Origin of the sequence: Geobacillus sp. WSUCF1, assembly GCF_000422025.1 — a bacterium.
In the GTDB taxonomy this organism is placed as follows: domain Bacteria; phylum Bacillota; class Bacilli; order Bacillales; family Anoxybacillaceae; genus Geobacillus; species Geobacillus zalihae.
On the sequence record NZ_ATCO01000102.1, the window covers coordinates 1 to 45,726 of the forward strand.

Annotated in this window: 31 protein-coding genes and 8 pseudogenes; 28 read left to right on the forward strand and 11 right to left on the reverse strand. The window is 52.0% G+C overall.

All coding sequences use genetic code 11. From position 1 onward, the window contains the following. Window positions 1-206: pseudogene (locus I656_RS06065) on the reverse strand (hypothetical protein); the annotation flags it as partial. Window positions 207-377: 171 nt separating this feature from the next. Between I656_RS06065 and I656_RS06060 the strand changes: the two are divergent. The 7 genes from I656_RS06060 to I656_RS06040 all read left to right on the forward strand — a co-directional run bounded on the left by I656_RS06060 (window position 378) and on the right by I656_RS06040 (window position 12,668). Then, on the forward strand, window positions 378-4,139 hold the full coding sequence (locus tag I656_RS06060; RefSeq protein WP_033005914.1) for a bifunctional RecB family nuclease/DEAD/DEAH box helicase: 3,762 nt from the start codon (window positions 378-380) through the stop codon (window positions 4,137-4,139). A gap of 407 nt (window positions 4,140-4,546) precedes the next feature. Then, entirely contained in the window at window positions 4,547-6,493 is a 1,947-nt protein-coding gene (locus I656_RS06055) for a MotA/TolQ/ExbB proton channel family protein (RefSeq protein ID WP_020755521.1), read from the forward strand. Further along, entirely contained in the window at window positions 6,490-7,161 is a 672-nt protein-coding gene (locus I656_RS06050) for an OmpA family protein (protein WP_033005917.1), read from the forward strand. The genes I656_RS06055 and I656_RS06050 overlap by 4 nt, the downstream gene beginning before the upstream one ends. Further along, the gene (locus I656_RS06045; RefSeq protein WP_020755523.1) at window positions 7,158-8,438 is read left to right on the forward strand and encodes a hypothetical protein; all 1,281 of its coding nucleotides are present in this window, start codon (window positions 7,158-7,160) and stop codon (window positions 8,436-8,438) included. Before I656_RS06050 ends, I656_RS06045 begins: the two co-directional genes overlap by 4 nt. Next, window positions 8,413-8,997, forward strand: a complete 585-nt coding sequence (locus I656_RS19245; protein ID WP_235048633.1) for a hypothetical protein — start codon at window positions 8,413-8,415, stop codon at window positions 8,995-8,997. The genes I656_RS06045 and I656_RS19245 overlap by 26 nt, the downstream gene beginning before the upstream one ends. Window positions 8,998-9,152: 155 nt before the next feature. Continuing rightward, window positions 9,153-11,006, forward strand: coding sequence for a DEAD/DEAH box helicase (locus I656_RS0115895; RefSeq protein WP_235048634.1), 1,854 nt, complete (start codon window positions 9,153-9,155; stop codon window positions 11,004-11,006). A 141-nt stretch (window positions 11,007-11,147) separates the two neighbouring features. Further along, a complete protein-coding gene (locus I656_RS06040) occupies window positions 11,148-12,668 on the forward strand; it encodes a site-specific DNA-methyltransferase (protein ID WP_235048635.1) in 1,521 nt (506 codons plus the stop codon). Between the two features lie 101 nt (window positions 12,669-12,769). Here the strand turns inward: I656_RS06040 and I656_RS06035 are convergent, their stop codons facing one another. Further along, the gene (locus I656_RS06035) at window positions 12,770-13,081 is read right to left on the reverse strand and encodes a hypothetical protein (protein ID WP_020755528.1); all 312 of its coding nucleotides are present in this window, start codon (window positions 13,079-13,081) and stop codon (window positions 12,770-12,772) included. A 183-nt stretch (window positions 13,082-13,264) separates the two neighbouring features. Beyond that, window positions 13,265-14,656 carry a GABA permease gene (gene gabP / locus I656_RS06030; RefSeq protein ID WP_033005920.1) on the reverse strand — a complete coding sequence of 464 codons (1,392 nt, stop codon included), beginning with the start codon at window positions 14,654-14,656 and terminating at the stop codon, window positions 13,265-13,267. Between the two features lie 228 nt (window positions 14,657-14,884). Here gabP and I656_RS0115900 point away from each other — a divergent pair. Further along, a pseudogene (locus I656_RS0115900) lies at window positions 14,885-16,506 on the forward strand (PucR family transcriptional regulator). 204 nt (window positions 16,507-16,710) lie between these two features. Continuing rightward, window positions 16,711-18,063 carry an aspartate aminotransferase family protein gene (locus tag I656_RS06025; protein WP_020755533.1) on the forward strand — a complete coding sequence of 451 codons (1,353 nt, stop codon included), beginning with the start codon at window positions 16,711-16,713 and terminating at the stop codon, window positions 18,061-18,063. A 228-nt stretch (window positions 18,064-18,291) separates the two neighbouring features. On the opposite strand, the gene I656_RS06020 is transcribed toward I656_RS06025, so the two are convergent. After that, the gene (locus I656_RS06020) at window positions 18,292-18,861 is read right to left on the reverse strand and encodes a Uma2 family endonuclease (protein WP_033005921.1); all 570 of its coding nucleotides are present in this window, start codon (window positions 18,859-18,861) and stop codon (window positions 18,292-18,294) included. 210 nt (window positions 18,862-19,071) lie between these two features. Between I656_RS06020 and I656_RS06015 the strand changes: the two genes are divergently transcribed. Then, the gene (locus tag I656_RS06015; protein WP_033005923.1) at window positions 19,072-20,058 is read left to right on the forward strand and encodes an acryloyl-CoA reductase; all 987 of its coding nucleotides are present in this window, start codon (window positions 19,072-19,074) and stop codon (window positions 20,056-20,058) included. 199 nt (window positions 20,059-20,257) lie between these two features. Here the strand turns inward: I656_RS06015 and I656_RS06010 are convergent, their stop codons facing one another. Continuing rightward, window positions 20,258-21,169 carry a LysR family transcriptional regulator gene (locus I656_RS06010; RefSeq protein ID WP_020755536.1) on the reverse strand — a complete coding sequence of 304 codons (912 nt, stop codon included), beginning with the start codon at window positions 21,167-21,169 and terminating at the stop codon, window positions 20,258-20,260. A gap of 125 nt (window positions 21,170-21,294) precedes the next feature. Between I656_RS06010 and gltB the strand changes: the two are divergent. From gltB to I656_RS05990, 5 genes and pseudogenes are all read left to right on the forward strand, one after another. Then, window positions 21,295-25,856 (forward strand): annotated as a pseudogene (gene gltB / locus I656_RS0115905) (glutamate synthase large subunit). Between the two features lie 145 nt (window positions 25,857-26,001). After that, window positions 26,002-27,486: a glutamate synthase subunit beta gene (locus I656_RS06005; RefSeq protein ID WP_015374620.1), complete on the forward strand. Its 1,485-nt coding sequence runs from the start codon at window positions 26,002-26,004 to the stop codon at window positions 27,484-27,486. 79 nt (window positions 27,487-27,565) lie between these two features. Further along, the gene (locus I656_RS06000; protein ID WP_015374621.1) at window positions 27,566-28,162 is read left to right on the forward strand and encodes a phosphatase PAP2 family protein; all 597 of its coding nucleotides are present in this window, start codon (window positions 27,566-27,568) and stop codon (window positions 28,160-28,162) included. 176 nt (window positions 28,163-28,338) lie between these two features. Beyond that, complete coding sequence (locus tag I656_RS05995; protein ID WP_033005925.1) at window positions 28,339-29,127, forward strand: hypothetical protein; 789 nt, start codon at window positions 28,339-28,341, stop codon at window positions 29,125-29,127. Window positions 29,128-29,273: 146 nt separating this feature from the next. After that, window positions 29,274-31,367: a GDYXXLXY domain-containing protein gene (locus I656_RS05990; protein ID WP_015374623.1), complete on the forward strand. Its 2,094-nt coding sequence runs from the start codon at window positions 29,274-29,276 to the stop codon at window positions 31,365-31,367. A 24-nt stretch (window positions 31,368-31,391) separates the two neighbouring features. On the opposite strand, the gene I656_RS05985 is transcribed toward I656_RS05990, so the two are convergent. Further along, window positions 31,392-32,264 (reverse strand): fructosamine kinase family protein, encoded by an 873-nt coding sequence (locus tag I656_RS05985; RefSeq protein ID WP_020755542.1) that lies wholly within the window; start codon window positions 32,262-32,264, stop codon window positions 31,392-31,394. Beyond that, complete coding sequence (locus I656_RS05980) at window positions 32,261-32,989, reverse strand: NAD-dependent deacylase (protein WP_020755543.1); 729 nt, start codon at window positions 32,987-32,989, stop codon at window positions 32,261-32,263. The genes I656_RS05985 and I656_RS05980 overlap by 4 nt, the downstream gene beginning before the upstream one ends. Before the next feature lie 145 nt (window positions 32,990-33,134). Here I656_RS05980 and I656_RS05975 point away from each other — a divergent pair, with 145 nt between their 5' ends. From I656_RS05975 to I656_RS05935, 10 genes and pseudogenes are all read left to right on the forward strand, one after another. Beyond that, window positions 33,135-33,686: a DJ-1/PfpI family protein gene (locus tag I656_RS05975; protein ID WP_015374626.1), complete on the forward strand. Its 552-nt coding sequence runs from the start codon at window positions 33,135-33,137 to the stop codon at window positions 33,684-33,686. Between the two features lie 382 nt (window positions 33,687-34,068). Then, a complete protein-coding gene (locus I656_RS05970) occupies window positions 34,069-35,481 on the forward strand; it encodes an NAD-dependent malic enzyme (RefSeq protein WP_033005926.1) in 1,413 nt (470 codons plus the stop codon). A gap of 146 nt (window positions 35,482-35,627) precedes the next feature. Continuing rightward, window positions 35,628-36,381, forward strand: a pseudogene (locus I656_RS05965) (SIS domain-containing protein). Between the two features lie 79 nt (window positions 36,382-36,460). Continuing rightward, entirely contained in the window at window positions 36,461-36,697 is a 237-nt protein-coding gene (locus tag I656_RS05960) for a hypothetical protein (RefSeq protein WP_020755548.1), read from the forward strand. A gap of 459 nt (window positions 36,698-37,156) precedes the next feature. Further along, a complete protein-coding gene (locus tag I656_RS05955) occupies window positions 37,157-37,891 on the forward strand; it encodes a CAP domain-containing protein (RefSeq protein ID WP_015374629.1) in 735 nt (244 codons plus the stop codon). 210 nt (window positions 37,892-38,101) lie between these two features. Beyond that, a pseudogene (locus I656_RS05950) lies at window positions 38,102-38,425 on the forward strand (MFS transporter); the annotation flags it as partial. Between the two features lie 144 nt (window positions 38,426-38,569). After that, window positions 38,570-38,976 (forward strand): annotated as a pseudogene (gene tnpA / locus I656_RS18035) (IS200/IS605 family transposase). Between the two features lie 4 nt (window positions 38,977-38,980). Further along, on the forward strand, window positions 38,981-40,036 hold the full coding sequence (locus tag I656_RS05945; protein WP_033005928.1) for an RNA-guided endonuclease TnpB family protein: 1,056 nt from the start codon (window positions 38,981-38,983) through the stop codon (window positions 40,034-40,036). Window positions 40,037-40,195: 159 nt separating this feature from the next. Then, window positions 40,196-40,750: pseudogene (locus tag I656_RS05940) on the forward strand (MFS transporter); the annotation flags it as partial. A gap of 134 nt (window positions 40,751-40,884) precedes the next feature. Then, window positions 40,885-41,634, forward strand: coding sequence for a membrane associated protein (locus tag I656_RS05935; RefSeq protein ID WP_020755553.1), 750 nt, complete (start codon window positions 40,885-40,887; stop codon window positions 41,632-41,634). Here the strand turns inward: I656_RS05935 and I656_RS05930 are convergent. Beyond that, window positions 41,624-42,286, reverse strand: a complete 663-nt coding sequence (locus I656_RS05930; RefSeq protein ID WP_015374632.1) for an SIMPL domain-containing protein — start codon at window positions 42,284-42,286, stop codon at window positions 41,624-41,626. The genes I656_RS05935 and I656_RS05930 overlap by 11 nt on opposite strands. Window positions 42,287-42,306: 20 nt before the next feature. Beyond that, window positions 42,307-42,435: a hypothetical protein gene (locus I656_RS19745; protein ID WP_013145587.1), complete on the reverse strand. Its 129-nt coding sequence runs from the start codon at window positions 42,433-42,435 to the stop codon at window positions 42,307-42,309. A 160-nt stretch (window positions 42,436-42,595) separates the two neighbouring features. Between I656_RS19745 and I656_RS05925 the strand changes: the two genes are divergently transcribed. Next, entirely contained in the window at window positions 42,596-43,240 is a 645-nt protein-coding gene (locus I656_RS05925) for a 5-bromo-4-chloroindolyl phosphate hydrolysis family protein (protein ID WP_020755555.1), read from the forward strand. A 2-nt stretch (window positions 43,241-43,242) separates the two neighbouring features. Beyond that, complete coding sequence (locus I656_RS05920; RefSeq protein ID WP_174520678.1) at window positions 43,243-44,433, forward strand: toxic anion resistance protein; 1,191 nt, start codon at window positions 43,243-43,245, stop codon at window positions 44,431-44,433. Between the two features lie 229 nt (window positions 44,434-44,662). On the opposite strand, the pseudogene I656_RS19910 reads toward I656_RS05920, so the two are convergent. Continuing rightward, window positions 44,663-45,174: pseudogene (locus I656_RS19910) on the reverse strand (YndM family protein). A 15-nt stretch (window positions 45,175-45,189) separates the two neighbouring features. Continuing rightward, window positions 45,190-45,318 carry a hypothetical protein gene (locus I656_RS19750; protein ID WP_013145583.1) on the reverse strand — a complete coding sequence of 43 codons (129 nt, stop codon included), beginning with the start codon at window positions 45,316-45,318 and terminating at the stop codon, window positions 45,190-45,192. Window positions 45,319-45,466: 148 nt separating this feature from the next. Here I656_RS19750 and I656_RS05915 point away from each other — a divergent pair, with 148 nt between their 5' ends. Beyond that, complete coding sequence (locus tag I656_RS05915) at window positions 45,467-45,661, forward strand: YozQ family protein (RefSeq protein WP_020755559.1); 195 nt, start codon at window positions 45,467-45,469, stop codon at window positions 45,659-45,661. Window positions 45,662-45,726 lie beyond the last annotated feature (65 nt).

Sequence of the window (45,726 nt, forward strand, 5' to 3'; positions counted from 1 at the left end):
TGTTCTTTTCGCATTTCTTGCTGTTCTCTACGGATCTCCTGCTGTTCTTTTCGCATTTCTTGTTGTTCTCTTCGGATTTCCTGTTGTTCTTTTCGGATTTCTTGTTGTTCTGCTTCCAGCCGTTTGTGGCTTTCGACGAGGAGGTGCAGCGTGTTCTCGATATGACCAAGGCGGTTGAACAACTGCAAGAGGATCTCTTCGCTCATGGTTGGCCCCTCTTTCATTCTAATTTCCTTCATTATAGCACATATGTTCTTGTCGGACAAGCACGAATGGTGTATATAGGAAAGCGTACAAACATATGATACAATGAATAAACAAACTGACAAGTCCCAGTGCGGATGTCGGCTAGTATGTTTTTAGAAAGGGATCGATGTATGCTTTACGTTTCTCCTGCCAAAATCGCAAGCTATTTTTATCACGAGTGCGAGCGGAATTTTTATTTTCAGTCGTTGGCGAAAGAACGGCGCAGCGAGCTCGATGTGCCGGAAGAGCTGTTTGAGCAGCCTGCGGTTCATGAGAGCGTGCTGCGCCGAGGGGTTGAGTGGGAAGAGGAAGTGATTACGACCTATTTGGCCGGCCAAGTGCAGATGGGGAAGCGAGAGCCTGGCGCACCGATTTCCCACTGCTATTTGGATGGAGAGGAGACGATCCGCGAGCTGAAGCAGCCGAGCAAGCGCTATTTATACCAGCCGACATTGATCGCGCCGCCGCGCTTTTACGAACGGTACGGGTTGGATCTGAAAGTGATCCGATTTGCGGCGTGTCGTCCGGATTTGATTGAGTGCATTCCGGGGCAAAACGGCTTTGTGTTCCGCATCATCGACATCAAATCATCAGATGTGTTAAAGATTTCCCACCGCGTGCAAACGGCGCTGTACGCGTTGATGTTGTCCTCGGTGTTAGAGGAGCACGGTGTTAAGGGCAGCGTCGATTTGCGCGAAGCCGGGATATGGACGTACAAAACCGAGCAGCCGCAGCTGACAGATATCGGACAGCTGCTTCCGTTTCTTGAGCAGTTTTTGGCTAGCGAATTGACGGCGCTGGCTGGGAAGCAACTTGATGAGCTGTTTTGGCATTTGGATTATCGCTGTGAATGGTGCCCGTTCTATGATTACTGTTTCGACAAAGCGCGGAAACAGTCGCATATTTCCCTCGTTCCGTACTTATCGAGTCATGCGTCCCGCTTTATCCGCGAGCGGCAGCTTCCGGAGACGATCGATGAGTTTCGCCAACTTCTTGAGCGTCAAGAAACGAGACACGTCCTAAAACAAAACGCTGGATTGGCGCGTCAACTTCGGCGGCTTGAAGCGCAGCTTGAGGCGATTGCGGAGGAAAAGGTCGTTCCGTATGACCAGGCGGTGACGCATATGCCGATATGGGAAGACATCCGTCTGATTCTCACCGCGCAACGCGATCCGTTGACGGGGAAGATTGCGGCGGCATCGTTGTACCGTGTTGGTGGAACAGACGTGTTTGGAACGGGATCGGAAATGCATCATGTTATTGCTGGTTCTCTGGAAGAATGCGACGCGGTCGGCCGAACGTTTGCCGATGCGCTGGACCGCCTGCTTCAGACGGTGCACGATTACAACCGGGAGCGAGAGTGGCGGTCGCAAAAATCGGTGCAGGTGTATGTCATCGACAACTATGAATGGGACAATGTGCAGCAGCTACTTCAAGCGCTTTTGTTCGATCCAGACTATAACGAAAAAGCTGTTCGGCTGCTGTCGTATTTTCATAGCAGCTCACTAGCAAGTGCCAGCGACCACCCAAGCGAAATGGTTCCGCTTCCTGTCGTTGTGCTGACAACGGCTGTGAGCCAGCTGTTCGCCTTGCCGGCGCATGTCGCGTACCGTCTTGAAGACTTGTCGCGATATATTGCGGCCTACCATGATTCGCCGTTTCTGTACTCGGCGAGTGAGCGTTTTTCATTTCGTTTGACAAACGCCATGAAACTGGATGTGCTGCACGACGCCTGGCAAACGGGGGACGAGGAAAAACGAAAAGCGGTTGAGAAGGAGCTGAGCCGCCGCCTTTGGGCCGCTCACAGCATCATTCAAGGAATCCGTGCGTGGGCCGAGAGCGTCCATCCTTCGCCGCTTATGGTCTGGCCGGAAAAATTTGCGTTTCCTCATTCGGCTGATTACCGTGATCCGCTTGTGTCCAAGCTGGCGTTTATGGCGCGCTATGAGGCGCTATTAAACTACTTGGATATTCGCCAAAAGCGCCTGCTTCCGCTTTCGGAGCGGCTTGAGAACGGAGTGACGCTTCATGTCACGTACCTTGGCGGCGATCGGTTCCGATTGAACAACCGCCAGGCGCTTGAAGCGATCGACCAGAAGGCGAGCTGGCTTTTGACGGAGTGCAATGAGGAAGGGGAAAAGGCGCAACAGACGTTTCCTGATCATAAGTACGCCAGTGAATGGAAGACGCCCCAACGGGTCAATTTGTACTTTACCCGCATTCGCGCCATCGAAGATAATGGCAAGACAGCTGAACTCGAGCTCGAGTTGCCCAAATGGCTCGACCGGTTCCCGCTTGTGGAAGGAGAGGAGTATTGGCTGTCGCTTCGGCATGCGGATTTTACCACCCCGCGCGTCTTGCAGGCGTTGCAACAGTTGGATAAGGACAATCATCGCATCTTGGACTTAGTTCGCGATCCGATTCGCTATCGGAAAACGTTTCGTCCCAACTGGGATGCAGAGGAAGTCAAGGCGCTTCTCCGCCGAAGCGGGTTGACAAAAAGCCAGCGCCAGGCGTTTCTCCACTTTCTCCGCCATACGTTGACGCTCGTCTGGGGGCCGCCTGGCACCGGGAAAACGCATTTTATTGCCGTCGCTCTTCGGTTGCTGATGGAAATGTATGAAAAACGGGGGCGAAGGCTTGCCATTCTTGTTTCGGGCTTCACCCATGCGGCGATCGAAAACGTTCTGCGCAAAATTCAGGAGCTTGCGCCGCGGCGCAGCGTCCATATCGCGAAACTTGGCGAGATTCAGACGGAAAACGCCAAAGGAATCGCCGAGGTGGCAGACCGTGACCTTCTCGGATGGTTTGGCAGCGGCGGCCATCGGGTGCTTGGCGCCACGCTGTACGGCATTCAAAGAGCGTATGAAAAAGGCTGTCTAGAAGAGTTTGACGTCGTCATTCTGGATGAGGCGTCGCAAATCCGCGTGGCCGATTCACTGTTGGCGCTGCGCCATGTCAAAAAAGCAGGCAGGCTGCTTATCGTCGGCGACCATTTCCAGCTGCCGCCAATCATTCAAGGGACGTATGCGGCCGCGGAAGGGGAACCGCACCTGTTCGACTCGATTTTCCGCCTGCTGTTTGACGCGGATGTGGAGAAGCGGTATACCCGCCAACTGACGGACAATTTCCGCATGAACGAGGCGCTTTGCCGCTACCCGGCCGAGCGGATTTACAGCTCCCAGTATACCGCGTTCACCCGCCAGATTGCCGAACAAACGTTGGCGCTCGCCGATGCCCCAACTGCCGATGAATGGGTGGAAGCAGCGATCGACCCTGACTATCCGCTTGTCGTCTGCACGTATGACGGCGTGTACGGTGCCCAAGAAAACGAGGCGGAAGCGCGCTGGGTGGCGAGCATCGCGAAGGTGTTGCGGGAACGGCTTCTCGACAGCGAGGAAAAACGGTACGATGACTCATCAGAAGGCGACCAAGCGTTTTGGCGCCGCGGGCTGTTTATCATCTCGCCGCATCGGGCGCAAATCCGCGCCATTCGCCGTGAGCTTGAACACCAAGGACTGCGTCCGCCGTTTTTCGTCGATACGGTTGATAAAATGCAAGGGCAAGAAGCGGATACGGCGATCATCAGCTACGGCGTCGCCGATCCGGAACTGGCTGTGATGGAAGGGGAGTTCATCTACAGTTTGAACCGCCTCAACGTGTCGCTCACGCGGGCGCGGAAAAAGGCGATCCTCTTCCTCTCGCGCCAACTGATGTCGCCGCCGCTTCAGGTGATCGGCAACGAGGAATACCGTGAAGGAGTCAACTTTATGGTTGGGCTTGAGCAGTACGCTTTACGTCATGGGGAAGCGCAAACGTTTATGGTCGACGGTGTTGCGCTGCAAATGTACCGAGTCAGTCGTCCGAAGATGGAAAACATGGACACTCTATGAAGCTGCTGAGTTTGACAGGAAAAAAGGATGAATCAAGGCGCTGTTCAACTTGAGAAATTCTTTGATGCATCCGAGAATCCCCCATTTTCTTACTCAAAAACCGCATAAGCAGTCACCATCCGCCATGCCGCCTTCTCCGTTTGTTGGCTCGTTTTGTTTTCTGTGCCGGAGGAGGGAGGGCATGGCGATTTTTTTGGACGGCCAAGTCATCTATATAATTGTTATTTTGTTACATATTGCCGATAGGTCGTAACGCCTGTAAAATGATTTTGTAAGAATCGGAGAGAAGAACGCTTTTTGCCATTCCAGTGAATAATCAGATGAACAGCGAAGGGGACGAATGGAACGGATTGGATTTTTCTTAGCAACAGATGACTTTACACAATAGAAAGCGCGGGTGAGGGACGTTGTATACCGTTTTTGAGACGTTGTTTTCCTTGATTAACAAAATCGGAAATGAAGGTTTTACTGATTTGTTTCTTTATTTTCAGTTTAGTTTGTTTTTGGTGATGGCTGTTTGGCAGTTTGTCCGCATTCATAGGGAGATTGCGGTGATGAACCAGTTGAAGCCAAAGCTTTTGGAATTAAACCGTCCTTTAGATGGAAGCGTCTACGAGATTGATCAGGCCATTCACAATCTTTTTGCCCAAGTGAAAAAGTCGAAATATAAAGAACTTTGGGAGCGGTATTATAATCGCGTGTCGCAGAAAAATGAGGATGAGCGTATTAATGTAGAGCCGTTTTTTGGATTTGATGTGATGTACCATCATATGGGCTACCGAACATTGATGGACATGGGGGCGGGCATTCACGTCAGTCTCGGTGTTCTTGGCACTTTCGTTGGTCTCTCGGTAGGATTGGCTCAATTGCATGTCAGTGATACAGAAATGTTGCGGTCTGGAATTGATAGTTTAATAAATGGGATGAAAGTCGCCTTTTACACTTCTGTATGGGGCGTGTTGCTTTCTTTAATATGGACGATGTTCGACCGATGGATCAGTGGCGTGCTTGAGCGCAATATCGACTGGCATTCCGAGCGGCTTGACTTTTTGCTTAGCACCGATGATGAGGAGCTGTTTCTTAACCGTTTAGAAAAGTTATCACGTCATCAGGCTGACCATCTGAAGACGCTGCTGACTGATGCGCTTGAAAGGGCGATGCAGCCGATCGCTCTATCGCTTCAGCAGTCGCACGGCAGCCTGCAGCAAGCGTTCGGTCAGCTTCATGACCAGTTCGCCCAGCTGCATGAAGGGATGGAGACGCAGGCGAAGCTGCTTGAGTCGCAAATTGAGTTGACAAAAAGTACAAGCGCCGATGTGACGAGTCGGCTTGTTGATGAGATTACAGGCGGGACACAACAGTCAATTGGAAAGTTTAGCGAGTTTGTCCAACAATCGCAAGTGCTTCACTCAGAAATGATGAAAACGATTGAGTCATTCACAAGCCGTTTTGCTTATACGGAAGAGCGACAGGCGATGACGCTTGAGCGGACGGAAAAAATGTTTGCGCAATTTGAGAAAATGGCTGCAGAACTTGAATTAATGAAGGAAAGTTATCAAAAAACGGCGGGGATGATGAACGGATTAGGAGAAACATTTTACCAGTTGCAGCAGCTGACAAAAGACCAGCTTCCAGTTCAGCAAGAAGTGATGCGGAGCAACCAGCTGTTGGCTCAGAAGTATGATCATTTGGCAGAACAGTTCACCCGATTTAATGCGGAAGTGGAAACACAGTACAGCCAGCTGCTTGAGCGGCTTGTCCATGCATCGTCCTCACTTTCCGGCTCGTTTCAAACGATGGCGAACAAGTTTGAGGAGTCTCTCCGCATTCAAAAAGAATCGCTGCATGATTCGCAGCAGCTGCTCGGCGATGTCCAGTCGGCTGTGGCTGCGCTGTCCCCGCTCGTTTCCGAATTGCGCGAAACGTTCAATCGCGTTCGCGAGCTGAAGGAGCAGCTGCTTAAAATGCAGGAAGCGCAAAAACAGCTTCTTCCAGAGCTTGTGCAGCTGCGCACGCAAACAAATGAAACGGTGGAGGAAGCATTACAAACAACGAAAGTGTACATGCATGAGATGACAGAGCAAATCGCGACGCTGCAGCAAAACTGGGCGATGACGAAAGAACAGTTGGCGAAGATTACAGAAGCCCTTCATCTTTCAATGAAAGATTTTGCGGAGAACATTGACAGCGGTCTAAGCAAAACGTATCAACACTTTGATGAGACGTTGACAAAAGCCGTTCAGGAAGTGAGCGGGCTCGTTTATCAGTTCAGTGAGGTTCAGAACGATTTCATTGAGAATATGGAAGACTTAGTCGATCATCTGGATAAATGGAAAGCAGGGGCTTCAACATGAAATATCGGAGACGGACGGAAGTTAATTATTGGATGTCCTATGCGGATTTAATGAGCGCCATGTTGATGGTGTTTGCCTTGTTGTTGATGTTTGTCATCCTTGACTACCGTGAATTGTTAGAAGAGAAAGAAAAACAAATTGAAGAGGTTGTCAGCGTCAAAACGGAGATCATTCGGGCTTTAACAGAAGCGTTTAAAAAGTCGAATATGGCCATTGAGGTCGATCAGCAAACAGGAGCCATCCGCTTTCCCGGCAGCATTTTGTTTGAATCGAACTCGGCGGAAATTTCTCCGGAGGGGAAGGCGTTTTTGCAACAATTTATTCCTAAGTATATGGGGATTTTATTGCAGGATCGGTTTAAAGATGAAATTTCAAGTATCATTATCGAAGGACATACCGACCGAAATGGGACGTACATGTACAACATGTCTTTGTCACAGCGACGGGCATACGCCGTTTTAGAGTATATTTATAGTAAAGAGTTTCCTAATTTTAAAGAGCGGGAGCTGTCGAAAAAGTACATTACTGCAAATGGCCGGAGCTTCAGCAATCCGCTGACGGATGAAAACGGCAAGTATGATCCTGACCGATCACGCCGGGTTGAATTTTTATTCCGTCTTAAGGACGATGAAGCAATTAAAGCCATTGAAAAGTTGGTGAACGAATGAAGTATGAGTATGAACCGGTATTGCTGAAACGATGGCTACGCGAAGTGCGTCCGCCTCTTTTGGAGAAAACAATGGAAAACAGCAATGAGAAATATCGGGGGCTGCTCGAACGGCTGTCCGACCAGTTTGCGGGGCTAGTCGATGCACCGTCTTCGGCATTCGAACAATGGGTCAAACAGTTGTCGAGGCGGGAAAAGCTTCTTTTGCCAAACTTATATAAAAAAGAGCTTCCGGAAGAGATGAAAAAAGCGATGATTGATGTGATCCAGCAACACGTTCGTCATGAGCGCCGCCTTTTTCGTGTGTTGGTCGATGTGGTGTATGAAACATGTGATTTGGATGAAATTTGGAAGCTTTTACGCTATGCTTATGCCTCTCATATCGAAAAAATTGAAAAAAGAATGGAAAAAGAAAAGAGCGAAAAATGGCGGCGTTATTTGTCAAGCAAAGACCCGATTGTATATTTGGCGACGACGGCGTATGAAAGCGAGAAAGGCATTTTAGAGGAATTGGAGACGTTTTATTTAACGAAAAATTTCCCGTTGTTTAAACTCGTGCTGATGGAAATTTTCCAGCTGGCCGATGAATCGTTTTTTCTCAAAGAACAAGAGTTGTACCGGGATATGTTTGTTTCTTCGACAAATGAGCAGCAACAAAAAATGGCGAACGCATTGATCAAAAAGTGCAAACTGAATCACGTCAAGCCGCTCGGAAGATTGATATTTGAAAAGTTGCAAACGTATCACAGAAAACCAATGCTATGGAGATATGTCGGGGAAGAGGAAAAGCAGCGGTTTGCTCAGTGGATTATGAGGTTGGAATTGAAAGACTTTTTTGGCGGCGTGAATAAAAACCATGAACGGTTTCAATATTGGGAAAAGTTTATTCCAAAGCTAGAGGATGTCGTTGTGACGGATGAACGCACGACGTTGATTATGTATTTTCATGACGTTGTCATTATGGAAGTGCTCGGAACTGGGGCGGTTTATATTTACCGCGCCGACGTATTCCGGCGCCATTTTCAGCCCAAAATCGACCGGATGCTCGCCGAACGCGAGCAGTTTGCCAACAAGGCGTGGCGAAAAGTGCGGGAAGTGAAACGAACCGAGCTGATGGATAGAGATTTGACAATTCCAGGCGGCTGGCTGCGCCATAACGGTGGGTGGCAATGGAAATTTGATGAATGGCTTCGCCGCGAACTCGGCTGGGAGGTAAGAAGGGATGTTCTTCTTCAAAAAGAAACGGAAAATGATGAAGGCAGTTTTGACGCCGAATGAGGATGGGATTCATTTTTCGTTTCAGTTGCATGACGGCAAAACCGTCGCCGAACTGAAGCTGCCTATGGCCAAAGAAGACATCGAAAAATATTACAAAGTGCAAGGATTTCAGCAGTATGTCGCTTGGGAGGAGCTTTACGACTCGGGCGTTCTTGTCGATTCGACTTTGCCGTATAGCGAGTATTATGAATTGCTGAAAGACGAAAGCGCCAAAGAAGTGCTCCAACATTTAGGGCTTCCCGTTGTTGAGGAGCAAGTGGGCGGAAAGCTCTCACTTCGTTCGTTGCCGCATGAAGCGGACTTAGTTTTGCAACTGTTTGATGCAGGCGGGCGCAACTTAGATCGGGTTGGGAAGCAGGCCGGGGCGATTTATGTGCTGCCAGACCGTCTCATGCTGCTCCCGGAACGCGTATATCGGCTGAAACAAGCGCTTTTGGATCGTACGAATCAGGATATGAAAAAATCGGCATTTGCCAACAGCTGGCCAACGAAGCAGGAATTGAACTTGAACACTTTTTACAAAACGAAACGTATCACGTCGTTGATGCGTACGATATAGACGTTGCTGTGCACCGCCATGACCATATCGAGCTTGTCGTTAAAGGACGAAATGAGGAGGAAACCCGCCATCTTCAACGACTGCAACGGGTCAGCAGCATAAAAAAAGGCCATGGGCGCAGCCGTTTCGTCAGCACGGAGCAGGTTCATGCTGATATGATGCATTTGCAGCAAAAACGGCATATTACGGGAGAAGAAGTGCCGCTGTTTTTGGAAAATCCGGCGGCCGTCTTGCCTGAGCATGATTATTTATTTGATTTGGACCAGTTTTCAGAACGTGTCCGCGGCCTTATCCCGATTGAACGGGTTCGCCCTTTTTTTCATGAGCGGACCGGAATGCAATGGTTTGATGAGGAGAGCGGGCATACTGTTCCGTACGATGAGACGTTATTGCGCGAACTGATGGAAAAATATCCGGATCAGCAATATGTCGAATACAACGGCAAATGGATTTACCTAGATCCTTTATTGCGCCGGAAGCTGCTGCAGCTGCCGAAAGACGCCGATGAAGCGTTGAAGCGCCGGTATATTCTTGATATTAAAGATAACGAAGAACAACTTGAATACAAGATGGACAGCGCCCAAGGGGCACCATGCCGGCGCTATCCGGTTCCATCCGGGCTGCAAGCGGAGCTTTTTCCGCATCAAATCGAAGGCTTTGAGTGGCTCTGTCACTTGGCAGAGCAAGAAAGGGGCGGCCTGCTTGCCGATGATATGGGGCTTGGAAAAACAATTCAGGTCATTGCGTTTTTGTTGCATCAAAAAGCAAATGGGCGGTTGAAGCCGACGTTGATCGTCCTGCCGATAGCCCTGATTGAGAACTGGGTGGCGGAAATCGAAAAGTTTGCCCCAAGCTTGTTGGACGGTTTATATATTCATAAAGGAAGAGGACGGCTGGCTTCGTCGCAGCTCATTTCACAGTTTGATATCGTTTTGACAAGCTATGACACGCTCAAAATGGACCAGCTTCTGTTGGGGAAAATTGAATTTCAAGCGATTATTTGTGATGAGGCGCAAAACATTAAATCTCATACTAGCCAGCGCTCACGCGCCATTCGCGCCATGCAAGGACGTTTCCGTTTAGCGATGACCGGCACGCCGGTCGAAAATAGTTTAGACGAACTTTGGGCGATTATGGACTTTGTCCAGCCTGGTGCTTTAGGCTCTCTAAAAGAATTTCGCTTCCGCTATGCAGAAACGTCGGACTATGATGCGTTGCTTGTGGCCCTACAACCGTACTATTTGCGCCGCACGAAGCAACAAATTCTCGATGGCCGTTTGCCTAAAAAACACCTTGTTCCGCCGATTTATGTTGAAGCTTCACCCATACAGAAGGAAATTGCCCGGTCAATGTTGGCCACAAAAGAGATGGGTCAGGTCGCCATTTTGAATATGATTACGAGACTTCGTCAACTGTACGGCCATCCCGGTGCGGTCATTCCGAAATATGAACAGCTCTCTTATCAAGAAGTGCCGAAGCTGAAAGAAACGATGCATATCATTGAAACGATTCGGCAAAAGGGAGAGAAAGTGCTCATCTTTACTGAATTTCGCAAACTGCACTCTCTTTTAAAACGAATCTTTATGGAGACATACGGCATTTCTGTTCCAGTGATTGATGGCGATGCGAAAAATCGGCAATTGATTGTCCGGCGCTTTAACGAAATGCAAGGCTTTGGCATTATGATTTTATCCCCAAAAGCGGCCGGCGTCGGCTTGACGATCACAAGTGCCAACCATGTGATTCATTACACACGATGGTGGAATCCAGCGGTCGAAAATCAAGCAACTGACCGTGCATATCGCATCGGCCAGCAAAAGGACGTGTATGTCTACCATATTATTACGAGGGACAGTTCCCACTTTCCGCAGGGGACAGTAGAGGAATTGATGCATGAATTGCTTGAAAGCAAGCGCCATTTAGCCGAAAATGTCATTATTCCGTTTAATATGAGCGAGATCCAGCAAGCGGTCGCTGAGAAGGCGGTGGGGCGAAGACAGCTTGTGTAAAGAGCCGTTTTCGTGTCCGATCGGCGGATTCTCTTGTCTGACAAGGGAATCGCTCCGTATGAAACGTTCTACGCTCCGCTTCCGTTTGCAGGAGGCGGGGATATTTTTTAGCTAAGAGTTGTGGCAGGAAAACGGTTTGCCATGGCGAAATATTGGAAATACGATCTCTTTTTCGTGGACAAAAAACGTTGCGGACAAGATGGCGGAGGGGGAGGGAGGGCGTGCCATGCAAACGTCGGTGGGAGAAGGAAACAGGTAGCGGATGCAAGGCTTGAAGCGGTAAAGAAGCTCTTTCCGGAAGCGGTGGTGGACGGGGACATCGATTGGGATCGGTTGCGGAAGGAACTCGGCTGTGGGGGCCGGGAAGAATCGTATGAGTTCACATGGCCAGGGAAGGCGGAGGCGAGGCGGCTCGCTGAGCTGCCTGCGTCCGGAGTATTGCGGCCGGATCAGGCAGCGAGCAAACAGTGGGAGACGACGAACAATTGGTATATTGAAGGGGATAACTTAGAGGCGTTAAAGCTGTTGCGAGCAACGCATGCAGGAACCATTCAAATGATTTACATCGACCCGCCGTACAATACCGGAAAAGTGCTCACGTACAAAGACAATTGGCGCAAGGGGAAAGCCGTTGTTCCTAGCGGAATCCAGGAAGAAGCGCGCGGCCATGTCGGCTGGCTTAACATGATGTACCCGCGCCTTTGGGTGGCGCGAGAGCTGTTGGCGGAGACAGGGGCGATGTTTATTTCCATTGATGATACAGAACAGGCGAATTTGAAAAAGATGTGCGATGAACTGTTTGGCGAGCGGAATTTTGTCGCCACGTTCATTTGGCAGCGGGCGTTTTCGCCTGTGAATATGAACAAGTTTGCCTCGCGCAACCATGACTTCATCCTCTGTTACGCGAAAAATATCGACCGTTTAGCTTGGTACGGCTTGCCGCGCCATCCGGAAGCGGACGGGCGGTATGCCAACCCAGACAATGACCCGCGGGGGCCGTGGACGTCAGGTGATTTGTCGGTCGGTCCGCCGATTCCGGAAAAGATTTATGAGATTGTGACGCCAAGCGGCCGGGTCGTCTCCCCGCCGAACGGGTATTGCTGGCGGGTGACGAAGGAGCGCTTCACCGAACTGGTGGAAGACAACCGCATTTGGTTTGGCAAAGACGGAAACGGGGTGCCGCGCCTGAAGCGGTTTTTAAGCGAAGTGAAGTCGACGGTGACGCCGCTTACGATTTGGACGCATGACGAGGTGTCCCATTCGCAGGAGGCGAAAAAGGAGCTGAAGGAGCTGTTCGACGGGCTGGCGGTGATGGATTACCCGAAGCCGGTGAAGCTCATTCAGCGCATGGTGGCGTTGACAACGAAGGACAATGACATCATCCTCGACTTTTTTTCCGGCTCGGCGACAACGGCCCATGCCGTCATGCAGCAAAACGCAGAAGACGGCGGCCGGCGGTCGTTTATAATGGTGCAGCTTCCCGAACGGCTTGCGGAAACGTCCGAGGCGTATCGGGTGGGGTTTCGGACGATTTGCGACATCGGCCGCGAGCGCATTCGCCGCGCGGGGGAGAAAATCGTTTATGAAACGGGGAAGACGGAGCTTGATATTGGCTTCCGCGTGTTTCGGTTCGAGAAGAAATCGAAGCAGCCCGCTCGCTAGGTGGACGGGCTGCTTTTCGATTCGGCTGATGAAAAGCGCTTTGGTAAAACAGGCGTTGCGTCTATGTCCGAGTCCCTGATGTCCGTCGTTTCAGGCGCTTTTTACAATGACGGCGCGGCCCAGCGGTGGTCGACAAAGACGTCGTACTCCGCGGCAATCGTTTCTTTGAGCTCCGCTAAAGACGGGATGCCGTCGGCGAACGTGTAGGTGTCAAGGCAAATGAGGGAGTATTCGTCGCCGGGATCAAATACGATGGTGACGACTTCTTCCGTTCCGGCGTCCACTTGCCGGACGGTGTCGCCGTCTTCCGGCTCAACGAGTACGTTTTGGTATGTTTCACGAATCACGTAGTAGCCTTCCCGCAATTGTTCAGTGAATAGATGTTCGATGTCCGTCAGTTCGTGGACGATCATGTTTAGGCCTCCTGATTTGTGAAATTATTCTCAATGTCAGTATACAACGAAATGACGGCAAAGGTAATAGGCGGCGACGGAAGTTTGGAAAGTTGTCATTTTTCTGTTCCGCCGCCGTTTGGGCGGGGCGGAACAGACAAAACAGACGCCCGTGCCGATGGACGCCTGTTCATGTGGTGAAAATCAATCTTTCGCTATTGTGGATGCCGCCGGCTCATAGGTTGGGTCGAGACGGCGCCTTGCAAAGGCGAAGTAGCAAACGATGACGACGGCGGTGATGAGCAACGTCAGCAGCAACTGAGACACCATCGAATCGATAAACAGCATTGAGGCGAGGATCACGAGCAATATGAGAATCGTAAAATAGGTCAAGTGGGGAAACAGCCACATTTTAATTTTTAACGAATCGCTGTTTTCGCGTTCGAGTTTTTTCCGCAGGCGGAGCTGCGAGACGGCGATGGCTAAATAGACGAGCAGCGCGATCGCGCCGGAAGAGTTGACGAGAAACAGAAACACTTTGTCCGGCGAGATGTAGTTCATGATGACGGCGATGTACGCAAACAACGTGCTAGCGATGACCGCCCGCACTGGAACACCGTTTTTGCTCAGCCGCAAAAATGACTTTGGCGCTTCTCCTTTCTCTGCGAGAGAGTAAAGCATGCGCGACGTTGTGTACAGTCCGGAATTGAGGCAGGACAACACGGCGGTCAATACGATAAAGTTCATGATTTGGGCGGCCGCAGGGACGCCGACGTGTTCGAGCACGGCGACAAACGGACTCTTCAACACGCTCGCTGAGTTCCAAGGGAGCAATGTGACGACAACGGCGATGGAGCCGATGTAAAACACTAAAATCCGCCATGTGACCGACTTAGTTGCCTTGGATACTGCTTCTTGCGGTTCGGCTGATTCTCCGGCGGCGATCGTGACGATTTCCGTTCCGAAGAAGGAGAAAATAACGATGACAATGCCAACAAGGATGGAACCGATGCCATGCGGCATCAATCCGCCGTGACCAGTCAAATTTTTTAAGCCGACCGGATCGCTGCCCGGTGCAAGGCCGAAAATGAAGGCCAAACCAAGAATAAGAAAAAGGACAATGCTTGCTACTTTGATGAACGCGAACCAGTATTCAAACTCCCCGTACGATTTAACCGACCAAATATTGGTGAGTGTCATCAATATAGTCAGGATAAGGCTTAGGAGCCATAACGGAATGGAAGGAAACCAATATTGGATGATGGCGGCTCCTGCGTTCGCTTCAATGGCGATGACGATCACCCAGAAAAACCAGTAAAGCCATCCGACCGTAAATCCTGCCCAAGGACCGATTGCTTCATGGGCGTAAGCAGCAAATGAACCACTTGTCGGACGAGCCGCGGCCATCTCCCCGAGCATCCGCATCACGAGAACGACTAAAGCACCCGCTAAGGCATAGGAAAACACAGCTCCCGGTCCTGTCGAATGGATAACAGCTCCACTTCCGACAAACAATCCGGCGCCGATGACCCCAGCGATGGCAATCATAGCCATATGGCGCTCTTTCAATCCTTTTTGCAGACCGGAATCATTCATCCCTATTCCCCCTCTCAAAAAGAGTTTAAATTTTTCAAATAATCTCACTACGCGATTGTTTTTAGTGTATATGGAAAAATTCACTCTACACATTAGACAAAATGCCAACTAAAAATGGAGTTTCATTGGACGATTTGTCAATAGGCGTCTCGGCTATAGAAGGAGTTTAGTTATAAAGTTTCGAATATTTGTGATAATAAAGACAAAGCAAAAGGGGGAGAGGCAAGAATGGAATGCAGCTTTCCTCTTACGGTCGCTGACGTTTTAAGGAGAAAATATTTTGAAAGAGCCGTTGTTGCCGCTGGAAAAGGCGGGTTGTCCAGAATCGTCAAGTGGGTGCATGTCGTCGAGGTGACGAAAATCAGCAATTTGTTACGGGGCAAAGAGTTGATTTTATCCACTGGAGTCGGATGGCGGGAAGATGCTTCGTTGTTTTTATCGCTGCTTCGGCAACTGATCGAATGCGATGCCTCCGGGTTGTGCATCGAACTAGGAACATATGCTTCTTCCATCCCTGATGAAGCGTTAAAACTGGCGGATCAGCACGATTTCCCGATCGTCTTTTTCCTTGAAGAAGTCCCGTTCGTTGAAATCACCCATGACATCCATACGCATTTGATCAACCAACAGTATCAAATGATTTCCCAGCTTGAATCGTATTCCCAAGAGTTAAACAAAAAGCTGTTGACCGTTCATGACCATCGGGAGATTTTAACGTGTTTGCATGATTGTTTAGGCCATCACGTGGCTTTTAAAATGCAGGGCGGGGATGTGGAGTACATTCCATGTCGGCCGAGGCAGAAACGCGAGGCCAGCATCTGTTCGGGGAACAGCGGATGGCCCGTAGATGCGGTCGTCAAGCCGATTTCTTTGTTCGGCGCCGAGTATGCGGAGCTGGCCCTTCTCCCTGACGGCCGCGATGTCAATGAGTTTGACCTTCTCATTTTGGATCGCACTGCGACTGCTTTGGCGCAACACTTATTGCGGAACCTTTATGCTGAGGAGAAACGGCGCACGGAGGAAAACGAGTGGCTGAAAGGATGGCTTGAAGGGGAATACTCAGACCAAGAGATTTCTTCCTTTTTATTGGATCATCATCCCTCTTTTGACAGCCGTCGGGGAGTTGTGTGGGTTTGCAAGGTGGAAAGGCTCATCAAAAAGGAAATTTTGATTTGACATATTTCAAGCTTTTATGTCGTTCGCTATTTGAGCAGCGAGGATTTTTCGTGTTTTCTGTGGAGATAGGCCGGCAGCTGGCGTTTATCGCCCTTGATTGGCGGGGTGAGTCCACGTGGAAAAAGCGGGTCGAAGATGGAATTGAATCCATTAAGGCGTCAGATTTTGTACGGACGCGTCTTCCCTCCTTATCCATAGGCGTTGGAACGTTTGTCAACTCTCTTTCTGCCATGAATCAAAGCTATCGAGCCGCGCTGGAGGCGCTGAAAATTCGAAACCGGTTGAAGGATCAAACGGTCAGTCCATTTTACGAGGATTTGCATTTGTATCGGATGATCATGGTTCTAGATAAATATAGCAATCTGCGCGAAACGGCCTGTCAATATTTAGGGCCGATTATCGAGTACGACAGGAAGTACAATGGGAAGCTGCTAGAAACGCTCAAGGTGTACTTGCAGTGCAACGGCTCGAAACAAGAGACAGCGAAGCGGCTGTTTATTGTCCGGCAAACGTTGTATCACCGTATAGAGAAGCTGGAAAGTTTCCTTGGCCCCGATTTCATGGCGCCTGATAAACGGCTGGCCATTGAGCTGATGATCAAAGCGTACGACTGTTTGATGGATGCGGACGAGATTTCGTACAGACATCGGAATGTGCAGCGTTGGGCTGATTGAGGAGGATCGGACAAGACGACGGATTCGTGAAAAAGCTTTTCGCTTAAAAATATCCTACGGTCGCGGTTGGGAGTGAACGCAGTGGTCAAACTGTGGAGCAAATGTGTTCACCGTTTTTACACTCTGTCTAATGAACAGCATGGTGAATTGAGCGATAATGGCTATAACATGAAACGATTCTAAATAGAGGGGAGTCAAGCGGCGATGAAAACGGAACAACCCCACCAACTGTGGCTCGAAAAAGACGACCGATATATCTGGCATTCGATGAAGCCGTATAACCCACAAGCAACGCTGATTGCGGCCGAAGCGAAAGGCTGCTGGGTGACGGATGCAGCTGGACGCCAGTATTTGGATGCGATGGCGGGGCTCTGGTGCGTCAACGTCGGCTATGGGCGCGAGGAACTCGCCGAAGCGGCGTATGAGCAGCTGAAGACGCTGGCGTATTTCCCGCTCACGCAAAGCCATCGTCCGGCGATCGAGCTCGGGGAAAAGCTCAACGAACTGTTAGGCGATGAGTATGTGATTTTCTTTTCCAACAGCGGGTCGGAAGCGAACGAAACGGCGTTTAAAATCGCCCGCCAATACCATCAGCAACGCGGGGAGCATCATCGGTACAAAATCATTTCTCGCTACCGGGCGTACCATGGGAATTCCATGGGGGCGCTCTCAGCCACCGGACAGGCGCAGCGGAAATACAAATACGAACCGCTCGCCCCAGGTTTCATCCACGTGCCGCCGCCGGATGTGTACCGCGACCCGGATGCGGCGGACGATCCGCGCCGACTGCGGGCGGTAAAGGCCATTGATGATGTCATGACGTGGGAGTTGAGCGAAACGATTGCGGCCGTCATTATGGAGCCGATCATCACCGGGGGCGGTGTGCTCATTCCTCCGGACGGGTATATGAAAGCGGTCAAAGACGTGTGTGAAAAACACGGGGCTTTGCTTATTGTCGATGAAGTCATCTGCGGCTTCGGCCGGACGGGAAAAGCGTTCGGATTTCAACACTACGGCGTCAAGCCGGACATCATCACGATGGCGAAAGGCATTACAAGCGCGTATTTGCCGCTGGCGGCAACGGCGGTTCGGAAAGAGATTTACGAGGCGTTCAAAGGAACAGGCGAATACGACTATTTCCGCCATGTCAATACGTTTGGCGGCCACCCGGCTTCGTGCGCGGTGGCGCTGAAAAACATCGAGATTATGGAGGAAGAGCGGCTGTTTGACCGCTCGCGCGAGGCAGGGGAATGGCTGCTTGATGAGCTCAAAACGAACCTAGCCGGCCACCCGTATGTCGGCGATGTGCGCGGCAAAGGGCTGCTTGTGGGCATTGAGCTTGTCGCTGACAAGGCGACGAAAGAGCCTCTTGATGTGTCGCTTGTCAATCAAGTGATCCATCGATGCAAAGAAAACGGCCTCATCATCGGCAAAAACGGAACGACAGTCGCCGGATACAACAACGTACTCACGCTGTCGCCGCCGCTTTGCATCACGGATGATGAACTTTCGTTTGTGGTGCGTGTCTTGACCGGGGCGCTAGCGGCCATTCAATAAGAAGAACGACAAACGTCAGCCGGATCGACAGGCTGGCGTTTTGTTTGCTTTTGCACGGCCATTCGGAAACACATAGAAGCAGGCGGTTATTGCGAGGGCTGAACGTTCTTTTGCTTATGCGATGGTGCTTCGGGATGGGAGATTCTTAGGAGCACCTGCCCGATCATCGATTTCTGTGTGTTTGACACAAGACTGATGATGAGTATGTCATGCTGAACAAGGGCTGTTTTAACCCCATTCCAATACATGCGCTAATGGAATCGCTAAGTCTTTAAATTGTGCGGAATGCAATGTGTCCTGTTGTCCGTATGTAGCATGCCGTTGATAGGCCCCTTCGTGCAAATAGTACACATGAATCATTTTATTGGCCGTATCAACGATCCAATATTCCGCAATGCCATAGTGTTGGTAAGTGTAAAATTTTTCGTTGTAATCTTTTAAAGCGGTTGAAGGTGATAAGACTTCAACAACCAGTGCAGGCGCTCCGTAACACCCTTTTTTGACAATTTGTTTTTTATTGCAAATGACGGCAAGATCGGGTTGGACAATGTCATCAGGGGTTTCATATGTTTCCTTTTTGCTAAGGAATACATCAAACGGCGCCATAAAGACATAACAATGTTTGTTTTGGAAAAAATGACGCAAAGCAAAATACAATTCTCCGACTGCAAATTGATGTTCCGAAGATGGAGCAGGCGTCATATTATACGCTTTTCCATTTATCAGTTCCCAGCGGCCTTCCCACGTTTCCCAGTCAGCGTACGTGTAAATTTTGTTCGAGTCAGGGATATTGCCCATTGTTCCACCCTCTTTCATTTTAAAGATACGCTTGTTTACAGTGTACCAAAAGAAATCAAGGAAGTGTAGGGAGGACCTTTCATTAGACGTTTATTCATCGTTCGCTTACGCTCACAGGTGGAAGTGAGGGGCTTTTTGGTTCAGAAAAGGAATCTGGCGTTTGGTTGTCGAATGACATGAGTGAAAAATGTATGGGAAAGGGAGAGAATGATGTCCGTATTTCAAGCGTTCGTTGTCAACAAAACCGAAACAGAATTTACTGCCGGTGTGCAGACGATGTCCATCGATGATTTGCCGGAAGGAGACGTCGTTGTCCGCGTCCATTATTCAAGCGTCAACTACAAAGATGGATTGGCGTCCATTCCGGACGGCAAAATTGTGAAAACGTATCCATTTGTGCCGGGAATTGATTTGGCCGGGGTGGTTGTTTCGTCGCACCATCCGCGTTTCCGCGAAGGGGATGAGGTGATTGCGACTGGCTATGAAATCGGCGTGACGCATTTCGGAGGCTACAGCGAGTACGCCCGGCTGCATGGCGATTGGCTCGTGCCGCTGCCGAAAGGGTTGACGTTGAAAGAAGCGATGGCGATTGGGACGGCTGGGTTTACAGCGGCGCTGTCCATTCACCGTCTTGAGGAGCAGGGGCTGACGCCGGAACGCGGACCGGTGCTCGTCACGGGGGCGACGGGCGGCGTCGGCAGCTTGGCCGTGTCGATGCTTGCGAAGCGCGGCTATACGGTGGAAGCAAGCACAGGAAAAGCGGCGGAGCACGATTATTTGCGTGCTCTCGGCGCCAAGGAAGTGTTGACGCGCGAAGACGTCACGGCTGAACGCATTCGTCCGCTTGATCAGCAGCGCTGGGCGGCGGCGGTCGACCCGGTCGGCGGTCGGACGCTGGCCACGGTGTTAAGCCGCATCCGCTACGGCGGAGCGGTGGCAGTGAGCGGGTTGACAGGCGGCGTCGAGGTGCCGACAACCGTCCATCCGTTCATTTTGCGCGGCATCAGTTTGCTTGGCATCGACTCCGTCTATTGCCCGATGGAGCTGCGCCTCCGCATTTGGGAGCGGCTCGCTGGCGACTTAAAGCCGGATTTGGAGCGGATTGCTCAAGAGATTTCGCTCGCTGAATTGCCGCAAGCGCTTAAGCGCATTTTGCGCGGCGAACTGCGCGGCCGGACGGTCGTGCGGTTAGGATGACGTTCGGACGCAATCTAACTGAAGCAGCGTCCGAATTTGGTGCTCTCCACATCTTCTTTATTGAATGATCCTTGATGAGTGAAGGCGCCGGAAAGGGTAAGTGTGCAGAAGAAGAAAGGAAAGACGCAGAGTGAAGCACCTGCGTCTTTTTTTGTGATCTCGAATCCGTTTTTCGACGTGAGCGTAGGCGGGGGAGCGTTCACCCCCTCAATTGATACCGCTCGAGCTCCGCGAAAAAGTCTTTCACAAACTGGTAAAACACTTTCACCGACGGAGCGAGTTCGTGGTGGTCGGAAATGATAATGCCGACGTTTCGCTTTACTTGCGGCATCTCAATCGGCACTTTGGCGGCGTAGCGAAGGAGGCTTTCCGACAGGGCGCTTTCCGGCAGGAGAGTGACGCCGATGCCAGCGGAGACAAGCCCTTTAATGGCATCGAGATCTTCGCCTTCCGATGAAATGTTGGGCGAAAATCCGGCTTGGTGGCAAGCGTCAATAACGATTTGATGCAAAATGTATCCTTTTGGAAACGTTACAAATGGATCATGGCGCAGTTCGTTCAATACGATCCGGTCGCGGCGGGCGAGCGGATGGCTGTTCGGCAGGAGGGCGGCAAACGGTTCGGAAAACAAAATTTCTCCTTTAATGCCGATTTCACGAACCGGAATCGGTCCGAGAAAGGCAAGGTCGATCTCCCGTTTTTTCACCGCTTCGATTAAATAATAGTACGACCCTTGGCGGAGATGGAACGAGACGTTTGGGTGTTCCGCTTTAAAGGCGGAGATGACCATCGGCATCATGTGGCTTGCCAGGCTTGTCGGAAACCCGATTTTAATCGTTCCGCGTTCCGGGTCCAAATACTCTTCGATTTGTTGCTTTGCATCCTCGACCGCCTTTAACACCGCTTCGGCGTGCGGCAAAAAATGGCGGCCGATCGGGGTGAGCTTCACGTTTCGCCCTTCCCGTTCAAACAGCTGCACGCCAAGCTCCGCTTCGAGGTTGGCAATTTGCCGGCTGATCGCCGACTGCGCGACATGGAGGGCGTCGGCGGCTTCGGAGACGTGTTCGCGCCGGGCGACTTCCACGAAATATTGCAGTTGCCGCAGCTCCATTTTTCTCCCTCCTTTTGATTGATCGCAAAAAGAGATGGATTTTATCTAAATTATATATTGTTTATATTAATTTTGAAAACTACAATGAATATTACAGACAATTCGGAACGGGAGGGGAAGGCAGCATGAAACACTACGGATTACCGGAAGCGCAAGGGTTATATCGCCCGGAATTTGAGCATGATGCATGCGGGATCGGGTTTTATGCGCATTTGAAAGGAAAACCGTCGCACGACATTATCAAAAAGGCACTTCATATGCTTCGCCAGCTTGAACACCGCGGCGGACAAGGGAGCGATCCGGAAACGGGCGATGGCGCGGGCATTATGACGCAAATTCCGCATGAGTATTTTCAAGCGGTGTGCGGCGGGATGAACTTGCCGGAAAAAGGGCGCTACGGGGTCGGGATGTTCTTTTTGCCGGAAGAGGAAGCGAAACGGGCGTACTATGAATCGATGTTCAATGAGATCGTCGCTCAAGAAGGGCAACGGCTGCTCGGATGGCGGACAGTTCCAGTTGATCGTGAAAAGCTTGGCAAACTGGCGCGGCAAAGCCAGCCGTTCATCCGCCAAGTGTTTGTCGCGGCAAGTGATGACGTGGCTGATGAGTTGGCGTTTGAACGGAAGCTGTATGTGATCCGCAAACAATTCGAAAAATGTGTGGAACACAACGAGTGCTATGTAGCGAGCTTCTCGAGCCGGACGATCGTTTATAAAGGGTTGCTTACGCCGGAACAAATCGATGCGTTTTATTTGGATTTGCAAGATGAACGGTTCCGTTCGGCGTTTGCCCTCGTGCACTCGCGCTTCAGCACGAACACGTTCCCGAGCTGGGAGCGGGCCCATCCGAACCGCTATTTGATCCATAACGGCGAGATCAACACGTTGCGCGGCAATGTCAACTGGATGACGGCGCGCGAGAAGCAATTTGTGTCGGAAGCGTTCGGCGCGGATTTGGAAAAAGTCGTGCCGATTTTGGATACGAACGGTAGCGACTCGTCGATTTTGGACAATGCGTTCGAATTTTTCGTTCTTGCTGGCCGGAAGCCGGCCCATGTCGCGATGATGCTCATTCCGGAACCGTGGTTTTGGGATGAGCAGATGGACGGGGCGAAAAAGGCGTTTTACGAGTACCATAGCTGTCTCATGGAGCCGTGGGATGGACCGACGGCGATTTCGTTCACCGACGGCAAGCAAATCGGCGCCATTTTGGACCGGAACGGCTTGCGTCCGGCCCGCTATTACGTCACCAAAGACGACTACATTATTTTCTCATCCGAAGTCGGCGTCATTGATGTCGACCCGAACAACATTTTATATAAGGAACGGCTGAGCCCGGGGAAAATGCTGTTGGTTGACCTCGAGCAAGGGCGCATCATCTCCGACCAGGAAATCAAGGAAGAAATGGCTCATGAAAAGCCATATCGCCAATGGATCAACGAGCAAATGATCACGCTTGGCGATCTGGAAATTCCGGAGGACGTCGAAGCGCCGAAGCAACTCGTCAAACTGCAAAAAGCGTTCGGCTACACGTTTGAAGATGTGGAAAAAACGATTTTGCCGATGGCGGCGGAAGGAAAAGATCCGACCGGCGCCATGGGCATGGACGCGCCGCTTGCCGTGCTGTCGGAGCGGCCGCAAAGTTTGTTCAACTACTTCAAGCAGCTGTTCGCCCAAGTGACAAATCCGCCGATTGATGCCATCCGCGAATATGTCGTCACCTCGACGATGACGTTGCTTGGCAAAGAAGGGAACATTTTGCATCCGGACGCCAAAGCGGCGCGGCGCATCCGCTTGGAAACTCCGCTATTGACGAACGAAGAGCTCGCAGCGTTAAAAGCCAATCCGTACCCGGAATTTGCGTGCGCGGTGCTGCCGACGCTGTTTACGGATGATTTGAAACAGGCGCTTGATGAGCTGTTTGCCAAAGCGGATGAAGCGATCGAAAACGGGGCGGCACTTCTTGTGCTGTCCGACCGCGGCGTTGATGAAACACATGTCGCCATTCCGGTTTTGTTGGCGACAAGCGGGCTTCACCAGCATCTTGTCCGCAAAGGGACGCGCACGAACGTCAGCCTGCTGGTCGAAAGCGGTGAAGCGCGGGAAGTGCATCATTTTGCGGCGCTCATCGGCTACGGGGCGGACGCCATCAACCCGTACTTGGCGCTCGAGACGATCCGCCAAGCGTCAGAAAACGGCACGATCGCCTTGTCTTACCGTGAAGCGGTGAAAACATATATCAAGGCGGCTGTTGACGGTGTCGTCAAAGTGATGTCGAAAATGGGCATTTCGACGGTGCAAAGCTACCGCGGCGCGCAAATTTTTGAGGCCGTCGGCATCGGCAACGATGTCATTGAGGAATACTTCACCGGCACGGCGTCGCAAATTGGCGGCATCGGGCTTGCGGAAATTGCAAAAGAAGCGAAAATGCGCCACGAAGCCGCTTTCGGCGCGCGGCATGAAGACGATGTGCTCGATACGGGCAGCGAGTTGCAATGGCGGCGCAACGGCGAACATCATGCATTCAACCCGAAGACGATCCATTTGCTGCAGTGGGCGTGCCGGAAAAACGATTACAACCTCTATAAACAATATTCGAAACTGGCCAATGAAGAACAGTTGACGTTCTTGCGCAACTTGTTCGACTTCGATCCGGACCGGACACCGGTGCCGATTGACGAAGTCGAACCGGTCGAGTCGATCGTCCGCCGCTTTAAAACAGGGGCCATGTCGTTCGGTTCGATCAGCCAGGAAGCCCATGAGGCGCTGGCGATCGCCATGAACCGGATCGGCGGAAAAAGCAACAGCGGCGAGGGCGGCGAAGACCCGGCCCGCTATGTGAAAGATGAAAACGGCGACTGGCGCCGCAGCGCGATCAAACAAGTGGCGTCCGGACGTTTTGGCGTAAAAAGCATTATTTGGTCAATGCCGATGAATTGCAAATCAAAATGGCCCAAGGAGCAAAACCGGGTGAAGGCGGGCAGCTTCCGGCCAACAAAGTGTATCCGTGGGTCGGCAAAGTGCGCGGCTCAACGCCAGGGGTGGAGCTCATTTCGCCGCCGCCGCACCATGACATTTACTCGATTGAAGATTTGGCCCAGCTCATTTATGACTTGAAAAACGCCAACAAAGATGCGCGCATCAGCGTGAAGCTCGTCGCCAAAGCCGGCGTCGGCACGATCGCCGCTGGCGTGGCGAAAGGGAACGCCGATGTCATTGTCATCAGCGGCTATGACGGCGGCACGGGCGCTTCGCCGAAAACGAGTATTAAACATGCCGGCCTGCCGTGGGAGCTTGGTTTGGCGGAAACGCATCAGACGCTCATGCTCAATGGGTTGCGCGACCGCGTCGTTCTAGAAACCGACGGCAAATTGATGACCGGCCGTGACGTTGTGATGGCGGCGCTGTTTGGGGCCGAAGAATTCGGATTTGCGACGGCACCGCTCGTCGTTTTAGGCTGTGTCATGATGCGCGTCTGCCATTTGGATACATGCCCGGTCGGCGTGGCGACGCAAAATCCGGAACTGCGCAAGAAATTTACCGGGAAGCCAGAACATGTCGTCAACTTTATGTACTTTGTCGCTCAAGAAGTGCGGGAAATTATGGCGGAGCTCGGCTTCCGCACGATCGACGAAATGGTCGGCCGCGTTGACGTCTTGAAAGTGAGCGAACGGGCGAAAGCGCATTGGAAAGCGAAACATCTTGACTTGTCCCGCCTCTTGTACCAAGTCGATGGCCCGCGCACAGGCAGCAGAGGGCAAAATCATCGAATGGAAGAGACGCTCGACTATACGGAAATTTTACCGGCGGTGCAGCCAGCGCTTGAACGGCAGGAGCCGGTCGAACTTCACCTCGCCATCCGCAACGTCCACCGCACGGTCGGGGCGATGACCGGCAGCGAGATTTCGAAACGCTACGGTGAGGAAGGGTTGCCGGATGATACGATCCGCCTCCATTTCACCGGATCGGCCGGGCAAAGTTTTGCGGCGTTTGTGCCGAAAGGGATGACGCTCGAGCTCGTCGGCGACGCGAACGACTACGTCGGCAAAGGGCTTTCCGGCGGCAAAGTGATCGTCCGTCCGCCGCATGAGGCGCCGTTTGCCGCAGCGGACAATGTCATTATCGGCAACGTCGCTTTCTACGGGGCGACGAGCGGCGAGGCGTACATTCGCGGCCGCGCCGGTGAACGGTTCTGTGTGCGCAACAGCGGCGTTCATGCCGTTGTTGAGGGAGTCGGCGATCACGGGTGTGAATATATGACCGGCGGCCGCGTCGTCATCCTCGGTTCGGTTGGCAAAAACTTCGCCGCTGGCATGTCCGGGGGCATCGCTTACGTTCTTGCCGATGAAGACAGCTGGCAGCAAACCGCCAACCTTGAGCTCGTCTCGTTTGAGCGGCTCGAAGACGAGGAAGAAATTCGCGACGTGCGTCGGATGATCGAAAACCATTACCGCTATACGGGAAGCCCGCGGGCGGCGTTAGTGCTCGAAGAGTGGGATGCGTATGTCCGCCGGTTTGTCAAAGTCATTCCGCGCAATTACAAACTGATGATTGAGACGATCGAAACGCTCGAACAGTCCGGGCTTTCGCACGAAGAAGCTGTCATGGCGGCGTTTGAAACGGTGGCGAAACGGAAAAAAGCGGCGGCTGTCGGCGGCGCCCATCAGCTCGAGGCGGTAGCGAAGTAACGCCGCAGCTTGCGGACGGCCGCAGGGCGACGGCGCCGCTTTGGCCCCGCGGCCGCGCGGGGCTCGCTTTTTAACTGGCCTAACAGGCGGGAAGGCCGCATCGGGAGAAGAGAGGACGTGTACGGAAAGAAGGAGGGGAACCATCGTGGGAAAAGCAACAGGGTTTATGGAATATGCACGCGAGGAAGAAAAAAAGCGCGACCCGCTTTCCCGTCTTGATGATTGGAAAGAATATACACAGCCGTTTTCGGAAGAGGTGCTGGCCCGCCAAGGCGCCCGCTGTATGGACTGTGGCACGCCGTTTTGTCATATGGGATTGGAGCTAAACGGCCTTACCTCGGGGTGTCCGGTGCACAACTTGATCCCAGAATGGAACGATTTGGTGTACCGAGGCCGTTGGAAAGAAGCGCTTGACCGACTTTTAAAGACCAACAACTTCCCAGAATTTACCGGCCGCGTCTGTCCGGCGCCGTGCGAAGGATCGTGCACGGTGGCCATTTCCGACCCAGCGGTTGCGATTAAAGGAATCGAACGGGCCATTATTGATAAAGGGTTTGCCGAGGGATGGGTGAAACCGCGCATCCCGAAGACGCGCACGGGGAAAAAGGTGGCCATCGTCGGCTCCGGCCCGGCCGGGTTGGCCTGCGCTGACCAACTCAACCAAGCCGGCCATTCGGTGACGGTGTATGAGCGGGCTGACCGCATCGGCGGCTTATTGATGTACGGCATTCCGAATATGAAGTTGGAAAAAGAAGTGGTCGAGCGGCGGGTGCGTCTGCTCGAAGAGGAAGGCATCACGTTTATTACGAACACCGAAGTCGGCAAAGATATTACGGCTGACGAACTGCGTGCTCAGTACGACGCCGTCGTCTTGTGCATCGGTGCGCAAAAGCAGCGCGATTTGGCCATTGAAGGCCGGGAGCTTGAGGGTGTCCATTTTGCGATGGATTATTTGACCGGCGTGACGAAAAGTTTATTGGATTCGAATTTTGCCGACGGCCAGTTTATCGATGCCAAGGGAAAACGTGTCATTGTGATCGGCGGCGGCGACACGGGGGCCGACTGCGTGGCGACCGCGCTGCGCCAAGGCTGCAAAAGCGTCGTCCAGTTCGGCAAACACCCTGCCTTGCCGGACAAGCGCCCGGACGATAATCCGTGGCCGCAATATCCGCTCGTCTTTACGCTTGACTACGCGTATGAAGAAGCAAAAGCGAAATTCGGCGCCGACCCGCGTCAATATTGCATTCAAACAAAGAAAATCGTTGGCGACGAGCACGGCCGCGTGAAAGAGCTGCATACGATTCAAATGGAAAAAATCATCGATGAAAACGGCAAAGCGATCTTTAAAGAAATTCCGGGGACGGAACAAGTATGGCCGTGCGATTTGGTGTTTATCGCCATCGGGTTTGAAGGGCCAGAGCAGCCGTTGTTGAAGCAGTTTGGCGTTGAAACGGCCAACAACAAAGTGAAAGCCCCATACGGCAAATATACAACAAACATCGAGGGCGTGTTTGCCGCCGGCGACGCCCGCCGCGGCCAAAGCTTGATCGTCTGGGCCATCCATGAAGGCCGAGGGGCGGCTCGTGAAGTCGATCGGTTCCTGATGGGAGAGACAAAGTTGCCGTGGTGATGGATCCCTCCTTAAAAAGCACCGCTTTTTAAGGAGGATTTTTTGTTTTTCTGGAAAAGAAGATATAAGGAGGAGAGTGATGCTCAGCATGAATCGACGATTATGGATCACTGCGGCTATGAGTCTGGGCCTTTTTTTGCTTGTTTGGACAGGCGTGGCCGCTGGATGGACGGAGAGAATGGATGAAGAGGGGCTGCGTCTGTTTGATTATTGGAATTGGCTTGACCCGTTTACGTTTCTTGGCAATGGAAAGACGATTGGCACCATCAGCATTATGCTTGTCATTGGTTTATGGTTTTTTCGCCGCGACGTCTACGGAATGGTGTTGGTTGTGGCCGCTGTTGGCGGGGGATATGGCATCAATGAGTGGCTAAAACATATCATTGGACGGCCTCGACCTCCTCATGCTGAAATCGGTGGATTTAGTTTTCCAAGCGGCCACGCGATGATCGGGACGATTTACTTGTTGATTTTGGCGTACTTTTTGGCGCAAACGCGCCCGAAGCGCGGCGAGCGGGCCGCGATTTACGGCGTTTTTGGAGCGCTTGCCCTGTTGACTGGCTTAAGCAGGTTAAGTCTGCAAGTGCATTATCCATCTGATGTGCTTGGTGGGTTTTTGCTCGGGGTTGCCTATGTATCAGCCTGCCTGGCTCTTTACCGTAGGTTCACTCGCTGAAGCGGATTTTAGAACATGGACAAAAAACGATTTTTGTTTTGATTTCGCGCGGTGAAAAGCAAATTTTGCGGCTTTGTGTTGAGCTTTGCCGTTGTCGAAATTAGGGAGAAAATCTCTTTTTCTATACTATCGCGTTGACCGAGACAATGATACAATGGGGAAAAGGAGGTGAAACGATGGAGCAAGCCGAACTCGTGCAAATGATGGCCGAACTGCTTGACCAAAAGCTCAATCCCATCCACGTGCGGCTCGATCGGATCGAAGGAAATGTCCGAGCGCTTCAAGAAGGACAGGCGCGCCTCGAAGGCGAGGTGCAGGCGCTCAAAGAAGGGCAGACACGCCTCGAAGGCGAGGTGCAAGCGCTCAAGGAAGGACAGGCGCGCCTCGAAGGCGAGGTGCGGGCGCTCAAAGAAGGGCAAGCACGCCTCGAAGGAGAAGTGCAGGTGCTCAAGGAAGGACAGGCGCGCTTGGAAGGCGAGGTGCAAGCGCTCAAGGAAGGACAGGCGCGGCTGGAAGATGAAGTGCAGTTGTTACAGAAGGGACAAGCCCGCTTGGAACAGCGGCTTCACCGGGTGGAAGAGGATGTGCGCACATTAAAAGCGGACATGGACATGGTCAAAGGCGACGTGCAAACGTTGAAAGCGGACATGGACGCGGTCAAAGGCGACGTGCAAACGTTGAAAGCGGACATGGACATGATCAAGGGCGACGTGCAAACGCTCAAAGAAGGGCAACAACGGCTTGAAGCGAAAGTTGAACGGGTCGAAGAAAAAGTTGACAACCTCACAACAGAAATGCGGAGCCATTTTCGCCACATCGAGAACATGCTTCATAAGCATCAGGCCGCTCTTGATATGGCTTCGCGCGAGTTCTCTTCTAAACAGGCATCCATCGATTATTTGATGAAAAAAGTCGCAGAGCATGATATGGAAATTTTCCACTTAAAAAATTATCTCCAACCATAATGTTCTTCACCGCAACAAAGAAAAAAGTCTAAAAGGCCGGTGGTAACTAGGAAAATGCGATGGAATAAGGCGTGTTTTCACTGGTCTTCTAGACAGCTTTTTCAGCATATGTTATAGAAAAGATCAAGTCACAAGGGGGAAGCGATATGGCGGCCCGTATCGTAAAAACGGGGTATGCGTTGGCGTTTTTGTGCATCATTGCCGGCATTGTGTATTTTTTTGCCGCCAACTGGCCGGAGATGGGGCGAGAGGTGAAAGTCGGGATCAGCATCGGCGTGATGGCGGCATTTTACATCGCAAGCGCGGCGCTTTGGGGCCGCCATCGTTTCTTAGGGCGCTGGATGCTGATCGGCGGGGTGTTGTCATTTGGCATTGCGTTGGCGCTGCTCGGCCAAATTTACAATTCGCATGCTGACAGTTATTGGCTGTTTCTTGCCTGGCTTGCGCCGACTGCTGTGCTGGCGTCACTGACAAAAGAACGGGTGCTGTCTGTGATCGCGATTGGGTTGCTGCAGCTTGCGTGCTGGTTTTATTATTTTCCGTCCGCTTATCGGATTGAGTGGACGGAATGGTCTTCGTTTGGCGTGCTATCGTTATTCGTGATCGTAAACGGTGTTCTTTTTATTTTCGTTCGGACACCGCTCATGGCTTGCTTGGCTTACATGGCCATGCAAGGTTGGCTGCTTGTGATTGATGTAACCGGTTTTTCCTATGGGCGCGACGCATGGTGGCCATACGTTTATGCGGCGTTGCTTGCTGGGCTTCTTTATTATTTTCTTGTCATCGCCAAGCAGCGGCTGTATGTGTTGTTGACGAGTTTGTTTGCCGGGCTGTTTTTGTTGATTCAATACATTCGCCTGCTCGCTGATCATTTTGAAACGTGGTTGCTTCTTATTGGGCTTATGGCAGCCGCTGCAGTGCTATACGGCGGCGTTGTGCTATTGCGGCGGGCTGGGCTGTTTTCAGCGGAGACGAAAGCTGGAAGGCGGTTTTTGGCGGTGTTTCAAGCGATTGTCACGCTCGCGGCTTCGGCGTTGGCCATACAAAGCCTGCTTGGCTTGTATTTCCTTTGGACAGAGTCATGGTCTCCTTACGTGCTCTTTTTCATTTCCATCTTTGGGTTTGTCGTTCCTGCCTCATTTGGTCGGCGTTGGAATCCGGTCGTTCGTTATACACTGCTGGCTGTTGGCTATGGGCTCGGGGTGGCGATGGCGTGGGAGGTCTCGCGGTCGGCTCTGTTCCTCTATGCCATTGGGCTCGCGATTGGCGTCATCGGATCATCAGACAGCGGAGTGCGCCGGTTGACGACGGTGGCGCTGACGGTCTATTTCGGGATCGCCTTAAGTTCGGTGATGGATGACGGCCGGAAGGTGTTGCTCACCTTGGCTTTGGTCAGCGGCGGGTTGTATGCGTATGGCCGCTTTCGCGGAACGCCGTTTCTCACTCCGCTTGTCTTGGCGTTCGGCGCGCTTGGGATCGCGACAAGCGTTGATGTGTTTGCGGCTGATGGACTGTACGTGACGTTGAATATCGCCATGATTTTGGCGCTTGCCTTCTTTCTTTTCCGCGGTCGGCAACTGGAGCGGAAGACCGCTTGGGTGTACACAGCGCTTTATCTCGTGCTGAAATATTATGAACTCGCATGGAATTTGCTTCATAAATCGGTCAGTTTGCTGGCGGCGGGAGCGGTGTTGCTCGCATGGGCGGTATGGCTTGAGAAACGAAATGGCTTCACATGGGGGCGGGGCGTGCGCTGGGGGCGGCGCGTTTCGTTGTTGACGCTCATAGTCGTGATCGCTCAATTTTCATTTTTAGGCTATACCGTGTGGCAAAAAGAGCGATTGCTGCGATATGGTGACGTCGTAAAGCTGGAGCTTGAGCCGATCGATCCACGTTCCATGCTGCAAGGGGATTATATTCAGCTTCGGTACGATATTTCCACCATTCCGTCGCTTGACGGAAGCGGACGGGTGCAAGTCGGGCTGCGAAAAGGAGAGGACGGGGTGCACCGTTTGGCTGGCGTATATATGGTCAATGGGGAAAAAAGGCCGGGATACACGCCGCAACCGGGGGACGTGATCATCACCGGTACGTTTCACGGCCCGCAAGTCGTGTATGGCATTGAATCGTATTTCATTCCGGAAAAAACGGGGATGAAACGGCAAGAGAATGTTCGGTTTGCCTATGTGCGCGTGAGCGAAAACGGTGATGCGCTGCTCGAAGCGATCCGTGCTGAATAAGGATGGCGGGGGAAGCAGGAAAAACTACTCCCCCGCGTAACGATCCAGCACGCGGTCAACAGCGTTGCCGTATGTTTCGCCAAATAAATTGAGATGAACGAGCAAGTAAAACAGCTGGTAGAGTGGTTTTCGGTCATGATAATCAGCCGAGAGCGGCATAAGCTCGCGATAGCTGTCGTAAAATCGGGATGGGAAGCCGCCAAACAGCTCGGTAAACGCGATCTCAAACTCATGATGGCCATATAAAACAGACGGATCGGTCAAATACGGCACTCCGTCTGGCCCTGGAATCCAGTTGCCGCTCCATAAATCGCCATGCAAAAGCGACGGAAAACAGTCATCTGGGAGCCATTGGTCAAGCCGCTCGAGCAGCCATTCGAGACGTTTGCGCCGCTTGGCGGGCAGGAGGCCTCTTGCCGCCGCTCGCGTCATTTGTGGTCTAAGGCGGGCGTCGCGGTAATAGTCGGGCCAGCGGCCGTACCAGCCGTTGCGCTGCGGCAGCATGCCGATATAGGTATCGCGGTCAAGGCCAAACGCCGGTCCGCGGCATTGATGGAGGCGGGCAAGGCCGCGGCCGAGCTGTTCGGCCGTCTGTTCCGTTTCTGCTCCTTCGATCCACTCCAAGACGAGCCAGCCCCAATCGTCCGCTTCCCCGAAGCCGAAGGTATGCGGAACGTTGATGGCGCGTGCTTGCCTGATCAGCTCGAGGCCCATCTGTTCGGCAGCGAAAAATCCACTCGGCGGGAAACGTTGCATTTTGATAAAGTACGTTTGTTTGCCGCTTTGGACGCGATAGACGTCATTGATGTCGCCGCCCGAGACGCGGCGCCAATGGCGGATGGGGGAGTGGTCGCCGATCGATTCGAGCGCCATTTGCAACATGATTTCTTTAGTCATGGATTCACCTCCGCCAATTGCTCATTGAGCTCGTTCAGCACTTCGCCGATTTTCCGGCCGTGAATGACAGCGTCGGCGAGATCGTCCAGTTCCGTCGGTTCCCAATTGATGATCACGAGTTTAGCCCCACTCCGCTTGGCAACAAGCGGCAGCTGGTTGGCTGGGGATACCTGCAGAGAGGAGCCGAGCACAACGAACAAGTCCGCTTGGCGGGCCGCTTCCCACGCTTGATCGATGGCTTTCTCCGGCAGCGGCTCGCCAAACAACACGACCGACGGGCGCAAAACTCCGCCGCATTCGCACGTCAACACACCGTGCAAATAGACAAAGCTGGGTTTTGACTCCCCGCACCGCTGACAATGGACGGTGCGGAGCGAGCCGTGAAGTTCGATGACGCGTCGGCTTCCTGCTTCTTGGTGAAAGCCATCGACATTTTGCGTCACAATCGTCTGCACGATCCCGCGCCGCTCCCAATCGGCCAACAAGCGGTGTCCGTCATGCGGTTGGCACTGTTGCAATGTGCGAATGCGATATTGGTAAAACTCGACGAACGATTCACGGCGATGGTACAGCGCATCGATGGTAGCGAGTTCGCTCGGGTTAAAACGCGCCCACAGCCCGGTGCGCGGCGAGCGGAAATCGGGCAGCCCGCTTTCGGTTGACATGCCGGCGCCGGTCAGCACAACGGTGCGGCGCGAGGCGGCCAGCCATGAGGTGATGGTCATTCCGTTTCCCTCCTTACTGTCGCAACCATAGCGACTCTCGTTTCTGCTGCTTCATCCCTTTCCACCAATCATTTTACTTTTCCTTTTCACTCGTTTCCAGTATGATAGAAATGAAAGAAAAAAATGGACAAGGAGGCGGGAATCCATGAGCAAAAAAGTGCTGATCATCGCGGGTGATGCTGTTGAGGCGCTTGAAGTATACTATCCGTATTACCGTTTGCTTGAAGAAGGTTATGAAGCGACGATTGCCGCGCCGAAGAAAAAGAAACTGCACACGGTCGTTCATGATTTTGCCGATTGGGATACGTATGTAGAAAAACAAGGCTATTTGATCGACGCTCATGCGTCGTTCCCCGAGGTTGACCCGGCGCAATACGACGGATTGGTCATTCCGGGCGGGCGCGCTCCGGAATACATTCGCCTTGATGAGAACGTGCAACGAATCGTTCGCCATTTCTTTGAAGCGAATAAGCCGATTGCCGCAATTTGCCACGCCTCGCTCATTTTTGAAACGATGCCGGATTTGTTGAAAGGACGGAGCTTGACAGCGTATATTGCCTGCAAACCCGGTGTCGAAGCGCTCGGAGCAACGTATGTGTCTGACAATACGGTCCATGTTGACGGCAACCTTGTCTCCGCTCATGCGTGGCCGGATTTGCCGGCGTTTATGCGTGAATTTCTCCGCTTGCTTCAATAAGTGGAAGAGAATGGCCTCCCTTTGGGTGAAAGGAAGGGAGGCCGTTGTTTTGTTGTGTTCCCGACCGTTTGCCGTTCAGACCAACCGTGTGGGGCGGCAGGACAGATGGTTGCTTGGCGACCTCCATTTTGTTCCGTGCTTTGATTGCCCAATAGATGCCGAATGGGATGGCCGCACCGGTGGCGAATTCGAAAATGGACCGCATAGCCCCAAGCCTAAACGCAATGCGGCGGTAAGCAAGAAGCGGCCGCGGAAAAGAGGTTGATGGAGGATAAGGGTTGTCTTTTTCCCATTCATGAGATAACATTTGTACCATAGAGTGTCTTACCATGAAATAGAGAAAAGGAAGGCGGTTATCTATGGCATTACCAGGCGGGGCAGCATGAACATTACGATTCGTCTCCAGTTCGAAAAAGATATCGTCTCGTTCAGCGATATCGCCGCCGCAATCGGCAAAGCGGGCGGGGACATTGTCGGGATTGACGTCATTTCATCAAGCAAAGTCCATACGGTGCGCGACATCACCGTCAGCGCGCTCGACACGAAGCAGTGCGATTTGATCATTGAGGCGCTGAAAAAAATTCAAGGCGTCAAAATCATCAACGTTTCCGACCGCACGTTTTTGATGCACATCGGGGGGAAAATTGAAACAAATTCAAAAATCCCAGTGAAAACGCGTGATGACTTGTCGCGGGTGTACACGCCGGGCGTGGCGCGCGTCTGCACGGCCATCGCTGAGGATCCGCGCAAGGCGTATTCGCTGACGATTAAACGGAATACGGTCGCCGTCGTCTCGGATGGCACGGCGGTGCTCGGGCTTGGCGACATCGGCCCGTATGCGGCGATGCCGGTCATGGAAGGGAAAGCGATGCTGTTTAAGGAATTTGCCGGAGTGGACGCGTTCCCGATTTGTTTGGATACGAAAGACACGGAAGAAATCATTCAAATTGTGAAAGCGATCGCCCCGGCGTTTGGCGGCATTAATCTCGAAGACATTTCCGCTCCGCGCTGCTTTGAGATTGAAAAGCGGTTGAAGGAAGAGCTTGACATCCCGGTGTTCCATGACGACCAACACGGCACGGCGGTCGTGCTCTTGGCCGGGTTGCTTAATGCGTTGAAAATCGTCGACAAAAAGCTCGAGGACATTAAAGTGGTTCTCACCGGCATTGGCGCCGCTGGCATCGCCTGCACGAAAATTTTGCTTGCGGCCGGCGTGCGCAACATTATCGGGGTCGACCGCCATGGCGCCATCCATCGCGATGAAACGTATGAAAATCCGTATTGGCAAGAATATGCGCAAATCACGAACCCGGATAATCTGAAAGGAAGCTTGTCCGATGTCATCGCCGGCGCAGATGTGTTTATTGGCGTCTCAGCTCCCGGCATTTTAAAAGTGGAAGATGTGAAAAAAATGGCGCGCGATCCGATCGTGTTTGCGATGGCCAACCCGATTCCGGAAATTGATCCGGAGCTGGCCGAACCGTACGTGCGCGTCATGGCGACCGGGCGTTCCGACTATCCGAACCAAATCAACAACGTCCTTTGCTTCCCGGGCATTTTCCGCGGGGCGCTCGACTGCCGGGCGAGAGAAATTAACGAGGAAATGAAGCTCGCTGCCGCGAAGGCGATTGCCTCTGTCGTGACGGAGGATGAATTGAACGAAACATACATCATCCCGAGCGTCTTCAACAGCAAAGTCGTTGAACGCGTCAGACAAGCGGTCATCGAAGCCGCTTACCGCACTGGGGTGGCGCGGAAGGACAATATCCCGGTTGGCGGATATACAGGGCAGTAAAGCAAGGAATGCGATGGAACCGACGGACGGCTTCCTTATATAGGGGAAGCCGTTTTTTTGGCTGCAGGAGCGGGTCTAACCGTGGCTGCGGCGGGCTAAATCTAGTTTAGGGATAGGAAACCAAGCGCTTAAGGGGCGAATGGCCGATGATCGATCAATATTTCCAAAAAATCAATGAACGTCTGGAACTCGTTTTAAGCCATGAAAAGGACAATCTAAAAAAGGCCGCCCATATGGTAAGCGAAGCGATTCAAAACGGCGGAATCGTTCAGTTATTCGGATGCGGCCATTCTCATATTTTAGCAGAGGAAGTGTTTTACCGGGCGGGAGGGCTTGTTCCGGTGAAACCGATCTTTGTCGAGCCGCTGATGCTTCACGAAGGGGCGGTGCGGTCGTCCATGTTGGAGAGAATGAATGATTTCGCACAACATTTTATCAATCATGAGGATATCCGTCCTGAAGATGTGTTTTTTGTGTTGTCCACATCGGGGCGCAATCCGGTTCCGATTGATGTGGCGTTGGCGGCAAAAGAGAAAGGAGCGTATACGATCGCGATTACATCTTTGGAATATTCGAAGAGTCAACCGTCGCGGCATAAGAGCGGTCGGTTATTGTATGAAGTGGTGGACTTGGTGATTGACAATCATTGTGTGAGAGGAGACGCGATTTTAGCTCATCCGAATGTTTCCGTCATTTGCCCCTACTTCGACCGTGATCGGCAGCGCGATTTTAAACGCCGTTTTCGCCGAGGCGATTGTCCTCATGGTGGAAAATGGATTTGAGCCGCCCGTCTTTTTAAGCGGCAACATTGAGGGGGCGGATGAACATAACCGCCGATGGGTGGAGAAGTATAAAGCGCGCATTCCGGTGTTGGTTGAGGGGCATCAACTATCGCAATAGAAGAGGCGCTCTATAGCCAATCGCCATCCGTTCTTGTTAAAATAGTAGCAAACGATGAGACGGTGGGGGATGGAGATCGATGCGCTTTGACGAACGGGTGCGGCTGTATGCCGATAAGCTCCTCTTTTACAATTCAACGCCAACGATAACGACAACGACGGCGGCGTTCCAATGGAACAAGCCGTTCTCGGGCGTTTTTCGCACGAATCTCAACGAGGAGCTGCTTGACTCGCTCGCGGCGGACGAATGCGGAACGTTTGTGGTCGAGGTGAAGCCGAACGAAGTGCAAACCGTGCTTGTCGTTGATAAAGAATAAAATGGTCATCAAAGCTGGGGCTTGCAACCCCGGCTTTTTCTGTTTGACACAACAGGAGAAACATGATCATCTGTTTTGTAACACAGCTGTAACAATTGTTAAATGAAATGGTTCAAAAAAGAGGCTGTCAACTCCCTTTTTCCTAGAAAAATGTGGGCGGCTAGAATAATAGAGGGGAAAAAGGAACGGCAATTAGTGAAAGGATGCCGCTTCCAATCGTTGCGGCCGCCGTGATGGGAAGCGAACTGGCAATGAAAACTAGCGCTTTGTTTTTCAGGTGTTGCCAGCCTGCGTGTTTTTCCATTTTAGCCCAAAAATATTACAAAAAAACCGTGTTATAATGAGGGCGAAGGCAAGGGAACAACGAAACCGTTCCTCTTCAAATCTCATCGTGTAGGCATGACTGACGGACGCAAGATCTCTGAAACTTTCAAATAGAGGATACAAGGAGGAATTCCGATGAAGAAAAAAACGTTAGCAACCATCGCCGCTTCGGTCGCGCTCGCCGGCGCTTCGTTCGCGGCAACGAAAACGGAAGCAGCTGGGACGACGTGTCCGACAGCGAATGCGTATCAAGTAAAATATGTCAGCACAAACGTTCAAGATTTTGAGAAATGGCTGCAACAATACTTCCCGTTCGTGTCGTTCCAACCGGTAAAACCGGCAACCCAACAACCGGCGGCAAAACAGCCAACGACAAAACCGCAGGCGCCGGCAACGGTCAAACAGCCAGCGACGAAACCGGCTGCGAATACGCAAGCATCGGCAAAAACGCCAGCGACGGCCCCAACAGCAGCGCCGCAAAAAGCAACTGGCTTAAACGCCTATGAGCAACAAGTCGTTGAACTGACGAATAAAGAGCGGGCAAAATACGGCTTGCCGCCGCTTCAAGTTGACTTGGCCCTCAGCAAAGTCGCCCGCGAAAAATCGCGCGATATGGCGGTGAACCACTACTTCTCGCACAACAGCCCGACGTACGGTTCTCCATTTGAGATGATGAAAAAATTCGGCATCTCGTACACGGCTGCCGGGGAAAACATTGCCAAAGGCCAACGCACCCCGCAAGAAGTGGTCAATGCGTGGATGAACAGTGAAGGCCATCGGGCAAACATTTTGAACAAAAACTTTACGCATATCGGCGTTGGTTTTGAAGAAAATGGATATATTTGGACACAGCAATTCATCCGCAAGTAAGAGACAAACGAAATGCAAGTCGAGGGTGTCCCAACAGGATCGGGACACCTTTTTTATATAGTCATGAAACAATATGTTGTGTTTCGTTTAAGGAAAAACACCCTTTTGGTTCAGCCCTTTTTTATTTGAAAAATATTTCTCCGATCCCCTATCAAAATATGATATAATTTCCAAAGAAATTCGAAAGACGAAAGATTAGGGGGACAGCGGATGCGAATACGCGATTGGGACCGCAACCTAAAAGTGCGCCTGTTTGGCGAGGCGCTCATGAATACGACCTTTTGGATGTTTTTTCCGTTTATATCGATTTATTTTGCCGATGCCTTTGGCAAAGAGACAGCGGGGTTGTTGTTGATTGTTTCGCAGTTGTTCTCGGTCATCACCAATTTAATGGGCGGCTATTGTGCTGATGTATTCGGACGCAAGCGGATGATGGTGTTATCCGCCTATGGACAGGGGGCGGCGTTTTTCGTTTTCGCCTTGGCCAGCTCCCCTTGGTGGTCGTCGCCGTTTGTTGGATTTCTTAGTTTTACAGAAAATGCCGTCTGAAAGCCCACGGTTTGAATCGTGGGATGAAAGACGGCGTTGCTCGGTAATCTCTTCATGGGATTGCTTAGAGCAACCATTTTTTATCTTTAATTGTTTGAGTATGACCATTAAACTGATACAATTAATAATATGGAACAAAAATATCGAAGAACGAAAACAACTGTATCTTTAATTAACTACCATTTTGTTTTTTGCCCGCGTTATCGAAGAAAAGTGTTAGTGAACAAAGTGGAAGAGCGATTCAGGCAGTTAGTAGAAGAAATTTGCCAAGAGAATGATTGGATTATTCTTGCTTTCTTGCTATGGAAGTGATGCCTGATCATTGTCATTTGTTCTTGAATGGCCTCCCTTCTGATTCTCCATCAGATATGATGACAAAAGTGAAAGGAGTGACTTCCCGACGATGAAGGGAAGAATTTCAACACTTGTCTCATCTGCCAAGTCTTTGGACACGCTCTTTCTTCGTGAGTACAGCAGGGAATGGATCAAGTGAAATCATCAAACGCTATGTGGAATCTCAAAAGAAAAGGGGGTGAATCCATGCCGACGATCACGCTAAGGCTGGAACTGCACAACCCAACGAAAGTCAAACAGGAAATGTATGAACGGATGACAGAAGTGAACACAGAGTTTGCGAATTGGCTGTTGGATCATCCAGAACTGAATCAAGCGACGAGTAAAATTTTTAAAGCGTTTTCGTCACAACGATTTCCTTCCGCCGTCGTGAATCAAACGATTCGAGAAGTGAAGTCCCAAAAGAAAAACCAGAAAACAAAGAGGTTTCGAACATTATGGTGTTGCTTTAACAATCAAAACGTGAAGGTGGAAAAGAAAGGAGAGTTCTACACCGTTTCATTCCCAACATTAGAGAAGCGAGTCGGTGTGCCGGTGGTCACGCGTCCCTATCAAGAAGCATGGCTGAATCGATTGTTGAACGGAACCGCCAAACAAGGGGCGGCCAAGCTCTACAAAAAGAGAAAGAAATGGTGCTTGGCGATCGCGATCACCTTTGAAGTCAAGCCGCGACACGAAACAAAGGTGATGGGGGTTGACCTTGGACTTCGCTATCTCGCTGTTGCCAGCGTGGGAACGAAATCGTGGTTTTTCAAAGGGAACCAATGCGCCTTTGTACGCCGACGATATGCGGCTTTGCGAAGGAGATTAGGAAAAGCCAAGAAGCTCCATATGATTCGCAAAATCGGCCGTAAAGAGTCCCGCTGGATGAAGGATCAAAATCACAAAATCAGCCGTCAAATCGTGAATTTTGCGCTCGCCAACGGTGTTGGCGTGATTCGAATGGAAGAGTTGACGGGCATTCGGAAACGGGCAACATCGGCCAAAGAAGCAGGACGAAGCCTTCATGCTTGGGCGTTTCATCAACTGCAAACGATGATTGCCTATAAGGCGGAAATGGCAGGCATTCGGGTCGAGTGGGTGAAGCCGACCTACACGAGCCAAACGTGTAAATGTGGACATCGGGAAAAGGGAAATCGCAATGGCATCCACTTTCAGTGTAAAAAATGCGGATACACCCTCCACGCCGACTTAAATGGCGCCATCAACATCGCCAAAGCAATTTCGGGCTTCGCCGCCTAACCTAGCGCACTGGTCACAGGTGCGCCGCCCATCGGGGTACATTCTAACCCGATGGGACGGGGTGATGACACACCCCTGATCTTGGGCGTGGTCCGAACCAGAAATGGATGAGGACGCGAATGACCCAAGAATCCCACGGCTTTAGCCGTGCGGAGTGTCAAACAGCTTGACTTGCTGATCCCGGTATATACAAAAGAAACGGTCGAAGCCGAAACATTGGCAGGATGGACGATTGACGGCGCGAGCGCCTTTAGTTGGCTCATTGCCGAAAACGGTCTGTTGGTCGCACTATGCACGGTGGCTGTGACGCGTTGGATGTCTCGCTACTCGGAGCGGCAGGCGTTTGTCGGTTCATCCGTCTTATACGGCATCTCGATGTGGCTGTTTAGTCAAACGTCTTCGCTGCTCGGATTGATCGCGGTCATGGCGCTGTTTACGCTGGCTGAGTTGATGACAGCTGGCTTGCAGCAGTCGTTCATTTCCCGCTTGGCTCCGGAGGCGATGCGCGGCCAATATTTTGCCGCCGCCAGTCTCCGTTTTACGATTGGGCGGATGTTGGCGCCGCTGTCGCTCGCCGCGGCGGAATGGATCGGCTATGCATGGACGTTTGTTGTCCTTGGGATGCTGGCGCTAGGAAGCGCGGCCTTATACGCCTGGATGTTTCAACAAGTCGGGCGGCGAATGGAGCAACCGAACGCTTCGTTTTCGCGATAATGGGCGGTGCAAACGGCTATCCGTTTTTCGCTCAGGCGGGTATAATAAAAAGCGCACCGTTGTTCGTGTAACATATATTCCCTGTCTCTGACATAAAGTGGAACTAGGCAGCGAGAAGGAGAGGGGAAGCGCTCATGAAACCGCGCGTGTTCGAACCGGATGCCATTGAGGGGGAAACGGGAAGCCGCGGCGGTCAGAACGGCGCCGCGGCGTTGGCGCGCAGCGAAAAGAGGCAGCAGGCGCGCGTTTTGTCTCGGGAAAAGAGGAGAAAAAAGCAATACCGTCTCATCGGCTGGCTGCTTGTCGCCATCGTCGTTCTGTGGGGGGCGAGCACGCTTCTTTGGAGCGGGTATGGGGCGTTGAAGACGGCCGCGAGCCGAGAAATGGCCATTATGCGTTTAAAAGATGCGATCGAAGACCGCGATGTGGCCGCTTTGCAGGCGATGCTGCGGGTGACGGAGGAAAGCGTGCCGATCAACGAGAAAACGTTGGCGCCGTTGTTCGCGTATGTGGAACGGCACCCAGAAGCGTATAAACAGCTAGATCGGGAGTTTGCCCGCCAGCGCAAGAGCGGCCACGTGTATATTAAAGGATTGACATCTTACCCGCCGGTGTTTACGATTCATGTGTTTGAGGACCGGTATGTGTTTGAGCCAGCCCTCTATTTTCTCCATGTGCGCGTCGATGATCCGGAGGCGTTGCTTGTCGTCAATGGGGTGAAAACGGAAGAGGAGGCGACGAAAGACCCATTTGTCAAAAAAATCGGCCCGTATTTGCCGGGCGCGTACGCTGTAACCGTCGTCCATTCGAATGGGAAAAAGAAAACCGTCCGCGTCGAGCTGTTTGGCGGCGCCCGCGTCCATGAAGTCGATATCACGAAATGAACGAATAAGCAAATACCGCTTCCACGACGGCGGTAATGACAACATCTTGCGTCTGCACAGGCGGCGCTGATGAGGAAACGCTGAGAACAGCCGGACCGTATGGCGACGGCCGGATCGATGACTGTTCTTTCAGTTCAATCGGCGTGTCATAAAGAGGCAAGCTGAGAGCGCGGGCGATGGCCAGCGCTTTTTCTTTGGCGTTTTTCACGGCCAACGCCAATGCCTGCTGGTAATGGGCTTGTTCGTTTGCTAGACGGAATTCCAAGCCGCGGGCGAGGTTTGCTCCATGGGCAACGGCCGCCTCGTAAATGGCGCCGGCTTTTTTAGGGTCGCGGACGGTGATTTCAAGCCAATGTTCGACTCTATAGCTGGATAATACGTCGGCTCCATTGTGATGTTCGTATTGGGGATAGATGGAAAACGCCGTCGTCTCCAAATCTTCTGTTTGCACGCCAAGCGCCTTGAGTGCTCCAATGACTGCGTCGGTGCGTTTCGCGTTGTCAGCAAGCGCTTCTTGAATATGGACGTGTTCGGTGCGCACCCCGATCGCAATGAGGACGGTGTCTGGCTTGGCGCTGACTGTCCCTTGGCCGGTGACGGTCAGTGCGGCGCGGGAGGCGGTTGGCGGTGTGGGGCGGTGCCAAGGCTGCATCGTGTTCCCTCCTTCTGCTGTTAGGCAGTTTTTTTGTCATCATCCGCCGCCTGCCAATAGTAGACGCGCGGCAGTCCGGCATAGCACCAATATTCTTTCAACAGCGAGATCGCGACAAAGGAGACAAGCTGCCAATTGATCGCTTTCATCCCGATTCCCCTTTCGATGGCCCTGTTACTATAGCCTATTCGAAGCGGCCATTGTCCTATGCGCGCCGTCCAGTTGGCGATGAAACTTCTTTGGGCGCTTGTACGTATCATGGAATGGACATGCTATAATGAAAGAAAAGATTAAAGAAGGAGAGGGACCATGAAGCAGCTGCTTCGTACGATATGGCGTTGGTTTGTCTCATGGAACGCAGGGGTCATCGTCGCGGTGATCGTATTCATCGCTGCTGATTTTCGCTTTTGGCCTTCGATTTTATCCGGAATGGGGGCGATGTGGGGGGTGTCCGCCATCATGAAAAGGCGGCATCATCGCCTGCCGGCTGATGTGTCCGCTGAGGAGCTTGTCTACGTTCGCAGCCAGCTTGGCGAAGCGCGCGCGTTATGGAAGCGGCTGCGTCGCGCTCGCTATCGGCTTCGTTCTGTGGTGATGTGGCAAACGGTTTCCCGGTTGAGTGCCATCGTCGATCGAATCATTCGCGCCATCGAGCAACAACCACATCAACTGCGCCTCGCCCAGCCATTTTTCTTAAACGAATGGCCGACGGCGGTGGAGATGGTGGAGAAATACGTTTATTTGGCGCAACAGCCGGTGCAAAGCGCCGATATGGCAAAAGTGTTGCAGGAGACGGAAAGAGTGCTTGACGAGCTGACTTCAGCGGCTGAACGGCAGTTGCTTGAGGTGTTATCGAACGACATCTGGTCGCTGCAAACGGAAGCGAAATGGCTCGAGCGATCGCTCCGACAATCGGATGGGCTTCGTCTGCCGCTGTCAAAGAAAGGAGAATGACGATGGACGAACGGAATCACGGGATGGAACCGACGGATTGGCTGCAAGGGCTGGAACGGACAAGTTCCCTTGATGAGCTGCTTGCAAAGCCGTTTTCTTCGCCGGCCGAACCGCGGCTCAAGGAGGAAGAAAAGCCGGCGCGCGCGCTTGATGCGTTGAAGCCTGAGCATCGGGAAAAAGCGCTTGCGCTCGCCAAACAAATCGACCCGGCCAACCATCAGGCCGTCTTGCAATACGGTGTGGCGGCGCAAGCCGAGCTGTCGAAGTTTTCTCATGCGATTTTGCATCATGTGCAAACGAAAGACGCTGGGCCGGTCGGCGAAGTGATCAGCGAACTGATGGCCAAAATTAAGGAGGTCAACCCCGATGACCTAATGCCGGCGAAAAAAGGGTGGCTGTCCCGCTTGTTCGGCGCAGTGGCCAAGCCGCTGCAAGAGATGGTGGCGAAATACCAAAAAATCGGCGTTGAAATTGACAAAATCGCTGATCGGCTTGAGAAGCACCGGCATTTGTTGCTTCGCGACATCATGATGCTTGAGACGCTCTATGAAAAAAACAAAGACTATTTTGAAGCGCTCAATATTTATATTGCGGCAGCGGAATACAAACTCGAAGAGCTGCGGACGAAGACGATTCCAGAAAAGCAAGCGGAAGCGGAGCGCTCCGGCGACCAAATGGCATGGCAAGAGGTGCAAGATTTGCGGCAGTTTGCCGATCGGCTTGAGAAGCGGGTGCATGACCTAAAGCTCAGCCGGCAAGTGACGATCCAGACTGCGCCCCAAATCCGCATGATTCAGCATATGAACGAAACGCTTGTCGAGCGGATTCAATCGTCGATTTTGCATGCCATCCCTCTTTGGAAAAATCAAGTCGTGATTGCTTTGACGCTGTTTCGGCAGCAAAGGGCGGCTGCGGCGCAAAAGCAGGTCGCCGAAACGACGAATGAGCTGTTATTGCGCAATTCGGAGATGTTAAAAACAAACAGCATTGAAATCGCCAAGGAAAACGAGCGTGGCTTGGTTGATATCGAAACGTTGAAGCGAACACAAGAAAATTTGATCGCTACGCTCGAAGAAACGTTGAAAATCCAAGCGGAAGGTCGATTAAAGCGGCAGCAGGCCGAACGCGAGCTGGCGGCGATGGAAGCGGAATTGAAACAGACGCTGCTTGCGCTGAAACGACCGGAGCAATAAGGGCGGATAGGAGATTGCCCTGTTTCGGCTTGCGGCCAAGCGGTCGATGGATCCGTCCATGGCTGTAGAAGAAAGCGCCAGAAAATCAAAGAGCCTCATGCGAAACGGGTGTCTAGCGAACGAGAAGACACCCGTTTTTTTCACTTGCCATCCGTTTGGTTTTGAACGGGAGGAGGACGGACTGTCAACTGAAGCGGCCGGCATCCCGGCTGTGCAGCCTCCATTTTCTTTATAGAATAGGGGGATGAGGAGGCTCTTGACCGTACCGATCATTTTCTTGTTCCGCTCGTTCACGATCTTTGTCATCCGGACGGGCGGCGCGGACGTCAAACTCTTCCGCCGCCTCCGTTTGCCATTGGCGGCCGATGAGCGGAGCGTCTTTTTCACCGTGCTCGACAGTGACAAATCGCAGCACATAGGCGTGAAACAGCAATTCCCCCATCGCCGCAAGCAGGGCGGAAAAAAACGCCGCGCTTAATATGGCGGCGCCGGCGATGTCATAAAACGCGCCGATGCCGATCCATACCGCTACAAACACAAGCCCAAAATCGGCGATCGTCGCTGAGACGTTGCCAAGCGCCGCAGAACGTACAAGTCGCCGAGCGCATAGGCGACAAGCGTCAGCCAAAGGCTAAACCATAAAATCTCTGCCGATGAAATGCGCAAAAACAGCGGTAAAATGGCAAACATCACCGTGGTGGTCAGCAAATATTTCAGCACTAACGCAAGCAAATGTCTCATTGGGATTCGCCGCCTTTATTCTGCTGGATGGTTTGGTCCTTCCAATTTTTTATCGCCGTATCCCGGCTGTTTTTCCCTGTCTTTGTCCGGTTGTTGTTTTTTTTCTTGTTGTTCAGGGCTGTTGTTTTGCTTTGGCTGTCTCATTAGCCATCATCCTCTCTTTCCATTTGTTTATCGTTAGTTTGCCGCGTTTGTCTTGATGTATACATACATGATCCATAAACTTCCTCTTTTTATTTCCCCCCCTGTTCTACATTAATATAATGAACGGCATGAACAAGGAGGAATACAGATGGCGGAAAACAAACAATCGCTTGAGATGGCTTTACAGCAGTATGTCCCGTCGAATGATGAGGCAGCTTCGTTTCTTGGTTCAGCATTGGCTGAAACACATGAACAAGTGAGCGATATGTACGCGGAGGGAACCATCGAGGCCACGATCGAACACAAAAATGGCTCAGACATCCCCCTTTCTCCGCGGGAGTAAGAAACGTCAAGGAGCTGTTCCTTGGCGTTTTGGTTGATGTTTGTGAGGTAGCGTCAAAAGTTCTA

What these genes read in the sequence shown, in the direction of transcription:
- I656_RS06060 (WP_033005914.1), top strand. Translation starts at nt 378, where the DNA reads ATGCTTTACGTTTCTCCTGCCAAAATCGCAAGCTATTTTTATCACGAG.
- I656_RS06050 (WP_033005917.1), top strand. Translation starts at nt 6,490, where the DNA reads ATGAAATATCGGAGACGGACGGAAGTTAATTATTGGATGTCCTATGCG.
- I656_RS06045 (WP_020755523.1), top strand. Translation starts at nt 7,158, where the DNA reads ATGAAGTATGAGTATGAACCGGTATTGCTGAAACGATGGCTACGCGAA.
- I656_RS19245 (WP_235048633.1), top strand. Translation starts at nt 8,413, where the DNA reads ATGAAGGCAGTTTTGACGCCGAATGAGGATGGGATTCATTTTTCGTTT.
- I656_RS0115895 (WP_235048634.1), top strand. Translation starts at nt 9,153, where the DNA reads ATGATGCATTTGCAGCAAAAACGGCATATTACGGGAGAAGAAGTGCCG.
- I656_RS06040 (WP_235048635.1), top strand. Translation starts at nt 11,148, where the DNA reads ATGGCGAAATATTGGAAATACGATCTCTTTTTCGTGGACAAAAAACGT.
- I656_RS06035 (WP_020755528.1), bottom strand. Translation starts at nt 13,081, where the DNA reads ATGATCGTCCACGAACTGACGGACATCGAACATCTATTCACTGAACAA.
- gabP (WP_033005920.1), bottom strand. Translation starts at nt 14,656, where the DNA reads ATGAATGATTCCGGTCTGCAAAAAGGATTGAAAGAGCGCCATATGGCT.
- I656_RS06025 (WP_020755533.1), top strand. Translation starts at nt 16,711, where the DNA reads ATGAAAACGGAACAACCCCACCAACTGTGGCTCGAAAAAGACGACCGA.
- I656_RS06020 (WP_033005921.1), bottom strand. Translation starts at nt 18,861, where the DNA reads ATGGGCAATATCCCTGACTCGAACAAAATTTACACGTACGCTGACTGG.
- I656_RS06015 (WP_033005923.1), top strand. Translation starts at nt 19,072, where the DNA reads ATGTCCGTATTTCAAGCGTTCGTTGTCAACAAAACCGAAACAGAATTT.
- I656_RS06010 (WP_020755536.1), bottom strand. Translation starts at nt 21,169, where the DNA reads ATGGAGCTGCGGCAACTGCAATATTTCGTGGAAGTCGCCCGGCGCGAA.
- I656_RS06000 (WP_015374621.1), top strand. Translation starts at nt 27,566, where the DNA reads ATGCTCAGCATGAATCGACGATTATGGATCACTGCGGCTATGAGTCTG.
- I656_RS05995 (WP_033005925.1), top strand. Translation starts at nt 28,339, where the DNA reads ATGGAGCAAGCCGAACTCGTGCAAATGATGGCCGAACTGCTTGACCAA.
- I656_RS05990 (WP_015374623.1), top strand. Translation starts at nt 29,274, where the DNA reads ATGGCGGCCCGTATCGTAAAAACGGGGTATGCGTTGGCGTTTTTGTGC.
- I656_RS05985 (WP_020755542.1), bottom strand. Translation starts at nt 32,264, where the DNA reads ATGACTAAAGAAATCATGTTGCAAATGGCGCTCGAATCGATCGGCGAC.
- I656_RS05980 (WP_020755543.1), bottom strand. Translation starts at nt 32,989, where the DNA reads ATGACCATCACCTCATGGCTGGCCGCCTCGCGCCGCACCGTTGTGCTG.
- I656_RS05975 (WP_015374626.1), top strand. Translation starts at nt 33,135, where the DNA reads ATGAGCAAAAAAGTGCTGATCATCGCGGGTGATGCTGTTGAGGCGCTT.
- I656_RS05970 (WP_033005926.1), top strand. Translation starts at nt 34,069, where the DNA reads ATGAACATTACGATTCGTCTCCAGTTCGAAAAAGATATCGTCTCGTTC.
- I656_RS05960 (WP_020755548.1), top strand. Translation starts at nt 36,461, where the DNA reads ATGCGCTTTGACGAACGGGTGCGGCTGTATGCCGATAAGCTCCTCTTT.
- I656_RS05955 (WP_015374629.1), top strand. Translation starts at nt 37,157, where the DNA reads ATGAAGAAAAAAACGTTAGCAACCATCGCCGCTTCGGTCGCGCTCGCC.
- I656_RS05945 (WP_033005928.1), top strand. Translation starts at nt 38,981, where the DNA reads ATGCCGACGATCACGCTAAGGCTGGAACTGCACAACCCAACGAAAGTC.
- I656_RS05935 (WP_020755553.1), top strand. Translation starts at nt 40,885, where the DNA reads ATGAAACCGCGCGTGTTCGAACCGGATGCCATTGAGGGGGAAACGGGA.
- I656_RS05930 (WP_015374632.1), bottom strand. Translation starts at nt 42,286, where the DNA reads ATGCAGCCTTGGCACCGCCCCACACCGCCAACCGCCTCCCGCGCCGCA.
- I656_RS19745 (WP_013145587.1), bottom strand. Translation starts at nt 42,435, where the DNA reads ATGAAAGCGATCAATTGGCAGCTTGTCTCCTTTGTCGCGATCTCGCTG.
- I656_RS05925 (WP_020755555.1), top strand. Translation starts at nt 42,596, where the DNA reads ATGAAGCAGCTGCTTCGTACGATATGGCGTTGGTTTGTCTCATGGAAC.
- I656_RS05920 (WP_174520678.1), top strand. Translation starts at nt 43,243, where the DNA reads ATGGACGAACGGAATCACGGGATGGAACCGACGGATTGGCTGCAAGGG.
- I656_RS19750 (WP_013145583.1), bottom strand. Translation starts at nt 45,318, where the DNA reads ATGAGACAGCCAAAGCAAAACAACAGCCCTGAACAACAAGAAAAAAAA.
- I656_RS05915 (WP_020755559.1), top strand. Translation starts at nt 45,467, where the DNA reads ATGGCGGAAAACAAACAATCGCTTGAGATGGCTTTACAGCAGTATGTC.